Here is a 57,212-nt window from a genome sequence, read left to right on the forward strand (position 1 = left end):
ATGTCTAGCCCAAATGATGTTACCTGGGCGTGGTCGACAATTGTCGATGCTCTCATCTCAGACGAGCGTGTTACACCCGCTATGCGAGGTTTTGTTACCCTTGCAGAACCACGCGGTGTAATGGCTGGAACAATCTATCTCGAGGTACCAAACGACTTCACAAGAAGCATGATCGAGCATCGGCTACGGGCACCTCTCATGAAGGCCATCACTGATGTGGGTACCACATCAGGAATTAACACGTTTGCGGTTGTAGTAAATCCCGAGATCGAATCGGAACATGGTGATTCTCACTCGCAGGCTGTATCGAACCACGACGATAAGAACCCACCCCAGCTCAAAGAAAAAACCTCGGCGAGTACAGAAGAGCCACAACAAAGCATTGAAAATAGTCGATTAAATCCCAAATACAGTTTTGATAACTTTGTTATCGGTGGCTCAAATCGTTTTGCGCACGCGGCAGCTGTTGCTGTTGCCGAAGCCCCGGCTAAGGCATACAACCCATTGTTTGTCTATGGTGAATCCGGACTTGGTAAAACTCACCTTCTACACGCAATAGGTCACTATGCGCAGAGCCTCTATCGAGGAATTCGCGTTCGATATGTGAGTAGTGAAGAGTTCACCAACGATTTTATTAACTCAATTGCAAATAACCAGGGAAACGAGTTTCACTCCCGATACCGCAACATCGACATCCTCCTCATCGACGATATTCAATTCCTTCAGGGAAAAGCCGAGACCCAGGAGGCATTTTTCCACACTTTTAACACGCTCCACGATCACAATAAACAATTAGTCATCACCAGTGATCTCCCGCCCAAACAGCTCACCGGGTTTGAGGACCGAATGCGTTCCCGTTTTGAGTGGGGTCTCATCACCGATGTGCAAACTCCTGATTTAGAAACCCGTATCGCAATTCTCCGAAAAAAAGCACAAAATGATCAACTTCAGGTTTCCGATGAAATTATGGAGTACATAGCGTCAAAAGCATCCTCCAATATTCGTGAGTTGGAGGGAACACTCATCCGTGTTACTGCTTTTGCAAGTCTTAACCGTCAGGTTGTCGATCTTCCTCTTGTGCAAACAGTGCTGAAAGATTTGATAACGCTTGACGAAGATAATGTCATTTCACCAATCGACATCATTAATCACACGGCTGATTATTTTAAACTCAGTGTTGATGATCTTTACGGTTCCTCGCGTTCCCAGACGCTAGCAACCGCTCGTCAGATTGCTATGTATTTGTGTCGAGAACTTACTAATCTTTCACTTCCCAAAATTGGTCAATTATTTGGTGGACGTGATCACACCACCGTGATGTACGCAAATAAAAAAATCAGTGAGCTGATGAAAGAGCGTCGGTCAATTTACAATCAGGTCACTGAGCTCACCAGTCGCATCAAACAAACGAGTCGTTAGTTTTCTTATTCTGCTGGGTGTGACTCACACAGACTGAAGCGGTCTGTTCAATGAGAGATTCACACTGTTTTTATAAGTGGGATGAATACTCAGAAATAAATTTTCTGTCGCACTGGGAGAAAGTTATCGATTGAGCTTAATTAATTAAGTTTTAATTAATAGTCTTAACCCCTGTGGAAAATGTGGATAACTCCCGAAAGGCCATATTTTTCTAGGGAACTACACTCGTGTGAGTTGTTGAGGATCTGTAGAATCCCGGTATTACGCTGTAGAACAGGTCACGATAGGCAACTCTCAATTCCACAGCTGAACCTGAGATTTCAACAGGATTAAGAAAATTTCTAGAAGTTATCCACATCTTATATGGGGAAGACCGCAAAAATTTGTGCTGTGACTGGGTGCAAGGTCAATATATTTTTGTGATTCCCTGTGGAAGAAGCTCTAAAATTATGGGTTGTTTACAACTCCCCTCGCTAGGACCCCAGCGAATGTGCGAGGATTGTTGTGCACATTTGTGTAGTTAAAATAGTCTTCTACTGAGCCACAGGGGTGACCCGAGTGAAATTTACCGTCAATCGAGATGTCTTCAGCGACGCAGTGTCATTTGTTGTAAAGCTTCTTCCGCAGCGAACCACACTGCCTCTCTTGAGCGGCGCGCTTATTGAAGCTGATGGTTCGACCCTTACTTTTTCATCTTTCGATTACGAGGTTTCTGCCCGGACAGAGGTTTCGGCAGACATTGAAGTCGGAGGGAGGGCTCTGGTATCGGGCCGTCTTCTAAACGACATAGCAAATAAGCTTCCTCAGGCACCCGTCATTATCTCAACCGAAGAAGGCCGTGTTCAGGTGAAGTGTGGTTCGGCATCCTTTAGCCTTCCCGCTATGCCGGTTGATGAGTATCCCACCGTCCCCAGCGTAGATACCGTGTCCGGTCTTGTTCCCGGTGACGATTTTGCGGCCGCAATCTCTCAGGTCTCTCTTGCCGCTTCGAAAGACGATGTCACCCCGGTGATCACGGGAGTTCAGTTTGAAATTAATGAAAATAACCTCAGTCTGATTGCAACAGATCGCTACCGTGTGGCGGTGCGTGAGATTGACTGGGAAAATTCCATTGATGCTGAGCAGCTTACTGCTTTGGTTCCGGCCCGGATTGTGGCCGAGGTGGGAAAAACTTTTGCCCAGAGTAAAACTGTTTCTGTCGCAATCGTCAGCAGGGATGAGCGCGAACTCATCTCGTTTTCTGCGGATCGTAAAACCGTAACGTCGCTCCTCATCAAGGGAAACTTTCCTCCGGTGCGTCGCCTTTTCCCGGAAACTGTTGATAACTACGCGGTTGTTAACACAAACGATTTGATTGAAGCTACCAACCGGGTGGGCCTTGTTCTTGAGCGTGAAGCGGCTCTTCGTTTTAGCTTTGTGGAGGGTAAGGTCACGCTGGAGGCTGCGGGTTCCGAGGCGGCCCAGGCATCCGAAACAATCGATGTTCACCTGGTGGGTGACGATACAACAGTGTCGCTTAAACCTCAATTTTTGCTCGATGGTCTTCGTTCTGCCCACTCTGAGTACGCACGAATCTCCTTTACCAAAACGGATAACCCTAACAAGCCGGGACCGGTTTTGATTACGAGCCAAACCAGCAAAGACGAGGCGGGACTCGATAGCTATAAATACCTATTGCAACCCAACCTTCTTCTTAGGTAAGCCGTCGGAGGGCGTGATCGAATGAGGGTCACTCACCTGAGCGTGACCGACTATCGCAACTATGTCACCGGGAACCTGACACTTGAAGTCGGGCCAAACCTTTTGCTGGGGAGAAACGGCCAGGGTAAAACTAACCTGATAGAGGCAATCGGTTATTTTTCTACCCTCAGTTCACACCGTGTTTCTGGTGATCAAGCTCTTATTCGTAAAGGCCAGGATGCCGCAATTATGAGGATGCGGGTTGCACACGAGAAACGTGAGGTTTTGCTTGAGCTTCAGATCAATAGGTCTGCTGCAAATAGAGCGCAGATAAATCGCGGAGCGAGTAAGCCACGAGAGCTTCCTCGATATTTTTCGAGTATTCTTTTTGCTCCAGAGGATTTGAGTATTGTTCGGGGCGACCCTTCCCTGCGTCGCAGGTTTATGGATGAGCGAGTTATTGCTCATTCACCGCGCATGATCGAAGTTTTTGCCGATTACGACCGCGTGGTTAAACAGAGAAACTCACTTCTTAAGTCAATACGCTCCATCGGGGGTAAAACCACTGAATTTTCCACTCTTGATGTGTGGGATGATCGTTTGGTTGCTCTGGGGTCAGAGATTATGGATGCCCGAGCATCTTTGATAAGGGAATTACAGCACCCCGTGCAACGTGCATACCGTCAAATCGCGAATGACGATCACTCGCCGCGCATGACCATCATCCGCAGCATTGATTCCGATGATGCGGAGCCTCAGGAAAAACCGGATCGGGTGCTTTCTGCTCATGAACGTCCTTCCCTTTCTGTCGATCTTAAATCTTCAACACCTCACCTTTTTCGTGCAGCTCTTCAACAACTGCGTCCCAGAGAAATTGAGCGCGCCCTTACCCTGGTGGGACCGCATCGTGACGATCTTTTTCTGGAACTTAACGGATTACCCGTGAGAGGGTACGCAAGTCACGGAGAATCTTGGTCGTACGCTCTGGCGCTTCGATTAGGTTCAGCGGAGCGAGTTCGGGCAACCAGCACAACGGGTGATCCCGTACTTATTCTGGATGATGTCTTTGCGGAATTAGATCTGCGTCGCCGTGAGCGTCTTTTGAGTGCGATTAGCGATTATGAGCAGGTGATTGTTACGGCCGCCGTGGAGGAAGATATCCCCGAAGGTTTCACGTGGAACATCATTCGAGTCACAGAGGGTACTGTTCTTCAGGATGTTCTTAGCGTTCCTCAAGATAGCGTTCCTCAAAGTGGTGTTCCTCAGGCCGGTTTCCCTCAAGGCCCTGTTTTCCACAGCGGTGATGACTCGTGACACAAACCGGTCATTCCTCAGAAGATATGGATAGTGAAGCCACCCGATTTTATCGTCACCTGAAACAAATTTGGTCGGGCAAGAAGCACAGTAGTCGTCCGCGAGATAAATCGGAAAAACGAGGTGGATCACTGCCGTTTGACGCGGGACGAGATCCACATTCAATCGGATCAACCATTGGAAGTCTCAGCCGTCAATTGGGTTGGGTGTCTGAACTGGCTCAGTCGCAAGTACTTATTGGCTGGAGCAGTATCGCCGGTGAAAACATGGCGGAGCACTCACATCCGGTGGATCTTAAAGACGGTGTTTTGGTTATTCAGTGTGATTCAACCGCGTGGGCGACCGAGCTGCGATTGATGCGATCCACCATTTTGCAGCAGATAGCGTTGAGGTATCCGGAAGCCAAGGTGGAAACAATTCGTTTTCTGGGGCCGGACGTACCTTCCTGGAAACACGGGTTCAGATCGGTTCCAGGGCGTGGCCCACGTGATACCTATGGGTAGGGGCGCAAATTAGGTCACCCGCAAAAGAATCTGCCCTTAGATTGCAGATTAGGAGATTTTTCATCTCTTAACTTGGTAGACTTAATGGTCGGATATTCCATGTCAGGAGAAACGTTTCTATATGAGTCCCGAAGCTACACCGGATCAGAATGAAAACGAGTACGGAGCCGGAGATATTCAGGTTCTTGAGGGACTTGAGGCGGTAAGAAAGCGACCCGGTATGTACATTGGGTCAACGGGTCCTCGCGGTCTTCACCACCTTGTGTATGAAATTGTGGATAACTCGGTTGATGAGGCACTTGCCGGATACTGCGATCACATTGATGTCACCATTTTAGAAGACGGTGGAATTCGTGTGGTTGATAATGGACGTGGTATTCCCGTCGATATCCACCCCGTTGAAAAGAAATCAACGGTTGAGGTTGTGCTGACTATTCTCCACGCGGGTGGAAAATTTGGTGGCGGCGGTTATGCCGTCTCCGGTGGACTCCACGGTGTGGGAAGCTCCGTGGTAAACGCGCTCTCCACCAACCTTGAGGTTGAAGTTCGTCGTCAGGGAAACGTATACCGTCAGCGATTTACCCTGGGAGTACCCGACGCCCCTCTCGAAAAAGGAGAGGCCTCGGAGGAGTCTGGAACCACAATCACTTTTTGGCCGAGTCCCGACATTTTTGAAACCGTAGAGTTTGATTACGAAAACCTGCGTAACCGTTTTCAGCAGATGGCCTTTCTTAACAAGGGGCTGAGTATCAGCATTACGGATGAACGTGTGCAGGATCCCGATCCCAAAGAAGAGGAAGACGGCAGCGAGACACAGGAGCCGCAGCTTCGCAGTGATACTTTCCTCTATGAAAACGGCCTGGTTGACTATGTCACCTTCCTTAATAACACCAAACGCGCCGAGATTGTGAACAACGATATTATTTCGTTTGAACTCGAAGATACCGAGAAAAAAATCGCGCTTGAGGTTGCTATGCAGTGGACAACTGCCTATACGGAAAGCGTTCACACCTACGCAAACACCATCAACACGCACGAGGGTGGAACCCACGAGGAGGGTTTTCGTGCCGCTCTTACTACCCTGGTGAATAAATATGCGCGCGAGAAAAATCTTCTGCGCGATAAAGATGAAAACCTCTCCGGTGATGACGTGCGCGAGGGCCTCACCGCCGTAGTGTCAATTAAACTCGGCGAACCTCAATTTGAGGGCCAGACCAAAACAAAACTCGGTAATACCGAGGCAAAAGCCTTTGTGCAAAAGGTTACGGGTGATCAACTCGGCGATTGGTTTGGACGAAATCCCAATGTAGCTAAAGAGATCATCCGCAAGGCAATCTCTGCTGCGACCGCTCGCATGGCTGCTCGTAAAGCTCGCGAAACGGCCCGTCGTAAGAGTCTCCTTGAGAGTGGCGGTATGCCCGGAAAGCTTAAGGATTGCCAGTCCAAAGACCCCACTATTTCCGAAATATTCATCGTGGAGGGTGACTCGGCCGGTGGATCCGCGGTTCTCGGACGAAACCCGGAAACCCAGGCCATCCTCCCCCTGCGCGGAAAAATTCTCAACGTTGAAAAAGCAAGGCTTGATCGTGCCCTGGGTAACGCTGAGGTCCAGGCCATGATCACCGCATTTGGTGCGGGAATTGGCGAGGAATTTGACCTCGAAAAAGTGCGATACCACAAGATTGTCCTCATGGCGGATGCCGATGTTGACGGTCAGCACATCACAACTTTGCTCCTCACCCTGCTGTTTCGCTATATGCGTCCCCTCATCGATCAGGGTTATGTGTATCTGGCGCAGCCACCCCTGTACCGGATTAAGTGGAGTAATGCCGAGCACGAGTATGTCTTTAGTGATGAGGAGCGTGACGCGCGACTTGCCGGAGGGCAGGCCGCGGGATACCGCATCCCTAAAGAAAACAGCATCCAGCGGTATAAGGGTCTGGGTGAGATGAACTATAACGAGCTCTGGGAAACAACCATGGCTCCCGAAAGTCGTACCCTGCTTCAGGTCACGCTTGACGATGCGATGGCGGCCGACCAGATCTTCACCACCCTTATGGGTGAGGATGTGGAGAGCCGACGCAACTTTATTCAGAAAAACGCAAAGGATGTGCGCTTCCTCGACATATAACGGGTTGCCGATCGGTAACAGCGACATCCGGGGTAGGCCACAGGCCACCCCACCGAGGAACACTTGAACCACAAGCTCACGAGCGAGAAGAGACATGGCAGAAGAAATCACAGCACACGATCACGGTAAGATCAACCAGGTTGATCTTCAAATGGAGATGCAGCGCAGCTATCTCGACTACGCCATGAGCGTTATTGTTGGCCGCGCCCTACCTGAAGTTCGTGACGGCCTTAAGCCGGTACACCGCCGGGTGATCTACGGTATGTATGATGGCGGATATCGCCCGGATCGTGCTTTTTCCAAGTGTTCGCGCGTGGTTGGCGATGTGATGGGACAGTTTCACCCGCACGGTGACAGCGCCATTTATGATGCACTCGTTCGCCTGGTGCAGCCGTGGAGCCTTCGCTACCCGTTGGCCGTGGGTCAGGGAAACTTCGGCTCCCCCGGTAACGACGGTGCCGCCGCCCCCCGATACACCGAAACAAAGATGTCCTCTCTGGCGCTTGAGATGGTTCGGGATATCGACGAGGATACCGTCGACTTTCAGGACAACTACGATGGTCGCACGCAGGAACCCACCATCCTTCCGAGTCGATTCCCTAATCTTTTGGTCAATGGGTCGGTTGGCATTGCCGTTGGTATGGCCACCAATATTCCCCCGCACAACCTGCGTGAGGTCTCGGAGGGTGCGCTGTGGCACCTGGCCAATCCCGAGGCGAGCCGCGAGGAGTTGCTCGAGGCGCTCATGGAGCGTATCAAGGGGCCAGATTTCCCAACCGGAGCCCAGATTTTAGGTACCCAGGGGATCCGGGATGCCTACACGACGGGTCGTGGCTCCATCACCATGCGGGCCGTGGTGAGTGTCGAGGAACTTCAGGGTCGCACCTGCCTCGTTATCACGGAACTTCCGTACCAGGTCAACCCGGACAACCTCGCTATTAAGATTGCCGATCTGGTAAAAGACGGAAGGATTGCGGGAATCGCGGATATTCGCGATGAAACAAGCGGTCGTACGGGACAGCGTCTGGTCATCGTGCTCAAGCGTGATGCTGTTCCCAAGGTTGTCCTCAATAACCTGTACAAGCACACGCAGCTGCAGGAAAACTTTGGTGCCAATATGCTGGCGATTGTGGACGGGGTTCCTCGCACGCTCCCTCTCAGCGGATTTATTACGGCGTGGGTTGCCCATCAGATCGAGGTTATTGTCCGTCGCACGCAGTTCCGTCTTCGCCGGGCCGAAGAGCGTATGCATATTTTGCGCGGATATCTCAAAGCGCTGGATGCGCTCGACGAGGTTATTGCTTTGATCCGCCGCTCCCCCACCGTGGACGAGGCCCGCGACGGCCTGATGGAGCTGCTTGACGTTGATGACATTCAGGCCCGGGCTATCCTCGACATGCAGCTTCGCCGTTTGGCCGCACTGGAGCGTCAAAAGATTGTCGAGGAGGCAGACGAGCTCACCGCAAAGATCGCGGAGTACAACAACATCCTCGTGACACCGGCTCGTCAGCGTCAAATAGTGAGCGACGAGCTCAGCGATATTGTTGATCGTTTTGGCGATGAGCGCCGCACCGAAATCTTGATGGGATACGGCGGAGACATGTCAATTGAGGATCTCATCCCCGAGGAAGAAATGGTTGTTACGGTTACGCGTGGCGGCTATGTCAAACGCACCCGCAGTGACAACTATCGTAGTCAGCATCGCGGTGGTAAGGGTGTGAAGGGTGCTCAATTGCGTGCTGACGATATTGTTGAGCACTTTTTTGTGACAACCACACACCACTGGCTGCTGTTTTTTACAAACGCAGGCCGTGTGTATCGGGCTAAAACCTACGAGATTCCTGAGGGAGGACGTGATTCTAAGGGCCAGCACGTAGCCAATCTCCTTGCGCTGCAACCCGATGAGCAGATCACTCAGATACTCGATATCCCCAACTACGAGGCTGCACAATATTTGCTTCTTGCTACGCGTGAGGGCCTGGTAAAGAAAACCGCCCTCACCGAGTACGACACCAATCGAACGGGCGGAATCATCGCGATTAAGCTGCGTGAGGGCGATGAACTGGTATCGGCTCTTCTGGCGAATGAAGATTCCGATATTCTTTTGATCTCTCGCAAGGGCATGTCGATTCGCTTTACGGCGGATGACAGTGCGCTTCGGCCGATGGGACGCTCCACAAGCGGTGTGCGCGGCATGGGCTTCCGTGAGGGTGACAGCCTTCTTGATGCCAATACCGTAACCAATGACGGTTTTGTCTTTGTTGTTACCGAGGGTGGATACGCTAAACGCACGAGTGTGACAGAATATCGTGTTCAAAACCGTTCGGGTTTTGGTGTTAAGGTAGCAAAGCTTGATGAAAATCGAGGCGATCTTGTGGGTGGTTTGATTGTAGACGAGGCCGATGAGGTGCTTGTTGTGCTTGCAAGTGGTAAAGTTGTTCGTTCCGCGGTTGCGGAGGTTCCTGCGAAAGGACGCAATACAATGGGTGTTGTTTTCGCACGATTCCCAGACAACGATCGTATTATTGGAATCGCTCGAAACTCGGAGCGTAACCTTGAGACCGAAGAATCCGGTGACAGCAGTGCTCAAGCTGAGGTTGTAACGGAAGAAAATAACGAAGGACGTACGGATGAGCAATAGTGTCGCCGATAAGCTGGCAAGTAAATCGCGAAAGAAAGCGCCGGCTAAACAGGTTCGACTTAAGCTTGTTTACGTGGACTTTTGGTCTGCGGTAAAGTTTTCATTTCTACTTTCAGTGAGCTTAGCCATCGTGATGGTTGTTGCAACCTTTCTGATCTACACGGTCCTCACCCAAACGGGAAGCCTTGATAAGATTGGCAGTGTTTTTGCTGACATCGCCGGTGATGAGTTCGACATAACTACCGTTTTTGGTATCCAACAGGTTATGGGATTCACAATTGTAGGTGCGGTTCTTAACACCATCGTGGGTACCGCTCTGGGCGCTGTTGCAGCTGTTATTTATAACCTTATGGTAAAGATCGCGGGTGGATTCCAGCTTGGATTCACCAGTAGCTAAAAATTTACCGAGAGGGAACACGCCCTAAATTCCGGGGGTTTTACAGCTCGATTGTGAGATTTAGGAAAAATCCGGTAGTGTTACTTCTTGGTAAAACGGGGCTATAGCTCAGGTGGTTAGAGCGCTTCACTGATAATGAAGAGGTCCCAGGTTCAAGTCCTGGTAGCCCCACAAAGTTTGGTAAAGTATTACTGAACTTTCCCGTAAGGGGCCTTAACTCAGTTGGTAGAGTGCCTGCTTTGCAAGCAGGATGTCAGGAGTTCGATTCTCCTAGGCTCCACAGTTAGAAAAACCACCCGAACTCTCCACGCGGTTCTGTTTCTCGATCCGGATCCACGGGCCGTTAGGCGAGGTTAGCGGCGCGGATTGCGGCTTTGAGTGTTGCGGTAGGAACGGATTTATCCCGGCCCACGGACCAATGAATCTTGTCGCTGATCCGACACTCCAGAATGATCAGCGCCTCGGAACCCCTAGCGGCTTGGATAGAGGTCCGATGCAGCGATAGTACCTCAAGGTCAATGCTGTGGGGGATGAGTGCCGTTACGAGTGCTTCTACGGGACTGACTTCCTGATGCTCGGAGGTGTGCTCTTCATCCTCAACTCGAAGAGTGATTCGAGTTGAGGCGCTGGTATCCGCAGTCTGATAGTCGATTAGTTCGATGCAGTTCGATTCCTTAAGGAGATACGCGGTCTCGAAGATTTCCCAGAGCTCGGTAGCGCTGATCTCGTTACCCGTTGTATCGGTACGCAGCTGGACGTGCCGTGCAAGGTCGATCTGAATGCGACGCGGCAGCTCGATGCCGTACTCGGCTTCGAGCAGATAGGCGATGCCGCCCTTCCCAGACTGCGAGTTTACCCGGATCACCGCATCGTAGCTGCGGCCGATGTCGGCGGGGTCGATCGGCAGGTAGGGCACCTGCCAGACGATTCTGCTCTCAGGCTGCCCCTCCCTTCGTGCACGTTCCCGGTGCTCGGCAAAACCCTTCTTGATTGCGTCCTGATGGGTGCCGCTGAAAGCCGTGTGTACGAGATCGCCTGCGTAGGGGTGCCGCGGGTGTATTTCAAGGCGGTTGCAGTATTCAACCGTGCGGCGGATCTCGTTGATATCGGAGAAATCGATCATCGGGTCGATCCCCTGTGCGTGTAGGTTGAGCGCGAGCGTGGCGATGTCGACGTTCCCGGTGCGCTCACCATTGCCGAAGATACAACCTTCTACGCGCTGCGCTCCGGCAAGCACCGCGAGTTCTGCACAGGCGATCCCGGTGCCTCGATCGTTGTGAGGGTGCACCGAGAGGATCACGCTGTCGCGACGTGCGAGATTCTTGTGCATGTACTCGATCTGATCGGCGTACACGTTTGGTGTGGCGACCTCGACGGTGGCGGGCAGATTGAGGATCACCGGGCGCTCTGGTCGGGCATCCCACATATCGGTCACGGCGTCGCAGATGTCGAGTACATAGCCCGGCTCAGTGAGATTAAACACTTCGGGCGAGAACTCGAACCGCACGTTTGGCATTTCGCCGGCGAACTCTAGCACGTCGCTGCAACCGTTGAGGATGAGCTGTTTCAGGTTGGCGGGGGCGTAACCGAGCACCAGGTTGCGCCAGGTTGGCGCGGTTGCGGTGTACAGGTGGATCACGATGTTGTTGCGGATGCCCTGAATTGAGGTGACCGTGCGTTTGATCAGGTCGCGGCGCGCTGGAGTGAACACGACGATTGTCACATCCTCGGGTGCAATGTCGGATTCTGCGATGAGACGCACGAAGTCATAGTCGGTCTGTGACGCGGATGGATACCCGACCTCGACTTCCTTGTAACCCATGGCCACCATGAGTTCGAAGAAGCGACGCTTGCGGGCCGGGTCCATCGGCTCGGCGAGTGCCTGGTTGCCGTCGCGCAGATCCACAGGCACCCAGAGAGGTGCTGCGGTCAAACGACGATTTGGCCAGTCGCGCTCTGTGGCGTCCAATGGAACCTCGACCCGCGTGAACACATCGGAGTAGCGGTACGAGGGCATTTGTGACCGGCGCTGGAGATTCCAGAATGGTGCCTGATCGGGCACGGCGCCAGTGGGCGTTGAGATACGGGGGAAAGCTGTGGTGGTCATCGGGGGTCCTTCGTCTGGATTCAGGCGACCGGCACAGGCTTCGGCTCCACGGTGGGGAGCCGGTCTTGGCTAGGTCCCGCCGTGGCGATGAAGGAGAAGGAGCTCGATTACGAACATGGGGACACTCTAACACAACTCCTCAGACAAGTAGAGAAGCTAGGATAAATATGTGGTACAGGTAAAGAGAACCCCGCTCGTGGATCAGGCTGCCGATTTACTATTCGACCGCATCAGATCCGGAGAGTGGACGCTCGGCTCGAAGCTGCCGGGCGAGACAACCCTTGCGCCCCAACTCGGCGTTGGCCGCTCCACTGTGCGCGAGGCGATCCGTCAGCTTGCCGGGCGCGGAGTGCTCTCAACACGTCAGGGCTCCGGAGTTTTTGTTACCGCGCTCGATACACCGGAGGATTGGGATACGGTGCTCCGCCGCGCCGATATCTTGGCGGTGATTGAGGCCCGCACTGCGATCGAGTGTGAGGCTGCGGCCCTTGCCGCCGAGCGTCATACGCCCGCTGGCCTTCGTGCTATTCGTCAGGCTCTGAGAAAGCGGGCGGAGCATCGTTCCGAGATCGAAAGCCATGTCGACACCGACACCGCGTTCCACCGCGCTATTGTCGCTGCCGCGCACAACCCGATCCTGCTCGAACTCTTCGATAGCTTCACTCCGCGCCTTCGTGGCGCGATGATCGACATGCTTCGAATCCGTAAGACCCACGGTGGTGATGCCGACCACGCCACGCATCAGGACTTAGCAAAGGCTATCGCTGCGCGTGACCCAGAGGCGGCGGCCAATCTGAGCCGTGCCCACCTCGAGTCGCTCAAGAATGCCCTGGGTTAAGAGATGACCTGTTTGTTGCGTTTCGCTGTCACTCTGTCTCGCCTGCTTCTACTCTGCCGCTCGGACTGTGTGCAGTTGACGGTTCCCGTGGGGGTTTACTGAGGTAACTGCACCTCTACCTGAATTATGTCTCAGCTACCCAAGGGCGGGATGCTTAACCTCGTCAACAAAGACTGTGTCCCCTTAAAACAACTGAACCCGCCAGATGACGGGTTCAGGGTGTTGTGATCCAGAATGACTGGCTCTCGGATGCTTGGGGACTATTCTGAGTCGTCCGCCGCAATCCATAGCTCATCGTCGGCGCGGAAGGTTTGCCAGAGGGTGTAGGCCACTCCCGCTGCTGCTGCAAGCCCCACACTCAGAGCAATCACTTTTCTTGCCGAACGTTTTTTGGGTTTTTTCACTTTGAGTCCTGCCTGGTTGCTCAGTTGAAGGATGCGCTGTGATGCGCGGTGTGCGCGAGGGTTGTCTGAGGCATCCAGCGTGTTGATGGCACTAATGAGTGCGGTTGTGACCGCGGGTGCGGCAACACGGCGAATGTTTCTTACTACTCTCTCCACGGTCGGTCTAACCGTTTCGTAGGCTTCATTCACCCGGGGGGCGACGTGCTCGTTTGAGAGATTTTTGGCCTGCACCCCCGCCTCGAACATGAGGTGCTTAGCCTGATCCAGAACGACCTTTTGGTCGTTGAGTACATCTTGTGCGTGAGACCTAAGTTTTTTAAGCTCGCGCTTGCGCTTGCGTGAGAGCGACACAGTGGGTTCCTCCGCTTCATAAATCGGCGCTTGTTTATTGAGTCGATATTGACGCCTATTTTAACTACGCTACACCGAATCTTTACAAAATATCATCTGTTAACGCTCAATGTGGTGAGTTGTTAGTTGTGGGGATTGGTGCTTTCTACAGGAGGGTGCAACTAGGATTGGTTATATGGCACTTCACACAGCAGTAGCAAAAATCGATACGAATCACGGCACAATCACGATTAATCTTTTTGGGGATCACGCACCCAAGACGGTTAAGAATTTCGTTGATCTTGCCGAAAAAGATTTTTATAATGGTGTAATTTTTCACCGTATTATTCCCGGGTTTATGATTCAGGGTGGAGATCCTACAGGTACCGGCACAGGTGGTCCAGGATATACGTTTGACGATGAGATTAACCCCGAACTTAATTTCACCCAGCCCTATATGTTGGCTATGGCAAATGCTGGTAAGCGCATGAATAGCTTTGGTAAGCCAGAGGGAACCAATGGATCACAGTTTTTTATTACGGTGGCAAACACCGATTGGCTGATGGGTAACCACACCATTTTTGGTGAGGTTGCTGACGATGAGTCACGTGCCGTTGTTGACACCATCGCGGCGGTTGCAACGCGTGGGGCAGATAAGCCGGTAGAAGATGTTGTGATGAACAGTGTCACCATCACAAACGTTTAATCTATCCTTAGCCATAAAAATCTTACCTACTGAGAATATTTATTAGGGGCATGTTAGAGTCGTGAGCGCGAATTATGGCCAGCAGGCTTCGGAGAAATCGTCTAATACCTGTTATCGACATCCAGATCGCCAGAGTTTTGTTCTGTGTCAGCGCTGCGGACGCACCATATGTCCCGAGTGTCAGACTCAGGCACCCGTTGGTGTTCTCTGTCCCTCCTGTGTGCGGGAGGGACAGATTCCCTCCCGTTCGGTGGGGCGTCGTGTCAGCTCCTATATGACCTCAGATAAACCGGTGGTGACTTACACCATCATTGCGATATGTGCGGTCGTCTACGCGATCCAGTGGATAGGAAGGCCTTTTGGTGTAACCGAGGCACTCTTTTACGCTCCGCTACATTCTTTTCCCGAAATATTTGAGCCGTGGCGCATGATCACGTCGATGTTTTCGCACTCCCCCACCTTCTTTCTCCACATTGTTCTTAATATGTTTTCATTGTGGATATTTGGGCGCATACTGGAGAGCTTTCTGGGCAAGGCGCGATTTATTGCCCTCTTTCTGGTCTCCGGGTTTGCGGGTTCGGTTATGGTGATGCTCTCCGGGTATATATCTCAGCAATATGCGCTAACTCCCGTTGTGGGTGCGTCGGGTGCGATTTTTGGTCTCATGGGTGCTTTTCTGGTTATTCAGAAAAAATTGGGCTCCAATGTGAGACAGCTCCTGGTGCTCTTGGTGATTAACTTTGGAATCACTTTCTTGCCGGGAGTGAACATATCGTGGCAGGCACACGTGGGAGGATTTGTTGGCGGCCTGGTCATCGGTGCCATTTATCTTTACACCCGTAAGCCCTCTCAGAAGTGGCTTCAGGTCGGTCTTGTATCGTTGTGGGCCGTAGTGCTGATTTTGCTCAGCCTCTCGTTCTGGGTGTTACCGGTCAATACTTTCTGGTGAGGATATCCCGCGTCGGCGTTATTCTTTACCACACCGGGTTAAAAGTTATCCACAGAACTATCCCCAGCTGGGGAGAAATACACTAGTGTAATTCTCTTTTCACCCTGGGTGATGCATTCGGAGCGCGCCCTCCGCACGTTTCCGGATGCTATTCTTCTGCGGTGGTTGGTGCCCGGTTAAGCTCCGTGCTGCCGTCTTTACGGCGCCCCGGTGCGGTCCTCCTGGAGGAATCGAGTGGTACGTGTGTCAGTGGGGGCGGTGTGAGTTAGCGCCAGCGAGTGGCCATGAGGAACCCGATAAACATGATTCCAAATCCTACAAAGATATTGCTCTGACCGAGTGCGGGTATTGGCAGCGAGGCGCCTGCGCTCAGGTAAAAAACAATAATCCAGATGAGTCCGAGCAGCATAAATCCAAACATCATCGGCTTAAACCACACCGGATTAGGGACATCTTCCCCGCGGGGAGTTTTTGTCTCGGGTCGAGATTTTTCGATGTCAGATTTTTTCTTACGAACCTCTTTTGATGCTGCCATACCAAAGAGTTTAGCCAATTAAGGCGGGGGAATATTCAGGTTCTCTTGGATATTGGAAACTTTCCACAGTGTTTAAGTAAATTATTCACATACTTATCCACAATTGGGGAGAACTACACCAATGTAATTTATAGTGGGAATGTCAGGAACACGAGAAGAACTGGCGGATCTCAGAGATTACTGTGTAAACGTCCATTCGGTTTACAGCGGGCTCCCATTAGAATTAACTCATGCCTACAGATCTCCCAGCGCGAGGGCAGTCCAAAGACATGGATGAGCTTTTGGCTCCCTTGAATGATGCCCACGAAGCTCGTCGGCGTCCCAGAAAGCGTGTGCGCAAGCGACGTAAGGCGACTGTTACCGGTGTTCTTGGTGAAATACTCATTACCGCCGGTGTTTTGGTATTGGGATTTATTGTTTGGCAGCCAATTTGGTCATCTACAGTTGTGGCGAACCAGACGGCAACAGCATCTCAGGCCCAGCGTGATCAGTGGGAGGCTAACGCCCAGCCCTCAGACGCAGAGGGAATCATGTACGACGAGGACATTCCCCTTCCCACCCCCGCCGCCCCGGGGGAGCATTTTGGAATCTTGTATGCGCCAGCTTTTGGGCCTGGGTTCCGTGCGGGAATTGGTGGAGGAACTGATGTGCGAACGGTTCTTAATAACTACGACCTGGGAATCGGCCACTACTCAAACACGCAGCTACCGGGCGAAGTTGGCAATTTTGCAATAGCCGCTCATCGTTCCGGTTGGGTGCCTACCCCGTTCCGTGAAATCATGAACTTACGTGTGGGAGATCCGCTTGTTGTTGAGACGGAAAACGGCTATTACACCTACCGTTTCCGTAACGTGGAGTATGTGCTCCCCACCCAGGTTGACGTATTAAATCCTTTTCCGAGACTGGAGGGTCAGCCCGGTGTTGACCGAATTCTTACGATGACAACGTGTCACCCGAAGCTTTCCGGAAGCCTGGAACGAGCCATCGGTTATGCGGTTTTTGAAAGTTTTCAACCTCGCTCAGCGGGAATGCCGCAGGAGCTCATTGACCTCGATCCAACCTTGCAATCATAAGGATTTCTTAAATGTATGCTGCGATTTGGCGAATTTTGCCCGGACCTACCTGGCTTAAAGTAATAGAGTCCCTTATTCTTGTGGCTGCCGTTGGTTATGCTCTATTTTATTTTGTTTATCCGTGGGTGTCGAGTCTCTTGCCCGATCCCGGTTCAACCGTTGACTAGTAGGAAATCGCTGTGACTCGCATCCTTGTAATTGATAACTTTGACAGTTTTGTCTACACGCTCAACGGCTATCTCCAGCAGTTGGGCGCACACACCGCTGTGGTTCGTAACAATGTTATTTTAGGCAAAGACGCAGAGGATGTGCTTGCCAAGTACGATGGTGTCTTGATCTCTCCGGGTCCGGGTACACCCTCAGATGCAGGTGTCTCGATTGAGATGGTCCGTGCGGCTCTTAATACTAAAATCCCGCTCCTGGGGGTCTGTCTGGGACATCAGGCTATAGCCGAGGCTTTTGGTGCTACTGTAACTCACGCCGAAGAGTTGATGCACGGCAAAACTTCTCAAGTGGTACACGATTCGAGCGACTTTTACGCCGGCGTCCCCTCACCCTTCAGGGCAACGCGTTACCACTCGTTGGCTGTGGTGAGGAGCACTGTTCCTGACTCTCTCAGTGTTAACTCCGAGACTGAGTCAGGCGTTGTGATGGGATTGCGCCATCATGACGCAGAAATATACGGAGTGCAATTTCATCCAGAATCGGTCCTTACCGAGGGTGGATACAACATGCTAGGAAACTGGCTGGAGCGTGCTGGCCTCTCGGGGGCTTCCGAGCGTGCTCAGTCTCTTAGCCCCTTACTCTCGGGCGTGAGCTAGTTCACGCAGGTGTTGTTTCCCATATTCTGGGAAAATGGTTTCGCAGTTTCGCAGTTTCAAGACGATGCTTGTGCTGAGAAGGCGAGTGTATTCGCGCGCAGGATTACTAACCGCTGCAATAGAAAATCGTGATGCGGGAGCTCTGTGGCTGTTGCCCCACGAGTGACTGCGCTACAACGGGGGAGCCTGTTTCCTGGGAACAGTCTCTTTTTGCGCTCAGCTCAACTGTGAGGCGAAGGTTATTCAAAAGGTCACGGGCGGCTGTGATTCCTTGGCCGGTGACGTCCGGAATAGAGACGCTTCCCGTGGATATTGTGAGGCGAATCACTGTTCCCACGGTTGCTGTGGCTCCGATCTCGGGATCGGTCGAAATGAGGTTGTCCGTGGGTATAACAGGGTCATCCACGCGATTGATAGTGCCCACACGGAACCCAGCAGTTTCAAGTGTTTGGGTGGCCTGTTCCAGTGTCATTCGAGAAGTATCGGGCACGCTTGCAGTGGCCTTCCCAGAAGAAACATAGAGTCGTATAACATCTCTGGGAGATACTCGGGTTTCAGCGTCTGGTTCGGTACGAATAACCTTACCCGCTTCGACGGTGTCGCTTTCCTCGGTGACTGGCTGAGCCAAAAGCTCTAGCTCATTGAGTGCTTCTGTTGCCTGTTCTTGTGTTTGTCCGCTCAGGTTGGGAACAATGCGCGTGCTATCAGGGATGATTTCTCGAGGAGTGATCGTGAGTAACCAGAATGTAACGGCAACAATGATCACGCCAATGCTGAGAATCGCGGTCCACATCCACATGACGGGAGGACGATTCTGTGTGCGAACCACAGAGGTATTTTCGGCGAGTTGTTTAAGCGCCAGCTCCGATTCGGAAAGCTGGTCGGCGCTCGTTCCAAAGATAGACTCTTCCAGATCATTGGCAGCGTGAAAGTCTGGAACAGAGCCTGAGGATGAAAGTTTAACGTACTCACGGAACTCGGTAGCGGTTTGAAAGCGCTGAGTTCGGTCTTTTGCGAGTGCACGCATGACAACACGATCGAGGGATTCGGGAACAGCGGAATTCCGAGTGCTTGGAGGAAGCGGGGGCTCGCTTACATGCTGGTAGGCGACAGAGACCGCCGTGTCTCCGTTGAAAGGAACCGCACCCGTGAGCATTTCGTAGAGTACGATTCCGGCGGAATAAAGGTCGGTGCGTGTGTCTACCGTTTCGCCCTTGGCCTGTTCCGGTGAAAAGTATGCTGCTGTTCCGAGTATTGCGGTTGTCTGGGCAACTGTGGAAGAGCTATCTGAAATGGCTCGGGCAATACCGAAGTCCATAACTTTGATTTGACCACTGGGCGTGATCATAATGTTTGCGGGTTTAATGTCTCGGTGAACTACACCGGCGCGGTGAGAGTACTCCAGCGCGGTGAGGACACTCTCAATGATTCGGCAGGATTCCTCAACACCGAGAGGCCCAGAGGAGATAATTTCACGGAGATTCTGGCCCTCAACGTACTCCATGACAATAAAGGGCAGCATCACCTCTGACCCCTCGGGTGTCTGCATGAGATCTTCGCCAGCATCAAATATGCGCACGATAGTGGGATGCGCCATGCGCGATGCCGATTGTGCTTCCTGTCGGAAGCGCTCACGGAAGGCTGTATCGTTGGCAAGAGCTGCTTTAAGGATTTTTATAGCAACTGGTCGACCGAGTTTAGTATCTGTGCCGCGGAATACGGTGGACATTCCACCCGTTCCAATCAGTTCACCAACTTCATAGCGCCCCGCAAGGATGCGTCGTGCGTTGATCACAGGCGGCCTTTCAGTGGAAGTTATTGATTTTTCATTCTACGACCGAGATATAACAAAAAGCTGAGTAAGTGCGGGGTGTTGTTTCACACCCCGCGTTGGCTTAGCCCTGTGGAGAGGGTGACTCGGTTGGTCTGGTCAGAATGTTGACCGTCAGGGGGCTTGACCAGGGTGATGTCTGCTCTGCAATAGCATCCGAACCACACACAACGTTAAAGATAACGTTCATATTGGCGGCTGCCGAGCGGATTTCTGCGGTGAGTGTGTTGCCGGGCTGTCGGACTACGGTAGCCCCACCATCAACCTGCACATTGTAGCTCCGTACGTGTGTTCCCGCGGGACAGCTTGATGCAGAATCGTTCCATTGAACAACAAAGCGTGAGTTTGCATAAACACCGTTTGCGGTTGTTCCGGGGTCTGATTGATCAATGATGATGCTCGGTGTGCTTGTGGGCGTGGTGGGAGCACCGATGGGTGTGTAGTAGGTTACCGTGATTGGCTGGCTAAATAACACGTTTCTGCCAACCGGGTTTACCCTGTAAACGGTGTTTACGGCGGCTGTTGTGGGGGCGACGGAACCCGCAACCTGATTCACTGTGAAACCAAGGTTTGTGAGGCCGCGAGTGACCTCATCAAGGGGTTTGCCCGTCCAATCGCTCTCATCGATATCGGCCCCGTCGGGCTCGGGTGGTTCTGTCGGTGTGGGGGTCGGGGTCATGGTGGGAGTTGTCGGGGGTGTGGTGGGCTGTGTTCCAGCATTATTATTTCCCAGCATTGCCCAGACAGTCCCACCCAAAACCAGCACCAGGATTACAATGAGGGCAACAAGAGGCCAGGTCCACGGGCTGCGTTTTTTCTTTTTGGCGGCTTCTTCAGCGTTTTCTTCTGTTTCTGTTTCGGGATTCAGGATCGAGGTTGCGCTGGTGTCATTTTCTGGGTTTGTCGCAAGAACGGTGGTGGCATCCTCAGCGGGTAGTGCGGTTGTGAGTAGCCTGGTGGCGTCTTCTCTTGGTGCTTCTGCCCCCGAGATGATTGCGGGTACAGCGGCGGCAGCGGTTCGGATGTCACCCCGATGGAGAGCCGAAGCTGCCTGGGCGAGTTTAAGAGCATCGGTGGGGCGTTCCTTGGGATCTTTGGCCAGGCAGGCAAAAACCAGGTTGCGCAGTGGTTCGCTCACGGTTGTGGGAAGAGGAGGAGGCTGCTCGTTGATCTGAGCCATAGCGATTGCTACCTGTGACTCTCCCGTAAACGGGCGTTTTCCCGCGAGGGATTCGTAGGCGACAATTCCGAGGGAGTAGATATCGGTTGCAGCGGTTGCCTGGTGGCCGCTCGCTTGCTCGGGAGCAAGATACTGAACCGTTCCCATGACCTGACCCGTAGCGGTGAGGGGAACTTGATCAGCGATGCGAGCGATACCGAAGTCTGTAATCTTTACGCGGCCCTCGGGGGTAATGAGGAGATTTCCCGGCTTAATATCGCGGTGGACAAGGCCTGCTTCGTGTGCGGCGTGAAGGGCTGAGGCGGTCTGGGCAATAATTCCCAGGACACGATCTGAGGGAAGAACCCCTTCCCGCTCAAGAATGGTGGAGAGCGGCTCTCCCGGAACCAACTCCATCACAATGTATGCAGAACCCTGTTCTTCACCGTAGTCAAAGACGTTGGCTATTCCCTCGTTATTGACGAGGGCTGCGTGACGAGCTTCAGCACGGAAGCGTTCCAGGAAGCCCGGATCTCCCATGTACTCGTCTTTAAGGATCTTGATTGCGACAGTACGGCCGATAATGCGGTCGGTTGCTTTCCAAACCTCGCCCATGCCACCAATCGCGATTCGCGAAATGAGCTCATAACGTCCACCAAATGTCAGTCCTGAAGTTGGTCTCATTGGTTTAGCACCGCCTCTATAATTTTCTTTCCAATTGGAGCAGCAATCTCTTCGGATGTTGCAGCCGTTCCTCGTCCCGCACCGTCTTCAACCACAACAGCCACGGCTACCTGAGGGTTTTCAGCCGGGGCAAATCCAGTAAACCAGAGTGTGTAGGGTTTAGGATTTCCACTGCTGTCCTCACCATTTTCTGCCGTCCCCGTTTTACCCGCAACGTTTACTCCGTCTATTCTCGCAGGTCTTGCGCTACCGTTTGGAGCGGAGACGGTCTGAACCATGATATCCGTAAGAGTCTTTGCAATTTCTGGTGTGAGGGCTGTCGAGAGTTCCTCGGCTTTGAACTCGCTCTGGACGCTAAGGTTGGGGTTAATAACGCTCTCAACAAGCTGGGGCTTCATGAGTTTACCTCCGTTTGCGATGGAGGCAGAAACCATCGCCATCTGGAGGGGAGTAGCGATAACATCTTGCTGCCCTATGGCGCTCAAAGCGCTCTGGGGGGCGTTCATCACACGATTAAATTTGCTGGGTGTTACTCGGAGGGGAATTCGTAAGTCTTGATTAAAACCAAACTTTTCGGCCTGGTTAAAGATCGCTTCACTACCCATATCCACACCTATCTGAGCGAATTGCGTGTTACACGACATGATTAAGCCGGTTTCAAGGGTGGTGGTTGGACCGGGGCCACACAACCCTCTCCAGGAGTTTCGGATGGCTGAGTTTGTTTGAGGTAGTGGGAATTCGCCAGTGTTGGGGAATGTTGACCCCGGGGTGTATTGGCCGCTTTCAAGGGCGGCGGCAGCGGTGACAAGTTTAAAGGTGGAACCCGGGTGGTTAAGGTTTCCGGTAATGGCACGGTTGAAGAGAGGTCCGGCGGGGTCCTCGAGAAGCCGGTTGTAGACTTCGAGGATTGCGGCATTGTCGTGCACCGCAAAATCGTTGGGATTAAAAGTGGGTTTTGAGGCCATCGCAAGAATTTTGCCCGTGTTGGGAACAAAGGCAACCGCTGCGCCGGAGTAGTTTTCGAGTGCATCAAAGGCAGCCTGCTGCGCTGTTGCGTTGAGGGTGAGGTTGACCGCTGCGCCCTGTTGCTGCTGGCCCGTTACTATTCGGGTGATGTCGTCTATGAAGCTCTCGTTTGCGCCGCTTAACTCGTCGTTCATGGCGCCTTCAATACCCGTTCGCCCTTGGGTGTGGGTGAAGTAGCCTGTTACGGGAGCGTATAGTTCCCCCTGGGGGTAGACCCGCTGGAATCTGAAGCGATCATCTATTGGAACGGATTCCGCGATGGGTACGCCGCCAACCAGTATCGGGCCGCGCTGTATCTGATAGCTATCAAGTATTGCCCGAGTATTGCGTGCGTCGCTTTGGAGGTTATCGGCTTGAAATCCTTGAATAATCGTTGAGGATGTCATGATCGAGAAAAACATCAAAAATATAACTATAGTTACATATTTTATTTGTTTATTCACTATTGAATCACCATCCTGGGTTGATTACGAATGGTGTCAGAGATCCTGAGGAAAAGTGCAACAATTATCCAGTTTGCGAGAAGGGATGAACCACCGGCGGCTAAGAATGGCGCGGTGAGTCCCGTGAGGGGAATGACGCGGGTTACGCCACCGATCACAATAAAAATCTGGAGTGCGATGAGGAAGGTCATTCCTATCGCGAGCAACTTCCCAAAATCATCTCTTGCGGCAAAGCTGATGCGAAGACCGCGACCCACGAGCAGCATATACAGGGAGAGAAGGATGAATACTCCAGCGAGTCCAAGCTCCTCAGCGATGCTGGAAAATATGTAATCGCTCTGGGCAAGTGGCGTTATTTGGGGGCGGCCCTGACCAAGGCCAGTGCCGACCAGTCCCCCCTGCGCCATCCCAAAGAGGCCCTGCACGATTTGGTAGCTGCCGTGAACGCCCTCGTATAGTTCTTGATTGAATGGATCAAGCCAGTGATTAAAGCGGCCCCGCACGTATTCGAGGGTTTGGCTGGCAACAAGAGCGCCACCAAGAAACATGCCGAGCCCCAGAATAACCCACATGAGCCGTCCCGTGGCAACGTAGACAATCACCAGGAAGATTCCAAAGTAGAGGAGTGCTGTGCCCAGATCCTGTTGAAACACGATGACAGACATGGCCATGAGCCAAAAAAGCAGCAGGGGCCCCAGGTCGCGCACTCGTGGCAGTGAGACTCCCATGAATTTTTTTCCCACCATGGAGAGCGAGTCGCGATTGCTTACAAGGTATCCGGCCATGAAAATTGCGAGGGTGAGTTTTGCCATCTCGCCCGGTTGAAAGCTCATTGTCCCGATGCTGATCCACACTTGGGCACCATTGATGGTTCTGCCTAGGCCTGGAACCATCGGGAGAAGGAGCAGCACCGTGGTGAGCAGGCCGGCAATGTAGGTGTAGCGGAGAAGCATTCTGTGGTTGCGAATAACAATGAGCACCACGATTGCAAGGGAAACCGATATTGCCGACCACAGTACCTGCCGCGAGGAGGATGAATCCCAGAGGTCTTGATCGAGGCCTAGGTCAATGCGGTAAATCAGTGCTATGCCAATTCCATTAAGCACGGTTGCAATCGGAATGATCAGAGGATCGGCGTCGGCGGCAACCATTCGAACCGTGAGGTGCAGGGCAAAAATTACCGCGCAAAGGCTGAGATTGAGCAGCAGGGGAGTGACATCAATTTCGTCCAGAGCGCCCCACTGTACCAGAACGATAGCGCTGAGGTTGATACCAAAGGCAAAGATGAGAAGAACAAGCTCGAGATTGCGTAGTTTGCCTGGAAGTTTGCTCGACTTGGGCGGTTTGATGCGCTCAACCGATTTATCAATTTGGGGTTTTTCGATGTGGAGAGATGAGCTAGTCATTCACATCCTCCAATCGTGTCACTATCTTGCGGGCGTTTTCTAGTGAGTCGGCGCTGATGGTCTCAGTAAGGCGTTGTTGATCAAACTGTCCCAGGTCTTTAACTGGGATGCCGGTGTCTTCGTAAACGGACGATAGTGAGATGGGGCCGATATCTTGCTGCACACCCCGATAAATAATTACTGTTGAGCCGTTTGTTCCTACAAAGAAACGTGTTTGAGTCCACTGGTACGCAATAAATGCACTGGACACGAGGACAATAAGTACCAGGAGCATGGAGAGGAACCAAAAGAGTCGCCGCTGTCTGACCCGACGCTTTGACTCTGCAATGATCTCGTCGAGATACTCGTCTCCACCGGGTTCGAAGTGGCTTTCGGGAACCGGGGCAATCCTGCGGCCACCACGCAACCATCCCCCCGGTTGAACGATCTCTGCATCACTTTCGCCGTATGCAATAGGAAGGGCTGCCGCACCCACCATTTTGGTTTCGAGGGGAGGTTGTGGGGTTCCGTGAGCTTCCACAAGAATTGCCGTGACATTATCGGGAGCTCCGTGTACCAGGCTTTTTTCGATGAGTTTGTCGACTGCGCTTTCTAGCGAGATTCGATTGACCAGGATGTCGTACATCTCGTCATTGCTGACGTAGCTGCTGAGACCGTCGGAGCACAGTAGCCAGACATCATCGGGTTGGGCGGTAAAGACCATTGTGTCTATTTCAGGGGAGGAGTCTACATCGCCGAGCACGCGCATCAGTACGGAACGGCGTGGATGAGTCTTTGCCTCTTCTTCTGTGATTCGGCCGCTTTCAACAAGGCGTTGGACAAACGTGTGATCTTCGGTGATTTGGCTGAGTTCACCCCCGCGTAAAAGATAGATGCGCGAGTCGCCAATGTGTCCGAGTGCTAATTGATCACCAACCGCTATGAGGCCGCTCACGGTGGTGCCCATTCCCGCGAGTTCTGGATGTTCATAGACGGTTTCGCTGAGCACCTTGTTGACGTCTAGCAGCTTTTCACGGAAGCTTTCCGTGGCCTCCTCTGGCTTATCAAACTCGCGATCAAGGTCGGTGATTTTTTTAATAGTGAGCGCCGAGGCGACATCTCCACCCGCGTGGCCGCCCATTCCATCGGCGACCACAAACATGTGTTGTCCCGAGTATCCGGAGTCTTGGTTATTAGCGCGAACCATGCCCACGTGGGAACTCGCAGCAGTGGAGAAGAACACGGTCATTCGCGCCTCCCGGAAAGGAGGCGGAGATTCTCGCGTGTCTGTGCTGTGCGGTGAATGATCACGTTTTAGTTTCTCAGTTCGAACGTGGTTTTGCCGATTGTTATCGGGGTGTTGAGTGGGACCGGCGTTGGTGATGACACTCGTGAGGAGTTGAGGAGGGTTCCGTTGGTGGAGTCAAGGTCGTGGATGTACCACTGATCTGCCTTGAGAACTAAGCGGGCGTGGTGTGTGGAGGTGTACTCATCGCGAATGACAAGACCGGAATCGCTCGAGCGACCTATTGTGAGGGGTTCGGTTCCGAGCGGGAACTCTTCGCCGGTTTTAGGCCCGCTGGTAATAACGAGGCGTCGTGCGGGGGCCGACGGAGCGGAGGGCGTTGTTGGCGTGGCAATGATATCGGTTGCTGGGTCGCCCGTGAGGGAGGCCGAAACCCGAAAGTTTGCTGTGGGCGGTACAGGCTGGGTTTCTTGTGGGCTTGAGTCTTTGAGTTTTCGCGTAGAAACACCAAAGAGATCACTTCTTAGTGCGTATACCACTGCAAAAACGAACCCCCACAGAACGAGGAGGAACACGAGGCGAAGCACCAAAAGTGTTAGCTCACTCACAGATCCCTCCAGAAATCATCCTGCACCTGAGGCTGGACAACAGTTTTGTCTTCTACCCGGGTGTTTGACCTGGGTGTTGGGGAAGTTGCTTGAGGGAGCACTCGATAGATAATACGCGTTTGTCCGATTAAAATCTCGGAGTTTGGCTCTAATACGACCTCTGAGACGGAGTTTCCGTTAACTTTTGTGCCGTTTGTGGAACCCAGATCGCGTACTTTACTGTTGCGCCCATCCCATACTATTTCGATGTGTTTGCGGGAGGTGCCCGTATCGTTCAGGGTGATGTCTGCGTCGCGGCCGCGACCAATAACCGTGCGAGGCTTGGTGATCGGATGACGCTTGCCATCGATATCAAGAACCGGGCTCCAGGACACTGAACCCTTGAGAGTTTCAACATCAATCTGAAGTATCCCGTCGGAGAGGTTTGTGTCGGATTTGAGCTTAAGAGAGATAGGCCCGGCAAATTGGTACCCCTGAATTTTTGCGTGTTTGTTAATAACCTGCAGGAGCTCGTCGCGAAGGGTTTCGCCCATGTTCGTTACACGTTTGTAGTCCTGGGGAGAAATCCGTATGACAAAAGAATTGGGTGCGAGGGTTCTGTCGCGATCCACCACGACCGCGTTAACATCGAGTTCGCGCCTGAGAGCGGCTGCGATCTCTACCGGTTGTAACCCTGAGCGGAACGTTTTAGCGAAGGCACTATTGACCACGCGCTCAAGCCCGCGCTCAAAGTTCTCTAGAATTCCCACTAATTACTCCACACGATTTACCGGTTGGTTCACAAGAATGTTACTTGTATTGGCTGTGAGTTTGAGAATCGACAGGCTGAATCTTCGGGTTTATCTGGCTTTTTTGCGTCATTTCTTGCCTCGTTTCTTCTGGTTTTTAGGGTTCTTTTCTTGTTGGAAGTCTCATTTTGTTGTAGCTAAATCGTATACGGAGAATCAGCCTAACTAACCTTTATCAGAAGATTGTGGATAGGTTTTGGTTTGGGAAATCCTGTGGATACTGGTAATCTCACTTAGTCGTTGTGTTTTCTCTACGGTGAGCGCAGCGGAACACGCGCGAGTGGCGGAATTGGTAGACGCGCTGGCTTCAGGTGCCAGTGCCCGCAAGGGCGTGGGGGTTCAAGTCCCCCCTCGCGCACGCGAATGAAATGGCCCCTGGCTTGGGATTAAGTTCTCAAGGTCGGGGGTCGTTTGCGTTGGAAGCGCTAGAAAAGTGCATTCAAAGAACAGGGGTTGGTCTGGTCTTGAGGGTCAGCACTCAGGGCGGCACGGTTTTGTGGGAATTTCTTGGGACGTGGGCGAGGTTTGGGTGCGTCTTGATGAAGCTGGTGCCGGTGGGGGCCTGGCCTGAGTCGGTGGCAGTTATTGATGAAACGGTTGCGTTGTTCAGCCCGTGCGGGTCTAGTGGTTCTGGCGAAGGCCTTCAACGAACAGAGCCGCTGCGGATGCTGCCTCGCTCAGACGTTCCGTTCGCTCCGTGTCCGACGCTGCTGCAATCCACTGGGAGGCATCCCGTAGTGCTCCCGTCAGGAGCATCGCCAGCGTTCGTGGAGAGGCCCCCGCGGGGAGTAGGCCCTTACCGCGGGCTTGCTCGAACAGCGTCTCTAACGAGGCAAGGCACGAGTTGACCGATGCTTCAGTAACCTCCGGTAGTACCGCAGGGGCATCCTTGAAGAGAATCTGCTGCATGTCGGCGGCCTGGGTGAGTTCGAGATAGGCGCGGCTGCGCTTCGCGAGCGCGGTCAATGGATCGTCATACCGAGCGCTAACTACCCCGAGTCGATTGCACAGCTCTGCATCAATCGCTTTCACCACTCCTACGAGCAGACCGCTCTTGCCCGCGAAGTGATGGTAGAGCGCCCCCCGAGTCAGCCCGACTGAAGCAGTGAGATCATCCATCGAGGTTGCTGCGTACCCGAAGCGGCCGAAGAACTCGCGGGCTGCTCCAACGAGCAAGCCGTGTGTCTCGTCCAGCATCTGTGCTCGACTACGCCGTGTCATCTCGTTCACTCCCTCCGTTTCGCTTCTCCTCACAGTCTAACTTGACATACGCATCGTACGTGGATGAGAATCTGTCATATTCACATACGCAATGTATGTGGCTGTTGGATGAGGCCAGAGGAGCATTCGTGACAGAACCGACCATGACCCCTGAACACCATGGGTTGGAAAGCACTGAACCGCAGAAGGCAACGCGGAGGCTATCGCCGTGGGCTGCGGTTGCCGCAATCACCGCGAGCACGTTCACGGTCGTCACCTCCGAGATGATGCCCGTTGGCCTGCTCACCCCGCTCGCTGACGCCCTGGGCGTATCGGAAGGCATCGCCGGTCTCTCGTTGACGATCACGGGGGTGCTCGGTGCGGTGCTCTCGCCGTTCGCCCCGGTGCTTATCGGCCGGTTGGATCGCCGGATTGCGCTCATCGTCTTCATGGGGTTGCTGGCTGTGGCGAATCTCGTGTCCGGGTTCGCTCAGACGTTCACGGTGCTCATGCTCAGCCGGGTACTGCTGGGCGTGGCTCTCGGCTTGGTCTGGGGCATCGCTGCGGGCATCGGCCTCCGCCTCGTTGACGAGTCGCAAATCGGGAAAGCGATGACCTGGATCTTCTCCGGTGTCGCCCTCGCCTCCGTGCTCGGCATTCCCGCGGGCACCTACACTGCCTCGCTCATTGACTGGCGGGCAGCGTTCTTCACGCTTGCCGCCCTCTCTGGCGTCGTCGTGGTGGTACTAGCGATCACATTGCCCAGGTTGCCCGTGACGGAGCGGGCGACGGTGCGCGGCCTGTTCGGGGTGCTGGGGAACTCCGGGGTGCGCAACGGCCTGATAGTGACCGCATGCGTTGTCGTCGGCCATTTTACCGCGTTCACTTACGTGCGACCGCTCCTCGACGGATCCGGTGCAACACCCGCCGTGATCGCCTTGATCCTTGCATTCTATGGTGCGGCCGGGATTGCGGGAACCTTCGGCCTCGGGCCGCTCGCTGGTAGCCGACCGCGTACCTCAAGCCTGGTTGTGACCGCGGGCATCGCCACGTGCATTGCCTTGCTGACGCTCGACCTGGGGTTGTCGATCGTGGTGATCGTGGTCGCAGCGTGGGGCGTCGCATATGGCGGGGTTGCCGTGTCCACCCAGTCATGGACGAGGCAGGCCGACCCTGCCCGGGTCGAGACCAGTGCTGCGATCTGGTCGGGTGTCTTCAACGCAGGGATCGCCGCAGGAGCCGCACTCGGCGGCACCCTCATCGATGGAGCAGGACTCGGCGTCACGCTATGGACGGGCGCAACCCTTGCCGCTATTGCTGCGCTCATCGCGCTGTCCAGCCGTGTCACACAGAGACAGTAGTGCGTTCTTGCGCGTGGTGTCGACGCGAACCGGCGCGTGAGCGACTCGGATTGAACACCAATTCCCTTTAGCTGCAGGAGGCATCATCATGTCCGGGCAAACCACACCCACCGCAGGGGGTAACTCGGCGATTCCGGGTGGCTCGGGCACAAGTACGGGCTGGACGCCTGGGAGGTCGCTTCGGCAGCATTCGAGACGATGCTTCATCGTTCGACGTGCGCCGCCCGCAATCCTGGGTGGTCGTTATTCCTTCTGTGCAGATTACCTGCAGGGTCGAGTTGCGAGCCGCCGAGTGGTCTCCGCAATGACGAGATATTGAGCAAGGCGATCCGCGCTGTTGTTCCCGGCGTACGGCCCAAGCGATGAACCTCTGCTGAAAGATGCGGGAGCCAAAGGCCTGGTACCGCCGGGCCATCCGCCTTCGGAGCTCACCCTGCCGCTATTTGCAATGCCCGGTGGGGTGAGGAGTGGGGGGCGTTCGCAGCAGGTATGCGATCACGGTGAGGTCGTCCACGTCCACGCGGTGATCCCCGGATTCGAGTTTGCTGATCTCCGGCGGCGAGAATTTGTGCCCGGTGGTGGCGATACCGTGAGAGAGGGTACGCAAGTCCATGCCGACGGTTTGGCAGACGACACGGACTGAATACGGGAGTACCGAATCGGCACCCCGCATCGCTGCGTTCACCGACGGAATGAGAAGTGAGATCTGCGAGCCCGCTATACGAGGGGCATCAACCCGCGCTCGGTAAAGACCTTCTCCGCGGTGAACGTGGCATTGAGGGCACGAGGGAAACCGCAGTATACCGCTGAGTGTAGGAACGCTTCGATGATCTGTTTCGGTTCAAGACCGACATTCAGCGCCGCATTGATGTGGACTTCGAGTTGCGGCTCGCATCCGCCGAGCGCCGTCAGCATACCGAGGGTGACGAGCTGGCGATCCCGTGGCGCAAGCTCCGTGCGGGAGTACATCTCACCGAATGCCCACGCCACGACTTGATGCCCGAGCTCCGGGGAAATGTCTGTGAGATTGTCGATGATGTTGGTGCCTGCGGTGCCATCCACAGCATCGAGCACGATCTTACCGTCCGCGAATCTGCGGGCGCGCTCATCTGAATCAGGCATGTTTGGAGTCCTCTCGTGGGGGTTCGAGCGCGTCGAGCTGCTCGCGGTAGGTTGTGATCTTCTCGGCTAATGCGTGCTCGTGCGCGGTGAGCTGCGCGATCTGCTCACGCAGACGTGTGCGGTGTGCTTCGAGCATGTTGAGACGGCCGCCCGTGGTCATTGGGCCTTGCTCGCGAAGGGCCGCGTATTCACGCATCCGTGCGACGGGCATCCCTGTCTCGCGCAGCCGCAGAAGGAATCGCACCCATTCCACATCGGCGCGCGAGTAACGACGCTGGTTGCCCGAGTTTCGTGTGACGGGTCGGATCAGACCGGCGCGCTCGTAGTAGCGGAGCGTGTGTCCGGAGACTCCCGTCTCGGCGCTCATCTGCGCCACGGTCAGCCCATCGTTGCTTTCGGTCATGCAACCAGGATAGAAGTTTGAGCGCACTCTAAGGCAAGTCGATGTCGGAACTTCCGCCGGCCACCCTGCGTCATAGGCCGAGCGAGTCTCGGTGTGGGTCACTGGTTCCGAAGTCGTGGTCGTGTGACGAGCTGTGGAGTTTGCGGGAGCAAGCTTCACGCGCGAGGCGGGCCTGCTCTGCCGTGTCGCATTGCGCTTCGATCCGCTTCGCGGCCTCCCGCGCAGGCATCCCTCGGAGCTGGGCGACTTCCTCATGGACCTCCGCTTGGGTGGCACATACTCGGCGTAATCGTTTCCCTAGGCCGAGCAGTTCCTGACCTGAAGGGGTGCCTGGGCGCAGAGTGAGATGACTGCGAAGGTTCATCCACACGCTTTGACGCATAGGCCCCACCTTGGGGTGCTCGCCGGGCGGCGGCTCATTGCGTCTGTTGGAATGTCTTCCGGTAGGCGGCGGGTGAGACTCCGGTGCAAGCATGAAGGCGCGTACGTAGTGCATTGGCCGAACCGAAACCGGCACGGTGAGCGATCGTGTCGATCGAGTCAGTAGTAGTCTCCAAGAGCCGTTTCGCCAACTCCATACGACGAAGGAGAAGCCACTGGGTAGGGCCCGTACCCATACGTGCGCGGAATGTGCGGCATGGTTTCTAAAATCTCCTCCAGGACCTCAGTCGAGCGATCTGTTGAAGAAGGATTCAGGTACCCCGTGTTCACCGGGCCGGGATTGATCGCGTTAAGCAGGATTCCCAATCGAACTAACTCAGACGCAGCGGTGCGAACCAGGCCTGCTAAAGCCGCCTTGCTCATCGCGTAGGCTATCTCTCCCGGCATGGGCCTAGCCTGGCTCGAGGTGAGCCAGATCACCCTGCCGGTCTCATACTCACTCACCTTTTTATCTGGCGCAACCGTATCGCCTGGTGCGGCAGACAGGCCTCCTCTCAGCCCGGAGAAGGCCTGTGCAAAGAGGCTCGTGAGCAAGACTGTAGACCTGGTATTAACGAAGAAATGATCATCGAGTCTGTTGGTGTTAATATCCAATATTGAACCGTCAGAACCGCTGCGTGCGTGATTGCAGATCATGATCTCAAGGGAACCGGTCAGCGCGAGTGCGTGCTCCATGAGGGTAGAGGGAGCATCCGGGCCAGCCAGGTCAAGCGAGATATCCGCAAAAGACGCGTCCACTGTCAGATGCTCCGATAGCTCGTGACGCAGCGCGTCGAGGTTATCTCCCTTCCAGGGCTGCTGCTCGTCGTGTGTTGAATAGTGGCTGATAAAGATGCTGGCTCCGTCCTGAGCCAGGCGCTTTGCGGCGGCAAAGCCGACACCGCTCCTACGTGAGACCCTGGTGATGAGAGCGGTTTGTCCCGACAATGGAAGTTTTTTACCATTCATATACAAATTATAAATGATATAACTGAAGTAAATCTTAATTGTTTCCTATTCTTTAATATGCCCGTTTTGATAAACTTGGAAGTGGCCGCGGATTATCAAGACACGATGTATTTTGCGTGCCATCATCATTCAGGACCTCACTGGAGATTTGAGGCAAGTGCCTGCGACGGACGGGAACGTCGCCGATGGTGCTCTGCCGAGAAAAAATTAACGAAATGAGGATCTGTGAATGCGAAGAAAAAGAGGCTTGCGATTCTTGGCGCAGGCCCGAGCGGTATGGCTCAGCTACGAGCATTTGAGTCCGCAGCTCGCCAAGGTGCGGACATCCCTGAACTTGTGTGTTTCGAGAAACAGTCGAATTGGGGCGGTCAGTGGAACTACACCTGGCGCACGGGGCTCGACAAACACGGTGAGCCTGTGCATTCCAGTATGTACCGCAACCTGTGGTCGAACGGGCCGAAGGAGGGACTCGAATTCGCCGACTACACGTTTGATAGGCACTTTGAGCGACCGATCTCGTCCTATCCACCCCGTTCAGTGCTGTGGGATTACATTTCTGGACGCTTGCAGCAAAGCGATGTGCGCAAATTTATCCGATTCGAAACTGTTGTTCGAGGTGTCGATTTTGTCCGAGAAAGTGGCCAGTTTGTTGTTCGAAGCGAGCACTTGCCAAGCGGTGAGACAGCGGATGAATTATTCGACCACATAGTAGTAGCAAGTGGGCATTTTTCTGTTCCCAATAGTCCGGAGATCTTGGGAATAGAGACATTTCCAGGGATACTCATGCACGCACATGATTTTCGCGGTGCCGAATCGTTTAGGAATCTTGATGTCCTCGTTGTTGGCTCAAGTTATTCGGCTGAAGATATCGGTAGCCAAGCCTACAAAATGGGCGCGAAGTCAGTAAAGGCTAGCTATCGCACCAAACCGATGGGATATGCGTGGCCAAAGGGGTTTGAAGAGCGTCCTGCCGTCAAGCAGATTAACGGAAGCACAGTGCGATTTGTCGATGGGACCACAGCGCACGTTGATGTCATTATTCTCTGCACTGGATATTTACACAAATACCCGTTTCTACCCCAAAATCTTGCGCTTTCGGGAGCTAATACCCTCTTTCCTGAAGGCCTCTACCGGGGAGTTGTGTGGCAGCGAAATCCGGCACTCTTCTATCTCGGTGCACAAGACCAGTGGCTTACATTCAACATGTTCGATGCCCAAGCCTGGTACGTGCGAGATCTGATCCTTGGTAGAGCTCACCTTCCTAGCGAGTCTGATCGGAATGAATCAATCGCAAAATGGAGAGCGCATTTCGAATCATTGACTGAAGCGGTCGAGGCGCTTCGGTTTCAAGCCGAATATGTCCGTGATTTGATACAGCAAACGGATTACCCTGATTTTGATATCGATGCGGTCGTGGAGGTCTTTGCTAGCGCTTTGCGTGATAAAAAGGACGACATTATGGGGTATCGGGATCGCTCTTACCGATCTGTCATGACCGGCACGATGGCTGTCCCCCACCACACCCCCTGGATCGAGGAGCATGATGACAGCCTAGAACGTTACTTATGTGCAGTTCCTGACGGGTTATGAGTACATGAACTGAGGTAAAGACCTCCGGCAGGATGTGGGTTACCACGCTCGTAATCTCTATAACCGGAGGTCTTCAGTCCCGTGCTCATGCATCTTTCACCGCTGTTGAGAACCAAGGCCTCGCAGCGGTGATTGTTGGCCAGGGACGGTCGGTCCGTCGCGCTGCGGAAAGCTACCGGATGTCCAGTTAGCACATCTCAATCGAGCGATGGGATTGCCTTGCCCCTGGGTTATGCGTGGGGGTTGATGGCAGCGATTTCGATTGCGAGTGGATGCATTTTGATGATCTCCTGGGGGGCAAACTGTTCAGGAGGCGCTCGCTGCGCTAGGGTACCGTGGGGACACACTGTTCTGTTCCAGATTCCACAAAGTCTCAGGAACTCATTATCCTCAAAATTATGACTCAACAAACGCGACCCCTGCCGCGACGCGCACTACTTCCGAGAACATCACTCCACAAAGCACTACCTAGTACAACGTTGCCTCACAGGCTACCGACCATAGCAGTGCTGCTCGGGTTCGCGATCACCGTTCTTTTTGGCTCGCTAACTATTACGCCACAGCCCGCAGCAGCAAACGTGAACGATTTTCGGTTCTCAAGCTTTAACGCGCAATACCTCCTGGGGCGAAGTATCGAGGGTCAGTCTCAGCTCACTACTGTTGAAACGCTTGTTGCGCAATTTCCCGATCATCCGCAAAACCGCGGCATTATCCGTTACATTCCGCTTGACTATAACGGGGTTGACCTGAACACTCGGCTCAGTTCTGTCACCAACGAGCGGGGGGAAGCTGTGCCCTACGAGGCCACGCACGAGAGCGGTTTTCTTGCCGTGTCTATAGGCACGGATGAATATTTACTCGGGGAACACACCTTTGTTCTGACATATGAGCAGGTGAATGTTGTGCGGGATTTTGGCGATACCGATGCAAATGAATTCTACTGGGATACCAATGGCACCTCGTGGGCTCAACCGTTTGACTCGGTGGAGGTTGAGCTTCGCCTTGCCCCAGAACTGGTCGACAGCCTTAACGGTAATATGTCCTGCTATTCGGGAGCGCAGGGGAGCGCCGACACGTGTGCTATCGAACAGGATCCGAATGATCCCGCCTTTTTTCAGGCATTTGTTGATGGCGGTGTTGCCCCTGAAGAGAATATGACCATCGCTGTTGGTTTTGATCGGGGCACGTTTGTGATTCCCGCGGCACCGGGGCAGCACTGGGCGTTCACTGTGTTTCCTCTTCTCTGGACGGGTCTTGGGTTGGCATCGGTTGTGATGCTTGCTGTCTCTCGGGCTCGCGTGTGGAGAGCCCCGCAGGGGCGCGGCATTGTTGTCCCGCAGTATACGATTCCAAAAAATGTGAACCTGTTGGAGGCTCAGAATATCGTTTCCTCCGGGATGGGCGCGGTATCCGCTCAATTGGTGAGTTTTGCGGTGCGTCATAATGTGCGCATTTTTGACTATGCCGTGACCAAAAAAGGGAGCAAAATAAAAAATCCCTTTACGCTTGAATTCCGCTCGTTGGAGGGGCTTGACGACCTCGAAATTGAATTGATTCACGTGTTCTTTGGGCCGAGCCCTTCGCCAGGAGATATTGTTGAGCTCGTGGGCCCCAGTGCGGGTAGAGCAGCAAAGCTGCATAGCCTGATGTCCGAGGTGGGGCCGCGGATGCTCGCCCGGGGCTGGCGGGCTCGCCCCGCTGCGCCGTTTCCAAAACTATGGATTATATTTTCGTCGATATTTGCCACGTTTATTTTTGGGTCAATTACGCTTGCCTTCGTGCTGCCTGCCTTCAACGGCTCCACCCTTGCGGCTATTCTTGGTCTCCTGGCCATGTTTGTTGCCGCCGCTTTTATACTGACGAAGCCTGCGCAGCTTACGGTGGCCGGTGTAGAAATGAGGGAGTACATCCAGGGGTTACGCATGTACCTGGAACTTGCAGAGAAAGACCGCTTTGCTATGTTGCAATCCGTTTCGGGGGCGGAGCGTGTTCCCTTCATCCCGGAGAGTGCGGTGGGGTTAGTGGATCCCGCTGACCGGGTGGAGCCTTCCGACCCGCGTGCGATTGTCAATCTCTACGAGAAGCTGCTGCCGTACGCAATTCTCTGGAATATCGAAGAAAGTTGGACACGGGCTCTCTCCGTGCACTATGAACAGCTGAACGAACAGCCAGACTGGTTTGTCTCAGCAAACGCGTTTAATGCCGTGAGCTTCAACGTGGCGATGGCTGGATTTTCGGCGCAGACCATGCGTTCCACCTCAGCTCCGGCCTCATCATCAAGTGGCGGAAGTTTCTCGGGCGGTTCAACGGGCGGCGGCTTCTCCGGTGGCGGCGGTGGGGGAGGTGGAGGTGGAGGCCGCTAACCTGTTGGCGGGCAGTGTCCCGCGCGATACGATGAGGAAGCCCCGCCAATCGCACAGTATGTTAAGGATGCCGATGTCAACGTTTATCCAGAACACAACCGGTGAACCGGTGTGGATCGACTTTTTCAGCTCAGATCCCGCTGCGGCGAGCGAATTTTACACAAAGCTGTTTGGCTGGACCTCGCGCGAGGACGGAAACGAACTTGGCGGGTACACTAACTTCTTTCTTGGCGGCAAACATATCGCCGGATTGATGCCCAATAACACCAACGGTGCTGCGCCAGACGCCTGGACGGTGTATCTTCACACCAATAACGCCGAGGCCACGGCCAACGCCATCACAAAGGCCGGTGGGTCTGTGCAGCTTACATACCCGGTGCACGATTTGGGCACCATGGTGATGGCAACCGACCCTTCCGGTGCCGTAGTTGCGGGGTGGCAGGCTGGAACACACTTCAGCTTCGACGAGGTGCGTGTGCCGGGCACCCCGGCGTGGTTTGAGCTACGCACCGAGGATTATCACGCGGCTGTTTCCTTCTACCGGGAGGCTTTTGGGTGGGACACATCCGTTATCAGCGATACCGATAGCTCACGCTACTGCACGCTGGGAGCTCAGGAGAACGCCAAGGCTGGCATCCTGGAGGATGGGGGGCTCTCGGAGGATGACCCCTCGCAGTGGATCGTCTACTTTGGTGTTGCCAGTGTTGAGGCATCCGTCGATCTTGCGATTGATCTCGGTGGCACCCTGATTCACAAGGAGAACTACAGGCCGTTTGGGCGCGTTGCCACGCTCAGGGATCCTTTCGGAGCCCCGTTTAAAATCGTTCAAACGCGGTATCCGTTCGGGTTTTAGCAGTCCGTTGAAGCCTAAACGCCGGAGCATCCCCGCAGGAACATCCCACGGTGAGTGTCGTACACAATTGCTACCGTTTCACGGGAAGGTGTCTCTGCCACCAATCGAGGATGATCTCAAAGCGTTCCAGCCGGTGCCTGGGTCGACCACTGCGACTGAGCTCGTGGTCTTCTCCCGGGAAGATGACCAGTTCTGTTTCTACCCCGTTTCGTTTGAGCGCCGCGTAGTAGCGTTCGGCCTGCCCGAGCGGGCAGCGTAGGTCGTTATTGGAGTGCAGCACGAGCGCCGGGGTGCGTATCCGGGGCCTGCGATTGGGGGACGGCAAGCCAGCACCCGTCTTGGACTTGATGAGGTGCACGCACCATGAGCTCCCGTATGTTTCGAACTACATATCCGGGACTATCACTCAGCAATTTTTGGGAGCAAATCCTCAGGGTGAATCGTCTATTTTGGTGTGGCTGTGCTTGCCGATTCCCTCGGGGGGTTGTATTTAGGGTGTTTCCAGCGTGGTTACTGGAGTAGGCCGCGCCCGCGCGTGCACCCTCCCCTGTGCGGCGAACCTGTCCCTCCTCTGTGGATATTTGAATATGCAGAGGTCTATAGGGTCGGGCCGATAGAGTGAGCACAGCAATCGGCAATCGCCCTTGGCTTCACCCCCGAGCCGCTTCCGAGTGGTTTCCATATAAAAGGTGCCGATTATGACTTCCACCCATACCGAGGGGCTTAACGGCCTTGGCCCGCTTCTCCCTACACGAGCCCGTTCGCAGGATTTTCCACCAATTGCTAAGGCGTATACACGAGTATCACACGTTGTTCGCGAGTCTGGTCTCCTGCGGCGGACCCCGTGGTTTTACTTGCTTGTTGGGGCTGGCCTTGCCGTGGCATTTGGTGGGGCTGTTACCGGTTTTATCCTTCTGGGTGACAGCTGGTTTCAACTTCTGATCGCTGCCGCGCTGGGGATACTCTTTACACAGATTGCCTTTCTTGCCCATGAGGCTGCGCACCGTCAAATTTTGTCCACGGGACCGAGTAATGACCGGTTGGCGCGTGTGCTTGCCGGTGTCATTGGCATGAGTTATTCGTGGTGGGACTCCAAGCACACGCGACACCACGCCAACCCGAACCGGGTGGGTAAAGATCCCGATATCGAGGTGGATACCATCTCTTTTGTGGAGGAAGATGCGATTTTGGCCCGTGGTTTACGGCGGGCCATCACAAAGCGACAGGGGTGGCTTTTCTTTCCCCTTCTCACGCTTGAAGGATTAAACTTGCACTTCCACAGCTTCACCCACCTTTTCGGCCGAGGACAGGTGAGGGGTCGCTGGATAGAATTGGCAATCATAGCCGCACGTTTTGCTCTGTTTCTCGTTCCGGTGTTTATCTTTTTGCCACTGGGCATGGCTTTTGCTTTTGTTGGTGTACAGCTAGCCGTTTTTGGGGTGTACATGGGGGCGTCGTTTGCCCCAAACCACAAGGGGATGCCGGTGATAGCGCACGATGCCAAGCTTGATTTCTTTACCAAGCAGGTTCGTACCTCTCGCAATATTCGGGGTGGTTGGTGGGCTACCTGGATTATGGGTGGACTGAACTATCAGGTTGAGCACCACCTCTTCCCCAGCATGGCTCGTCCCTACCTTTCAAAAGCTCGCGAGATTGTGAGGGAGCACTGTCGAACGCTTGACGTGCCCTACACGGAAACCTCGATGCTGCGATCATATGCAATCGTGATTGAGTACCTGAACCGGGTTGGGCTTGCCGCACGTGACCCCTTTGAGTGCCCGATTACTGCTCAATATCGGCGTGGGTGAGTATCCGTTCGAGAGGTGAGGTTTCCCCCGCTCGGGTATTAAAATCCTCTGTGCCGTATACAGTCGTGGGGACCCCGGCGCGGGAACTACCGTTTCACGGGAAGGTGTCTCTGCCACCAATCGAGGATGATCTCAAAGCGTTCCAGCCGGTGCCTGGGTCGACCACTGCGACTGAGCTCGTGGTCTTCTCCCGGGAAGATGACCAGTTCTGTTTCTACCCCGTTTCGTTTGAGCGCCGCGTAGTAGCGTTCGGCCTGCCCGAGCGGGCAGCGTAGGTCGTTATTGGAGTGCAGCACGAGCGCCGGGGTGCGTACCTGCCCCACGACCGCCTGAGGGCTCTGGGCACGCATCTGCTCGGGATCAATTCCGGTGTACTCGTCGCTGAAGGAGCCCCCAATATCGCTGGTACCGATAAAATATTCGGGATCGAGGAACGCACGCTCAACAATTGCGGCAGCAAAGCGGTGATCGTGCGCTATCGTCCACGCCGTAAGGTAGCCTCCGTAGGAGCCGCCCATAACCCCGACTCGTGCCTTGTCGAGCGTGGGGGTCTGCGCGAGGACTCCGTCGAAGAAGTCGAGCACATCTGTCATATCGACGGTTCCCATGCGCTGTCGGATGATGCGTCCGTGTTCCTGGCCGTAGGTAGCCGATCCGCGCGGGTTGCACATCACCACGGCGTAGCCAGCGTCAACATAGACTTGAGCCTCGTCAAAAAGCGCACCCGTGTAGAGGTAGAAGGGGCCGCCGTGAATGTTGAGCAGAACCGGGTGGGGGCCCTCTCCCTCCGGGGTGAGCACCCACCCGTGAACCGGGTAGCCATCGCGGGCGGGGATATTGAGTTCGGTAGGAGTGACAATGCCGTTTGCTCGCAGTTCTCGCGAAAAATCGGTGAGCTGACGGGGACCATCAGGGCGGATGACCGCAATATCCCCGCTGGTACTGGCGTTAGCAAAACCCATCACGATTGTGTCACCGCCCACTCCGGCACCAACAACCACGATAGGTTCATCGGTGAGCTGGTGCAACGTTCCGTCCGATGCAACCTCGGTGAGCAGGTAGCTGGCGCGGTGTCGATTACGAACGAGTACTGAACTTTCCCGGTAGGCAACGATGCTCGATTCGGTGAAGTCCACGGTTTCGGGATCGGTGAGGATGCGGGGAGAAGCATCCGAGTTATCAAAGGCGTAGAGTGCGCTGTTGCGAGCGACGAAGTCTCGGCCGCTCTCGCCCATGTTTTGTGCGGTAAAAGTGATTACACCGTCGTTTCGGTAGCGGACGCTCTCCACTGAGAATTTTCCATATTTTCCGGTGATTTCTACGGGTTGTGTCGAGCCGTCGATCGGTACAAGAAAGACGTTTGAGCACAGGTCGTGATCGCGGCCGTCGTGCCGGGCCGACACAAAAGCGAGTGTTTTTCCATCGAGGGAAAACGCGATTGCGCTATCGTCCCAGTCTCCGCGGGTGAGTTGGGTGGCTTCGGGTACGGTTGGTGCGGCGTCGATGGTTCCATCTGGGTTGGGCACGGGAGTCACGGCCGGCTCAGACCACACGTCGGGTGTGGGGACGAGGAAGATGTGTGCGCGACGATCCGTGACGTAGCCGATTCCGTTTTCCTGATACTTTGCGGTTCGGATGCGGCGTGCGGGTTCGGCGTCGGGTCCGATTCCCGCAACACTCCCGTAGCGTCCCGCCTCGGGGGTGCGGCTCACAAACGCGAGGGAGCGGCCGTCGGGGGCCCAGAGGAACTCGCTGATCCCGAGTGGGCGGTCGGTGATTTTTACGGGTTCACCACCGTTGGTGTTGACCACGTGAAGCTGCGGTGCTCCCTGCGGTGCGGTGCGGAGGAAAGCGAGTAGCGTGCCGTCCGGTGAAAATTGTGGCGCGGTGTCGTGGAATCCTCGTGTGAAGCGTTGGGGCTTATCCTTTTTGTTAAGAGGGATATGCCACAGCTGCCCGACCTGAGCGTCCGCTTCGAGTGAGGGGTGGGTTATCGCAGCAATGGCAATAGTGCCGAGAGGATGCACGGTGGGGGTTGAAACACTTGTGAGGAGATTAAGGTTGGCGGGTTTCATGTTGCCAACCTTACAACTTATTTAACGGCCATGAAGGTGGGACGCGTTTCGCCCGGGGTGCTGAGGAATTTTTCTCGTATTTAGCGCATAATGTCAAGGTTTGACGGGAAAGCGTCGCAGAACTCGATGGGGCTTGGCTGAGTTAACTTACGGTTTCCTCTTCGTTTGGAACGGGCGGACGTGGAGGGGGCCTGAGACTCTGTAGCCGGAGGAAGCGAAAATTTTAGGCTGCCCAAAATGCTGAAGACAGAGGTCGTAATAAAAAAGCTATGCATACCAGTGGGAAACTTCATAGTGCTACCTTCTTATGAGAAAATGAACCGGTTGCAAAATAGTCTATTTCCTCAAGGTTGCTCATCGGAAGTTCTTTAATGCATTTTACAATTAACTCAAAATTAAGCTTTTAAAATAAATAAATTTACATCAGGAGGGAGCGTATTCGGCTCTTTAATTAATGTTTTGTAAATCTAAGTAAAAGGATAAGGTTCGCTTCAAATAAAACAATCGGTGTCTTCGCTCGAAAAGTGTTCGGGACGAGGTTTAAGATTGCGCTTGGCGAGGCAAGCCGTCGGAAATTTATGTTGATAATCGCCATAGTCTGTCGGGTCTGTACTAGATTGGAGGCGTAACTGTGTCGGACGTCTATGTCGAGTCTGATTCGTTTGCCTGTTGCGGGCGGGCGTGAGTGAGCGATGTGGCAAATTTATGCTAAGAATTTTTAGGGGATTCACATAATGAAATATCAAACTTTTCGTTCCCTTGGTGTTGTGGCGGCGGCTGCGCTGCTGCTTGCCGGTTGTTCCGGTGCGAGTGATAAAAAGACCGCCGAGGATAGCCCCCTTGCGGCTTATCTTTCGACGCTGTATGGGGACTCCTCCAGCTTTGATCAGAAATCGATAGATCAGGAGCAGAAAAAAATTGAGGATGCTGTTGCGGTGTGTATGGCTGAAGAGGGATTTGAGTACACACCCTTCACCGGGAATGTAATGGTGTTGTCGGCCGACGACGATTTTTACACAGGCATGGGAACCCTCGAGTGGGCTGAGAAAAATGGTTACGGTTACACCACCTTCTCAACGACGAACACAGACGGCTCGGGAGATGAGACCCAAGAGATGAACCCTAACGACGAGTATGTTGAGTCTCTCTCAGAGGGGGAGCAGGAAGCCTACTACCTTGCCCTGCACGGTGAGCCTGTGGAGGAGCCCAGAGAAGAAGATCTGGAAGAGGGCTCTGAACCAGTTGTCTCCGAGTACGACTGGGAGACCGCTGGCTGCTACGGCAAGGCAAGCCACGAGGTTCAGGGCACGGAGGATCCCTCACAGGACCCCGAGTACAAAGACCTCTTTGACGAACTGTACTCGCTCTACAGCAAATCTACTCAGGATCCAAAGGTTATTAAGGCGCAACAGGAGTGGGCTAATTGTATGGCTGATGCGGGCTACCCTGACCTCAAGGAGCAGGGCGATGCACAGAACCTCGTGCAGGAAAAACAGAGTGCACTCTATGGTTACGCTGATGCGCCGGAAGGCACCTCAGAGGAGTGGGAACCATCGCTGCCCACCGTGGAACAGCAGGATGAGGTCAAAGAGTACGAGATTCAGGTGGCGGTAGCCGACTTTAAATGTGGTGAGAAAACCAACTCTGCCCAGGTGCAGCTCGACGCACAATTTGCCTTGGAAGAAGAGTTCATCGCCAAGAACAAAGCCAAGCTTGATGCGATGCTTGCCCAGTACGGAAAAAAGTAAAAGACGATGACACCGCATACCCCCGGCGGACAGAACCCAACCTCCCGGCTTGAAGAAATAATAGATTCGGGCCGTAGCGCTGCGCGAAATGTGAGTTTAGAGGTTGATGCGGAGGAGGCGAACATAGCCGCGCGTAAGCCAAAGAGTCTGAGCGGTCATCGCCTGGTCTATGTCCTGGCGGGGGTTGCTGTGGTGGCGATGGTGGCGGGTATCCTGGTCTCGCGATTTATTATCTCTCCGGCGCAGGCAGCGGCGGACGCGGAGGCCCCCGAGGCGGGAATTATTACGATTCCGATCGAGGAGCGGGTGGTGTCTAACACCGTCACTACTCGAGGAGAGATCACCTTTGCCGATGCGGTTGAGGTGAAGCCCGTAACGGGTGACCTGGGCGCTTCTCCGGTTATCACCGGGCAGGTTCCCGGCGTGGGAGGAACGCTAGATTCGGGAGATGTTGCCCTTGAAATAGCGGGTAGACCGATCATTGTTCTTCCCGGGGAACTTCCCGCCTATCGCTCCCTCCGGGCGGGGCTTTCGGGTCCCGATGTTCTGCAATTGAAACAGGCGTTGAGCGCCCTGGGGATTAACCCGGGTAATGTCGCTTCGGACGTCTACGATGCTGCAACGGCTGCGGGGGTGAGGGCCCTTTACGAGCGGATTGGTTACGCTGCTCCTCAGCCCGGTGGGGTTGCGGCTGAGGGAGAAGGCTCAAACCTGGTGGAGGTCGCCCGAGACGGTGTTAATCGGGCGCAGTCCACGCTGAACCAGGCCCAGGCGGCACTGCATTTAGCGCAGGCCGGGCCCACCCAGACCGAAATTATTGAGGCGGATAACGCGATCCGGGCGGCGCAGCGTGCACTTGCGGTGGCGGTGGCGGAGGGCGGTGATGTTGCGGGCGCCGAGGACGAGGTGCGATTGCAGCAGGCTCGACGTGCCGAACTCAACACCCCCAAGGATGTTTCTGCGGAGCGGCAGGCGATTGCTGATGCTCGCACGGCCCTGACCTCGGCCCAGACGAACCTGTCTGAGGCTCAGACGGAGGCTCTCACCCCGCTCCCCGCCAGCGAGGTTCTCTACCTCACCAGTCTGCCCCGGCGCGTCGACAGTGTTAAGGCTGAGCGGGGCTCCGTGCTTGAGGGGGTTGCAATGACTGTTTCGGGTGCAACGCTCCAGCTTTCCGCAAACGTGTCGCGGGCCGATGCGGAATTGCTGAGCGAGGGGATGTCCGCGCAGTTCCCGGCGCCCGGTGGCGGAAACGTCGAAGCCACCATCGTGAGTGTGGGGCCGCGAGAGTCCACGGGGGAGAACGCCCAGAGGGAAACCGCGGGTCGCTTTGAGGTAAAACTGAGTCCTGTTAACATCACGGACGAACAGGTTGAAGCGCTTAAAGGGAGTAACGTGCGGGTGACCATCCCCGTTTCCGCCACCGACGGCAAGGTTCTTGCCGTTCCCCTGGCCGCTGTTCAGGCCGGTCCCGGCGGAGAGAGCCGTATCGAGATAGTCACCGATCAAAAAGAAGAGAAGACCGAGCTGGTCACAATTGAAACTGGTCTGGCCGCGGACGGTTTTGTTGAGGTGCGAGCGCCCGAGAGCACGCTTGTGATGCAGGGTGCCCGGGTTGTGGTGGGGCATTGAGCAGCCTGGCGGTGGCGGATCCTCCCGTCGTAGAGTTTATTGACGTGGCCAGGAGTTTTCCCGGGCCACCCACGGTTCATGCGCTTCGGGCGACAAACCTCACGATTAAGAGGGGCGACTACCTCTCTATCGTGGGTCCTTCCGGTTCGGGAAAATCAACCATGCTTAACCTGGTCGGTCTTCTTGACCGCCCCACGAGCGGTGACTATCTACTCGACGGTCAGCTCACCTCCACACACACGGAAAACGAGCGGGCCTATCTACGGGGCACGAGCATTGGTTTTGTGTTTCAATCGTTTCACCTGATGCCCTCCCGCTCGGTCCTCGATAACGTGATGCTTGCGACGATGTACAGCGGAATTCCCCGTGCCGAGCGCGAACCTCGCACCGTTGAAGCCCTTAGCAGAGTTAACCTTTTACACCGCCTCGATTTTCTTCCCGGAAATCTTTCGGGCGGGGAGCGGCAGCGCGTTGCGGTAGCGCGCGCAGTGGTGACCTCTCCCCGAATTCTGCTCGCCGACGAACCAACGGGAAACCTCGACCATACCAACTCTCTTGCAATCATGGAGCTCTTTGATGAGCTGCACGCCGACGGGCTCACGCTCGTGGTGATCACCCACGACACGGCGGTCGCGGACAGAGCGGTGCGTCGGGTGCGGATCACCGGCGGCACCCTCGTGGAGGAAAGATGAGGAGTTCCCGGGCCCGCCGCAAAATCCGTGCGTCCCGCAAGACCCGCGATAACGCAAGTCCTCAGGCGCGCCCAGGCAGTGACTCGACACCCTATAGTACGGTTCGAGCGCGCCGGGGCAGAACCCGCGAACCTCACAATAGTTTTAATAGTCGCGACCTCATCAATGAGGCCCTGCACGGAATCGGTACCCGCCCCTCACGGCTCATTCTCACCCTGTTGGGAACGGTGTTGGGCATCACCTCGCTTGTGGTCACGATAGGGCTGGCGCAGACCGCCGCGGTGCAGATCTCCCGCCACTTTGACGCGGTTGCCGCGACCCAGGTTGTGGTAACGCCCGCCAAAAGCGGTGGCGGTGGAGACCCCAGCAGGCAGCGAGCCGTCACGACCCTGCCCTGGGACTCCCCAGACCGGGTGGATCGTCTGAACGGGGTTGAGGCCTCGGCCCTCATCTCCAAGGTGGGCACCGGTGAATCGCGCATCACCGCTGCGGAGATCTACGACCCGGCTGCGGCCCAGACCTCAGCGCCGGGGGTGTACGCAATCAGCGGTGACCTCGTTGCGGTGGTCGAGGGCAGCATTAAGACGGGACGGTTCTTCGATATGGGACACGATACCCGGGGCGACCGGGTTGTTGTGCTCGGGTCGGACGCGGCAGAAAAGCTGGGAGTCAATCGGGTCGATACTCAGCCATCCATCTTTATTGGGGGCACCAGCTACACCGTCATTGGCATCCTGGGTGACGCAGGGCAGCGCACCGAACTGGCCGATGCCGTGATGATGCCCACCGGAACGGCGCGCAGCCAATTTGATCTGGGGGTTCCCGGCGAACTCCAGATACGCATCGCGATTGGTGCCGGTCCTCTTGTGAAGAAACAGGCTCCCATTGCTCTCGACCCCAACGCCCCGGAGACCTTTGAGGTTGCCGCCCCCGCGTCGGGCAGTGATCTGCAAGCGGGGGTACAGGCCGACATTAACCTGATTTTCCTGGCTCTCGGGGCGATTGCGCTGCTTGCGGGTGGTCTGGGAATTGCAAACGTGACGCTTCTCTCCGTGATGGAGCGGGTGGGTGAGATCGGTCTTCGCCGTGCCCTCGGCGCAACCGGAAAACAGATCGCCCTGCAATTTGTGCTGGAGTCCGTCGCAATCGGGTTGCTGGGTGGGCTCTTGGGGGCCGCTCTGGGCATCTTTACTGTGGTGGGGATAGCTCTCGCCCAGGGACTCACCCCCGTGCTAGACATCTGGGTTGCTCTGGGGGGAGCCCTGCTTGGCGGGTTAGTGGGCCTAGTCTCGGGAGCGTATCCGGCGATAAAGGCCTCCCGCATCGAACCCGTATCCGCGCTGCGCGGCGGGGTTTAGCCGCGCGACTCCCCGCAGCTGCTGAACGCCGCTGACTCGCCCAGCAAACTTTTAGCCCAGCATCTCCCGTACTCGGGGAGCCACCTCGGTGCCGTAGAGTTCAATCGAGCTCATGATGTTCTCGTGGCTGAGGGGGCCGTTGCCGATCTTCAGATCAAAGCGAGACAGATCCAGGTCGGTTGCCGCCCGGGCGATCTTTCTGGCGACCGTTTCGGGGGAACCCACAAAGAGGGCGCCACCGGCAATTTCTTGTTCGTAGTGAATCCGGGTCATCGGTGCCCAACCGCGCTCCTGACCGATGCGGGTCATGAGCTTCTCGTAAGCCGGCCAGAAAATTTCGCGCGCCGCTTCATCGGTCTCTGCGATGAATCCGGGAGAGTGCATTCCGATGGGAAGGGTGACGTCCTGCGAAAACTTGTCCAGGGCGGAGCGGTAAAGCTGGGTGAGGGAGCCAAAGCGGGAGGGCGCACCGCCGATGATTGCAAACATGAGGGGGAGGCCGTTCTTGGCCGCACGGATCACCGATCCGGGGTTGCCGCCCACACCGATCCAGGTGCGCAGTGGCGCGTTCTCAACGTGCGGATACACATCCTGCTCGTGAATGGTGGGGGTGAAGCTTCCCTCCCAGGTCACCGGCTTTTGCTCTCGCACGGCGAGGTAGAGGTCAAACTTTTCCTCAAAGAGCTGTTCGTAGTCGGAGAGGGAAAGACCAAAGAGGGGGAATGACTCGGTGAAGGAGCCTCGCCCCAGAATGACCTCGGCTCGGCCGGAAGAAATACCGTCGAGAGTTGCAAAGCGCTGGAAAACGCGAATGGGATCATCGGAGCTGAGGATGGTCACTGCCGACCCGAGCTGAATATTTTTGGTGCGGGAGGCGATTGCCGCAAGAATCATCTCCGGAGACGATACGGCAAAATCGACGCGGTGGTGCTCACCCACACCAAAGAAATCGAGCCCAACTTCCTCAGCGAGGATTCCTTCCGCAACAACGTTTCGGATCACCTGAGCGTGGGAGAGGGGCTTCCCCTCAGCGTCGTTTGTGACATCACCAAAGGTGTCGATACCCAATTCAAGTTTCTTGTTCACGAGACGCTCCCTGTGCTTATCTGATCTGCGGTTTTTACATGCAGAGTAGATCAACGGTGAAGTTGCTGAGAATATTCCGAGCGCTTATATTTTATTCTTTACAGTAAGTATTTATGTCTGAGCCGGCCTTGGCGTTGTTGATAATCTACGTGTGCTTGAATCGTTTGCGAAGCATGTAACCTCAGTTGTGGGTGGCAGTCGGGCTGGGAACGCCCTGTGTGGGGAGATGCGATTCGAGTTCTGAGTGCAAGGGGTAGAGCACTCGAAACCGCTCGCACACCACGGGCATGTCGGGTTCATAACCGCGCGGATTCTCAGAGTAGTTACGCCAGAAGTGTTCGTGAGCCTCGCGCCACGACGCGAGGCTGCGATCCCCCTCACCCTCGGCGTGGGCGTGTTCCTCTGATACCTCGTTGAACGCGACGATGTCGACCGATGTTATTTCGATAAGCGCTCGCGGTGTGCCTCTTCCATCGAGGATCATGCTGTACTCGCCGACAACCGGTATAGTATCTCCGCTGTGTTCGTAGTCCCACAAAGCTGAGGCGGTTCCCGTCTTGGTGCCCTCCAGCACAAGTTTGAGTAGCCCGTCAGCGTGTTCGGGCGTTGCGCCGAATGCCCAGGTTTCGGGGATATCCTCTGGGAGATTGGACAGAGTTTTACGACAGTGGTTCCAGAATTCCGGGACGGTTGGATTCACGTTCATTCAGCGCAGTTTATCCTATCCACCGTTTTTGATACGCAAGAACAGGTTTCAACGCGGTGGTTTAGTCTTTCGCTCGCGGGAGAACAAAGGGAATAGCCGATGAGTTACTGCTGTTGTCTGTTAATCCACTGCTCAATCTTGTGAGGATGCCCGCTGTTCAGTTTAAGCAGGATTCCTGAGATTGAGTGGTTTCTATAGTTTTTCACACCGGGGGTTCAGGAGTGTGTTGATAAAATGAGGTGATGTTGTAGCGCACTTAATGATTTATTTAAAATCCGTGTGAGTGCTTTACTATGACTTGGGGGGTCGTTCACTTGCGTATGACGCATATTGCTGCCGGATTGATCACGGCTTTTTTGCTGGTGTCGGTGATTCCCGACGTGTCATTTGCACAAGAACAGCAAAACTCGGCAGAGCAGCAGGGGCAAGAAGAGCCTCGTTTGAGCGTGCCTGATGCAGCGGGTTTTGGTGAACCGGTTATGGGACTGGACTGGCCTGTTGCGCAGGAAGGCCCGGCCCACACGACTGATCAATCAGATGTAACGCTGACGATTGATGACCTAGACGCGGCGCTGGCGACGGATAGTCCCGATGAGGTTATTACCAATATTGATCCCGGTCTTGCTCAATCGGTTAACTACTCTCTGGGTCGGGTTGGTGATTCTCCGGTCACTCGGGGGGATATGGCTCGATTTTCCTCTATTTCTCTTTATGGGTCAGTGGTTACCGTCACGAGCCTTGCGGGTATGGAATACGCCATCAACCTGCAGTCCCTGACCCTTGAGGATCAGCCCGTCACCGATCTGAGTCCTCTTGCTGGGCTTGGGTCTTTGTGGAACATTCATCTTTCCGCGACACGTGTGACCGATCTTGCCCCATTGAAGAGTGTAAATTCATTGCGTGGGGTTATGATCTCAAACGTTTCAGACATGAGGGAGCTTTCCCTCAGTTCTGTTGCGGCGCTGTCACAAATCAATTCCCTCTCTCTTTTTGGGGCAAACTACTCAAGCTATGACGAGTTGGGCAAGCTGACCGGTCTGATCAGGCTCAACCTAAACCACAGTTCCGTGGAAGACATCGAGTTTCTCTCATCACTCACACAGCTGGAGAGCCTTGATCTGAGTTTTACACATCCGGGCAGTGTTGCAAGCATCGCAGCGCTCACCAACTTGAGAACACTCAATCTCTCCAATGTTGCTGCTGTGCCAGATGATATTGAGTTTGTGGCGGGTCTTGAGGAACTGAGTCATCTTGATTTAACAAATACCGGTGTTATTGATATCTCGGCCCTGAAGGGAAAATCTTCTCTCTACCAGGTCTTTCTCGATGACAACCGGGTTTCTGATATATCTGCGCTACAGGATGCAGAGAACCTAGCCGATCTGAGTCTCCGTAACAACAATATTTCCGATATTGATCCGCTGAATGATAGCCAGAATCTTGCAGTGTTGCACCTCTCTGGAAATAACCTCAGTGATGTTTCTCCCCTTGGACACATGACCCATTTGTACTGGTTGGACATCGCCGACAATAATATTTCGACTGTCCCTGATCTGAGTGAGAACAGTCAACTATATTTTATGTTCGCAAATAATAATAAAATTAAAGATATAACGTCGCTTTTTGGGGGCGACTCGCAGAGCCTTGATCCGGAAGATAATCGGTTGCCTAACGTTGCCGAGACGGGCGTGATAGATACGCTCTATTACCTCAACCTCGGGGGAAACTTAATCACCGATTTCTCACCGCTGGCAACACTCTCCGCATTGAGAGGACTTGATATCAGTGATAATCCCGGGCGAGACCTTAGTGTGCTTGCCGCCCTTCCCGGCCTGAGGGATCTCAACGTGAGTAATCTTGAATTGGGTACCCTGGATGACCTCCCGTTGCCGGTTGGTCTGAACTCGCTTGCCATCAACGGAAACGGTATTTCTTCGCTTGGTCCTCTTGTGCGACTCACCACCCTCGGAGCGCTTTACGCTGCAGACAACAGCATCAGCGACCTGAGACCGCTTGCGGACATACCCGGTTCTTATCTCCTTGACCTGAGTAATAATCTGATTAGCGATATCTCTGTTTTTGCGGAGCTTATGTCTCTTAACGATATTGACCTGGCGGGTAATTCCATTTCGGATGTGGCCGTGCTTGGAAATATGGATTCTTTATACCGGCTTAATCTTGATCGTAATTCTGTCCGTGATCTGTCTGCTCTTGCCGAGGCACCCGACTACATGGAGCTCTCGGCACTCGACCAGGAGATTGTCGAGGAGGCGGTTTTTGTGCCCGCCGCCGCAACCTCTTATCGCTATGACGATGCCCAGCCCGTTGTGTCGCTGCAGGGAGAGCATCTCAGCCTCGCAACCGATAAGGTTGGGTCTGGGTCTGGGTCTGGGTCTGGGTCTGGGTCTGGGTCTGGGTCTGGGTCTGGGTCTGGGTCTGGGTCTGGCGTCGCCAATTCTGCAGAGGGCCGGGGCAGCGGATTGAACTGGACGGGGATTAAAGAGTCAACGACTCAACTCAGTGCAACCTGGGCATCAGACGACGATGTCTTTAGCGGCACGCTTATCCACCCCGTGACTCGCGCCGCCCTCTCGGCTGACAGTCTAATAAACGGCGAGGTTGGTAAAGAGCTTGTGATTGAGACAACAATCACGGATGGTTTCACCGTGGAGAATCGCCGTGTTGATGGTGACGTTCCTCCCGGACTGGTCTGGAGAGAAGACGGTACTTTCTCTGGTGTTCCGACGGAAGCCGGTGCTTTTAATGCCGTTCTCGTTGCTGCCGATCGCTACGGTAACGAAGCGAACCATTCGGCAACGATTCTTGTTTCTCCCCGAGATAGCACCGATGTGGAAAACGGGGGCGATAACGGAAATCTCGCTGGAGATAGTGCAGACACAAACAACCCGGGTGGTGATCACCGGGAATCCTCGAAGGGAACACAACTCGTAAAAACGGGTTCTGCTAGCCCGCTGGCGGTTCTGCTCCTCGGTGTTGTGATGGCTGTTGCTGGTCTCCTCACGTTTTTTGCGCGTCGCTCTCACTCTCGATCAACGGCACAATGATTGTGTAATGAGAAAATACGGGGCAGTATGGTCAGGTAACCATACGGCTCGCAGTGGTCTCCCTGATGCTCACACCCACCTCATGTTTATGGGACAGTTGCTTGAGAAAACACCCCTGGGTGATGCCGAAAATCTGACGGAGATCCAATCGCGATTACGCGATGCTCGCCCCGGGAATCCCGATTTCGACCGCACCCTTGGTTACGGATGGCTTTTCTCGGCCGTTCCCTCGCCGAGTATTTCGCTTGAGGATGCCCTGCGCTTTGCAACCCTCGGATCCGCCTATGCCTGCGACGGGGAGACCGTGCGGGGCTGCCTAGAAACCGGAAAACTTGCCGACTTTATTGTGCTGGACACCAACCCCTTTGAGCGGGGTGCGGAGTTGCTGCTCACGGCCCGGATTATGCTAACGGTTGTGGGTGGAAGTTTTGCATACGAGCTGAGCAAATAAAGCTATCTGAGCACCTTTGGTTGATGCGTTTGGAGGCTAGGCTGTAATTTCAACCGGTCAAAACTCTGTAATCTCGGATACGTGCTCTTCAACCCGTATATTGAGGCTTACGCCGTTTGGGTTTTTGGCAGCAAGCATGAGCGTTCCGATATCAGAGCTGCCGCTAATATCCCCGATTTGCTCTGCGCTTAGCTCGTTAAGGGTAGACGTCGACGGCAGAATAGACGCTTTGAGCTTGTTTCGCTCAGATGCTGAGGGTGTGGCTTTATCGGGGTGGCCATTTTTCATCTCCTCGCTGGCTGGAACGAATTATTAGACAGGTATTGATGCTCATCTTCTGGAGGTGGTTTCCAGATTGTTTGCTCTTCTGTGGGAGCGTGCAGGGCGGCTTTTTCTTGATGACGAGTTTTTCATCGTTTTTGCTGTCCGTAGCGAGCTATGGCACAAAACGTTATCGTATATATGGACTTTTCCTGCAAATACAAAAATGTCTCAGGTGTACTTAAAGTTGATAAATCTATGGATGCAATTCGGCTATGTTGTGGTCAAGGCTCGGAGGGCTAGAGAAACGGCTAATTACGCAGAGTCGCAACCCTAAACCTCGACCCAAACGGAGGCGAGGGCCACCGACCCCAGGTCGACCGGGGTATCCGCTCCATCGATGAGGATGCTGCTCACACCCGCATAGGGGCGGTGCTCGTTAATGGTTACGGAGGTTCCCGGAACCAGGCCGAGATCCGCGAAGTAGCGAAGCATCTCGGGGTTTTCGTCGGAGATACGGCTGACGGTGACTTTTTGTCCGACCTCGGCGGTGCTCAGAAGGAACGCGTCTTGGCGCCTTGGGAGACCGTTTGCGGTGGGGATGGGATCTCCGTGGGGGTCGCGTTCCGGGTGGCCCAGCGCGGCATCCAGCCTCTCGATGAGGGTGTCGCTCATGGCGTGTTCCAGCACCTCGGCCTCGTCGTGTACCTCGTCCCAGGTGTAGCCCATCATGTTAACGAGGAAGGTTTCGATGATGCGGTGACGTCGCACCATTCCTACCGCGTAGGTGCGGCCCAACTCGGTGAGTGTGATTCCGCCGTAGGGCTTATGCACGACCAGGCCCTGGTCGGTGAGTTTCTTGAGCCCGTCTGACACGGTGGAGGTTCGTACGCCCAGTGTCTCTGCCACATAGGTGACGCTGACATTGGCATCTTCGCTCCACTCGGTAGCGGCCCAGATAACCTTGAGGTAGTCCTGGGTTGCGTTGGTGAGAGAAGAAATAGCCACGAGCTTATTCTATGATGAACGGATGCGAGCGAGCCCAACAATAGTGTGACAGAGTGCTCATTCAGGGCACATTTCAGGCTGTAGATCACTAGGCTCAGAGTATGACCATCGTTAATTACACGGTTCGCAAGTGGGTCAAACCCGAGGATCTGAACGCCCACGGAACCCTCTTTGGCGGAAGTCTTCTTCGTTGGATTGACGAGGAGGCCGCGATCTGCGCGATATTTCAACTGGGTAATGATCGGCTGGTCACCAAGGTTGTCTCCGAGATTAACTTTGTGAGTTCAGCCGTTCAGGGTGACCTGATAGAACTCAACTTTGCGGTGGTTAAGCTGGGACGAACCTCGATTACCCTCTCGTGCCATGTGCGCAATGTCTTTACGCGAGACGACGTGCTGACCATCTCCACCATTGTTTTTGTGGGGTTGGACGAGAACGGGGTTCCGCTTCCCCACGGGTTTACCGAGGTAACGCAGGGGACCGAGCGGGCACCGGTGAGAAAAAGCCGTCTCGCGGCGCGATCCGACCGCGCCGAATAGCGGGGATTAGTCTCTGCCTAGGGGAGGAGTAGCGGCCTGAGCTGATCTATTGACGATACGTGTGCGATAGCGTCCGCGTTCTCCTCTGCCGACCCGTAACCCCACTCCACAATAATGGTGGGGATATCGTGTTCAGCAGCGCCGTTCACATCAAAGATTCGGTCGCCCACCATCACGGGATTGCTGATGTCCGCGCCCGCAGCGGAAAGGCGACGCAGGGTCTCTGCAACCACGTCTGCCTTAGCGCTACGGGTCTCGTCGGGTGATGAACCGGTGATGGCGGTGAAGTACGGTGTCAATCCAAAGTGCTCAAGAATTTCGATGGCCTGAACCTCGCCTTTTGAGGTGGCCAATCCCACGGGAATTCCCGCCGAGTGCAGTTCGCGAAGCATCTCGGGCACTCCCGGATAGACGCTGGAGCCGGCATCCGGCCCCTCGCGGAGCGCGATATCGCGTTGAATCTGAAGAGCCTTGTTGGCAAGCTCCTCCGACATTCCCACCGTGTGGATGAAGGTGTCGAGCAGGGGTGGTCCCACCATGGCGTAGAGTTCTTCCTGCGAGGGGCGGGGCAGACCCACCTGCACAAGAGCGTCGCCGATTCGCTTCACGATGCCGGGTGCGGAGTCGGTGATGGTGCCGTCAAGATCCCAGAGGATGGTTGTCCACGGCTTGGTTTTTGTGTGCAGTCGACCCACCACATCTGCGGGAAGGGGCAGTGGATTGGCGACAAGCGAACTGGGGGGCATCTCTAACATTTGACTAATTTTATCTGAGGTTCCTGGGTGATACCTCGGTATTTTAAAGTGTTGGCACGTCTAAGCTTTGGAGGATCTAGGGTTTATTCTCTGTACACCCCGTGCGTCTCTCTGGACTAAGAACCCAGCGAATCGGGACTCAGAGCATCGTCTTCCTGAAGCACCCGGGTGATGAACTTGCGCAGCACCACAAACTGGGCGGAACCCGCATCAAATTGAACGGCGGCAAACTTGTCCGCCTGAATGAGGGCCAGAGCGTTTGTGGCGGGCAGCACAATGCCGCGAACCGTGTTGCGCTCGGCCGTGGGAACCGCGAGGCGTAGCTCGGCCATCGAGGTAAAAATGGGGAGGATGAGCTGCCCCTTTGTGGAGCGCAGCGTGCGAACCCGGTGGCTCTTCTTGCCCTGCGCGGAACCGCTTGCGTCAACAACAAGAAAGCCCTCCCGGAGTGAGAGCAAAAACGTTGACAGGGTGTTGTAGTCGGGCGCGGCGAGCAGAGCATCCAGCGCGGCTCGAACGGCATCGTTGCTGTAGTCTGCCGTGACCCCCTCGGGGATGGCTCCCTCGGGGAGGTCGTGGAGAGAGATCGTGTTCTTGTTACCCGCCATGAAATTAGCCTATCCGGTGCCGTCGAGGGGGACGTGATTGTTCGGGTAGCGTGTGCGTGTGCGTGTGCGTGTGCGTGTGCGTGTGCTGTCGCTGAGGGCGTTCCCTCTAGAACAGTGTGTTGTGATCGGCCAGGCCGCGCAGAGCATCGTAGTCGAGCACAACGCAGCGAATACCACGATCTTCCGCGAGCGTGCGGGCCTGGGGCTTGATCTCCTGCGCGGCAAAGATCCCCTGAACGGGTGCGAGGAGCGGGTCGCGATTCATCAGCTCGAGGTAGCGCGTGAGTTGCTCTACCCCGTCAATGTCTCCGCGACGCTTAAGCTCCACCGCAACGTGACCCCCGGACTCGTCGAGCGCAAGGATATCAACCGGACCGATGGCGGTGTAGTACTCGCGGCGAACTAGCTCGTAACCCTCGCCCAGCGTTTCGATGTGTTCCGCCAGTAGTTTTTGCAGATCCGCCTCAACCCCGTCTTTAATGAGTCCGGGGTCTAGCCCTAAGTCGTGGCTGTGATCGCTGAGGATTTCGTAGATGTTAATAGTGAGGGTGTCGGCCGTTTTGTGATGCACGACCTCCCAGATCTCCGCAACCCCGGCCTCCGTCTGGTTTTGGTCAACCTCGCGATTGGTCACACTGCACGGGGGGCTCATCCAGTTGAGGGGTTTATACGACCCACCGTCCGAGTGAATCAGCACGCTGCCGTCGCCCTTGAGCATGAGTAAACGGGTTGCCAGGGGCAGGTGGGCGTTGAGCCGACCCGTGTAATCGACAGAGCACTTCGCAATAACTACTCGCACCCGAGTAGCCTACCGGAGAGAAGAAGGGGAAGACGGTGGGGTGGGACAGATTCCAAGGTTAGCGTTTCGTGATTGGCGATTCCTCAACCCTTTCGGATTGGGTTCCTGTACGGCTGCTCGTGTCCGTATTGGCGCGACTGTTTGCGTTTGTACGAGTGTCCGTGTCGTTGTTTGCGTTTGTGCGACTACCCGTGCCCGTGTCGGGTTTGGGTTCACGCACGGCGGGGGTTGCAAAGCCCGCGAGGGCTACCAGTACGAGAACAGCGATTAGCGCGTTGAGTAGGCCAAAGTGGTCCGCGAGGAAGCCGATTGCGGGTGGTCCTACGAGGAATGCGAGGTATCCGATGGCCGCTACTGCGCTCACGGTTGCGGCGGCGTTTTTGGGGTCATCCGCCGCTGCCGACATGCCCACGGGGAAACCGAGGGAGGCTCCGAGGCCCCAGAAGACAACGCCCACGAGTGCTATTTCCGCGCCCGGCGCAAAGATGACGATTGCCAATCCGACAACGGCCGAGACGGCGGAGGAGAGAAGAACGGGAACCCGTCCGAAGCGGTCGAGTAGACCCGCGCCCACGATGCGTCCCACCGTCATGGCCACGAGGAAGAGTCCCAGGGTGGCCGTGCCGAAGGCGTTGTTAAATCGTATCCGTCGATCATGGCGAGGGGGAGCCAGTCGTTTGCGGCTCCCTCTACAAAAGCCATGCCGAGCACGATGAGGCCGATGAGCAGCGTACGTTTTTTGGTCCATACGCCGAGGGCGCTCTTCCAACCGGAGCGCCCGGTGGAGTCTTGATCGGCGCTCGCGGGCTGCTCGTCCGGAGTGTCAAATCCGTCTCCGCGAGGAAGAAACCGCACGATGAGGAGAGTGAGGGCGGCGATGATCGCGCCGGCGATAACCATGTGAAGAAGGAGGGGTATCTGTGTGGCCTCGGCGAGCGCTCCCAGGCCGATGCCGATGACCGTTCCCACGCTAAAGAGAGCGTGAAAGATGGGCATGAGGGTGCGGCCGATTGCTCTTTCGTTGGCGGCTCCGGTGACGTTCATGGCAACGTCTGTCATGCTGAATCCGATTCCAAAGAATGCGAGTGCCGCGATGGTGAGGGGGATGCTGTGAATGCCTATTGCGAGAGCGGCGAGGGGAAGCCCAATAACGCCGATGGTGAGGAACCAGGTGATCGCTTTTTTCGCCCCGATGAGTGTGACCACGTAGCCGGACCCGAGGAGCCCAATGATGGAGCCCACCGAGATTCCCAGGTAGACAAGACCCATCTCACCCGAGGTTGCGTCGAGGTGGTCGCGCACCGTGGGGATCCTGCTGAGCC

52 protein-coding genes, 3 tRNA genes and 1 pseudogene (1 of these 56 running past the window's edge) are annotated in these 57,212 nt (G+C 54.9%); 30 read left to right on the forward strand and 26 right to left on the reverse strand.

Going from position 1 to position 57,212, the window contains the following annotated elements; genetic code table 11:
- The 9 genes from dnaA to FrondiHNR_RS00045 all read left to right on the forward strand — a co-directional run bounded on the left by dnaA (position 1) and on the right by FrondiHNR_RS00045 (position 10,365).
- A complete protein-coding gene (gene dnaA, locus FrondiHNR_RS00005; RefSeq protein ID WP_279353210.1) occupies positions 1–1,419 on the forward strand; it encodes a chromosomal replication initiator protein DnaA in 1,419 nt (472 codons plus the stop codon).
- Positions 1,420–1,977: 558 nt separating this feature from the next.
- On the forward strand, positions 1,978–3,120 hold the full coding sequence (gene dnaN, locus FrondiHNR_RS00010) for a DNA polymerase III subunit beta (protein WP_279353211.1): 1,143 nt from the start codon (positions 1,978–1,980) through the stop codon (positions 3,118–3,120).
- A gap of 21 nt (positions 3,121–3,141) precedes the next feature.
- Entirely contained in the window at positions 3,142–4,413 is a 1,272-nt protein-coding gene (gene recF / locus FrondiHNR_RS00015; RefSeq protein ID WP_279353212.1) for a DNA replication/repair protein RecF, read from the forward strand.
- Positions 4,410–4,916, forward strand: coding sequence for a DciA family protein (locus FrondiHNR_RS00020; RefSeq protein ID WP_279353213.1), 507 nt, complete (start codon positions 4,410–4,412; stop codon positions 4,914–4,916). The genes recF and FrondiHNR_RS00020 overlap by 4 nt, the downstream gene beginning before the upstream one ends.
- Before the next feature lie 121 nt (positions 4,917–5,037).
- A complete protein-coding gene (gyrB, locus tag FrondiHNR_RS00025) occupies positions 5,038–7,047 on the forward strand; it encodes a DNA topoisomerase (ATP-hydrolyzing) subunit B (RefSeq protein ID WP_279353214.1) in 2,010 nt (669 codons plus the stop codon).
- 94 nt (positions 7,048–7,141) lie between these two features.
- A complete protein-coding gene (gyrA, locus tag FrondiHNR_RS00030) occupies positions 7,142–9,688 on the forward strand; it encodes a DNA gyrase subunit A (protein WP_279353215.1) in 2,547 nt (848 codons plus the stop codon).
- On the forward strand, positions 9,678–10,085 hold the full coding sequence (locus FrondiHNR_RS00035; protein ID WP_279353216.1) for a DUF3566 domain-containing protein: 408 nt from the start codon (positions 9,678–9,680) through the stop codon (positions 10,083–10,085). The genes gyrA and FrondiHNR_RS00035 overlap by 11 nt, the downstream gene beginning before the upstream one ends.
- 97 nt (positions 10,086–10,182) lie before the next feature.
- A tRNA-Ile gene (locus FrondiHNR_RS00040) sits at positions 10,183–10,256 on the forward strand.
- 36 nt (positions 10,257–10,292) lie between these two features.
- Positions 10,293–10,365 (forward strand) — tRNA-Ala (locus tag FrondiHNR_RS00045).
- 63 nt (positions 10,366–10,428) lie between these two features.
- Here the strand turns inward: FrondiHNR_RS00045 and FrondiHNR_RS00050 are convergent.
- Positions 10,429–12,102, reverse strand: a complete 1,674-nt coding sequence (locus FrondiHNR_RS00050; protein ID WP_347567138.1) for a 2-isopropylmalate synthase — start codon at positions 12,100–12,102, stop codon at positions 10,429–10,431.
- Positions 12,103–12,361: 259 nt separating this feature from the next.
- Here FrondiHNR_RS00050 and FrondiHNR_RS00055 point away from each other — a divergent pair, with 259 nt between their 5' ends.
- Positions 12,362–13,030, forward strand: a complete 669-nt coding sequence (locus tag FrondiHNR_RS00055) for a FadR/GntR family transcriptional regulator (protein WP_279353218.1) — start codon at positions 12,362–12,364, stop codon at positions 13,028–13,030.
- Between the two features lie 260 nt (positions 13,031–13,290).
- Here FrondiHNR_RS00055 and FrondiHNR_RS00060 read toward each other — a convergent pair whose 3' ends face one another.
- Entirely contained in the window at positions 13,291–13,785 is a 495-nt protein-coding gene (locus tag FrondiHNR_RS00060; RefSeq protein WP_279353219.1) for a DNA/RNA helicase, read from the reverse strand.
- A 175-nt stretch (positions 13,786–13,960) separates the two neighbouring features.
- On the opposite strand from FrondiHNR_RS00060, the gene FrondiHNR_RS00065 reads away from it, so the two are divergent.
- Entirely contained in the window at positions 13,961–14,470 is a 510-nt protein-coding gene (locus tag FrondiHNR_RS00065; protein WP_279353220.1) for a peptidylprolyl isomerase, read from the forward strand.
- Positions 14,471–14,531: 61 nt separating this feature from the next.
- Positions 14,532–15,419, forward strand: a complete 888-nt coding sequence (locus tag FrondiHNR_RS00070) for a rhomboid family intramembrane serine protease (RefSeq protein ID WP_279353221.1) — start codon at positions 14,532–14,534, stop codon at positions 15,417–15,419.
- A gap of 265 nt (positions 15,420–15,684) precedes the next feature.
- Here FrondiHNR_RS00070 and FrondiHNR_RS00075 read toward each other — a convergent pair whose 3' ends face one another.
- Positions 15,685–15,954, reverse strand: a complete 270-nt coding sequence (locus FrondiHNR_RS00075) for a cell division protein CrgA (protein WP_279353222.1) — start codon at positions 15,952–15,954, stop codon at positions 15,685–15,687.
- Between the two features lie 230 nt (positions 15,955–16,184).
- Between FrondiHNR_RS00075 and FrondiHNR_RS00080 the strand changes: the two genes are divergently transcribed.
- Genes FrondiHNR_RS00080 through FrondiHNR_RS00090 form a run of 3 tightly spaced genes read left to right on the forward strand, consistent with a single transcriptional unit; the run spans position 16,185 to position 17,848 of the window.
- Positions 16,185–17,027, forward strand: coding sequence for a class E sortase (locus FrondiHNR_RS00080; protein WP_279353223.1), 843 nt, complete (start codon positions 16,185–16,187; stop codon positions 17,025–17,027).
- Between the two features lie 11 nt (positions 17,028–17,038).
- On the forward strand, positions 17,039–17,194 hold the full coding sequence (locus tag FrondiHNR_RS00085) for a hypothetical protein (RefSeq protein ID WP_279353224.1): 156 nt from the start codon (positions 17,039–17,041) through the stop codon (positions 17,192–17,194).
- A 12-nt stretch (positions 17,195–17,206) separates the two neighbouring features.
- The gene (locus tag FrondiHNR_RS00090; RefSeq protein ID WP_279353225.1) at positions 17,207–17,848 is read left to right on the forward strand and encodes a gamma-glutamyl-gamma-aminobutyrate hydrolase family protein; all 642 of its coding nucleotides are present in this window, start codon (positions 17,207–17,209) and stop codon (positions 17,846–17,848) included.
- A gap of 106 nt (positions 17,849–17,954) precedes the next feature.
- On the opposite strand, the gene pknB is transcribed toward FrondiHNR_RS00090, so the two are convergent.
- The 7 genes from pknB to FrondiHNR_RS00125 all read right to left on the reverse strand — a co-directional run bounded on the left by pknB (position 17,955) and on the right by FrondiHNR_RS00125 (position 26,979).
- Positions 17,955–19,643 carry a Stk1 family PASTA domain-containing Ser/Thr kinase gene (gene pknB, locus FrondiHNR_RS00095; RefSeq protein WP_279353226.1) on the reverse strand — a complete coding sequence of 563 codons (1,689 nt, stop codon included), beginning with the start codon at positions 19,641–19,643 and terminating at the stop codon, positions 17,955–17,957.
- 100 nt (positions 19,644–19,743) lie between these two features.
- A complete protein-coding gene (locus FrondiHNR_RS00100) occupies positions 19,744–21,522 on the reverse strand; it encodes a protein kinase (RefSeq protein ID WP_279353227.1) in 1,779 nt (592 codons plus the stop codon).
- Entirely contained in the window at positions 21,519–22,934 is a 1,416-nt protein-coding gene (locus tag FrondiHNR_RS00105) for a penicillin-binding transpeptidase domain-containing protein (RefSeq protein ID WP_347567109.1), read from the reverse strand. Before FrondiHNR_RS00105 ends, FrondiHNR_RS00100 begins: the two co-directional genes overlap by 4 nt.
- Positions 22,935–22,990: 56 nt before the next feature.
- Complete coding sequence (locus FrondiHNR_RS00110; protein ID WP_279353229.1) at positions 22,991–24,397, reverse strand: FtsW/RodA/SpoVE family cell cycle protein; 1,407 nt, start codon at positions 24,395–24,397, stop codon at positions 22,991–22,993.
- The gene (locus FrondiHNR_RS00115) at positions 24,390–25,625 is read right to left on the reverse strand and encodes a Stp1/IreP family PP2C-type Ser/Thr phosphatase (protein WP_279353230.1); all 1,236 of its coding nucleotides are present in this window, start codon (positions 25,623–25,625) and stop codon (positions 24,390–24,392) included. Before FrondiHNR_RS00115 ends, FrondiHNR_RS00110 begins: the two co-directional genes overlap by 8 nt.
- A gap of 65 nt (positions 25,626–25,690) precedes the next feature.
- Positions 25,691–26,230 carry an FHA domain-containing protein gene (locus FrondiHNR_RS00120; protein WP_279353231.1) on the reverse strand — a complete coding sequence of 180 codons (540 nt, stop codon included), beginning with the start codon at positions 26,228–26,230 and terminating at the stop codon, positions 25,691–25,693.
- Positions 26,227–26,979: a DUF3662 and FHA domain-containing protein gene (locus FrondiHNR_RS00125; RefSeq protein ID WP_279353232.1), complete on the reverse strand. Its 753-nt coding sequence runs from the start codon at positions 26,977–26,979 to the stop codon at positions 26,227–26,229. Before FrondiHNR_RS00125 ends, FrondiHNR_RS00120 begins: the two co-directional genes overlap by 4 nt.
- A gap of 313 nt (positions 26,980–27,292) precedes the next feature.
- On the opposite strand from FrondiHNR_RS00125, the gene FrondiHNR_RS00130 reads away from it, so the two are divergent.
- Positions 27,293–27,376: transfer RNA gene (locus FrondiHNR_RS00130), tRNA-Leu, on the forward strand.
- A 75-nt stretch (positions 27,377–27,451) separates the two neighbouring features.
- Positions 27,452–27,589, forward strand: coding sequence for a hypothetical protein (locus FrondiHNR_RS00135; protein WP_279353233.1), 138 nt, complete (start codon positions 27,452–27,454; stop codon positions 27,587–27,589).
- A gap of 50 nt (positions 27,590–27,639) precedes the next feature.
- Here FrondiHNR_RS00135 and FrondiHNR_RS00140 read toward each other — a convergent pair whose 3' ends face one another.
- Complete coding sequence (locus FrondiHNR_RS00140; protein ID WP_279353234.1) at positions 27,640–28,239, reverse strand: TetR/AcrR family transcriptional regulator; 600 nt, start codon at positions 28,237–28,239, stop codon at positions 27,640–27,642.
- Between FrondiHNR_RS00140 and FrondiHNR_RS00145 the strand changes: the two genes are divergently transcribed.
- Complete coding sequence (locus tag FrondiHNR_RS00145; protein WP_279353235.1) at positions 28,233–29,579, forward strand: MFS transporter; 1,347 nt, start codon at positions 28,233–28,235, stop codon at positions 29,577–29,579. The genes FrondiHNR_RS00140 and FrondiHNR_RS00145 overlap by 7 nt on opposite strands.
- Before the next feature lie 337 nt (positions 29,580–29,916).
- A complete protein-coding gene (locus FrondiHNR_RS00150; protein ID WP_279353236.1) occupies positions 29,917–30,222 on the forward strand; it encodes a hypothetical protein in 306 nt (101 codons plus the stop codon).
- A 74-nt stretch (positions 30,223–30,296) separates the two neighbouring features.
- Here FrondiHNR_RS00150 and FrondiHNR_RS00155 read toward each other — a convergent pair whose 3' ends face one another.
- The 4 genes from FrondiHNR_RS00155 to FrondiHNR_RS00170 form a co-directional block, all read right to left on the reverse strand.
- Positions 30,297–30,701 carry a carboxymuconolactone decarboxylase family protein gene (locus FrondiHNR_RS00155; protein WP_279353237.1) on the reverse strand — a complete coding sequence of 135 codons (405 nt, stop codon included), beginning with the start codon at positions 30,699–30,701 and terminating at the stop codon, positions 30,297–30,299.
- Positions 30,694–31,104 carry a MerR family transcriptional regulator gene (locus tag FrondiHNR_RS00160; protein WP_279353238.1) on the reverse strand — a complete coding sequence of 137 codons (411 nt, stop codon included), beginning with the start codon at positions 31,102–31,104 and terminating at the stop codon, positions 30,694–30,696. The genes FrondiHNR_RS00155 and FrondiHNR_RS00160 overlap by 8 nt, the downstream gene beginning before the upstream one ends.
- 70 nt (positions 31,105–31,174) lie before the next feature.
- Positions 31,175–31,486 carry a hypothetical protein gene (locus FrondiHNR_RS00165; protein WP_279353239.1) on the reverse strand — a complete coding sequence of 104 codons (312 nt, stop codon included), beginning with the start codon at positions 31,484–31,486 and terminating at the stop codon, positions 31,175–31,177.
- Between the two features lie 158 nt (positions 31,487–31,644).
- The gene (locus FrondiHNR_RS00170) at positions 31,645–32,493 is read right to left on the reverse strand and encodes an SDR family oxidoreductase (RefSeq protein WP_279353240.1); all 849 of its coding nucleotides are present in this window, start codon (positions 32,491–32,493) and stop codon (positions 31,645–31,647) included.
- Positions 32,494–32,718: 225 nt separating this feature from the next.
- Between FrondiHNR_RS00170 and FrondiHNR_RS00175 the strand changes: the two genes are divergently transcribed.
- The 3 genes from FrondiHNR_RS00175 to FrondiHNR_RS00185 all read left to right on the forward strand — a co-directional run bounded on the left by FrondiHNR_RS00175 (position 32,719) and on the right by FrondiHNR_RS00185 (position 37,299).
- Positions 32,719–34,083, forward strand: a complete 1,365-nt coding sequence (locus FrondiHNR_RS00175; protein ID WP_279353241.1) for an NAD(P)/FAD-dependent oxidoreductase — start codon at positions 32,719–32,721, stop codon at positions 34,081–34,083.
- A gap of 506 nt (positions 34,084–34,589) precedes the next feature.
- Complete coding sequence (locus FrondiHNR_RS00180) at positions 34,590–36,446, forward strand: DUF2207 domain-containing protein (protein ID WP_279353242.1); 1,857 nt, start codon at positions 34,590–34,592, stop codon at positions 36,444–36,446.
- A gap of 73 nt (positions 36,447–36,519) precedes the next feature.
- Positions 36,520–37,299, forward strand: a complete 780-nt coding sequence (locus FrondiHNR_RS00185; RefSeq protein WP_279353243.1) for a VOC family protein — start codon at positions 36,520–36,522, stop codon at positions 37,297–37,299.
- Between the two features lie 70 nt (positions 37,300–37,369).
- On the opposite strand, the pseudogene FrondiHNR_RS00190 reads toward FrondiHNR_RS00185, so the two are convergent.
- Positions 37,370–37,600, reverse strand: a pseudogene (locus tag FrondiHNR_RS00190) (prolyl oligopeptidase family serine peptidase); the annotation flags it as partial.
- 397 nt (positions 37,601–37,997) lie between these two features.
- Here FrondiHNR_RS00190 and FrondiHNR_RS00195 point away from each other — a divergent pair.
- Entirely contained in the window at positions 37,998–39,107 is a 1,110-nt protein-coding gene (locus FrondiHNR_RS00195; protein ID WP_279353244.1) for an acyl-CoA desaturase, read from the forward strand.
- Positions 39,108–39,193: 86 nt separating this feature from the next.
- Here the strand turns inward: FrondiHNR_RS00195 and FrondiHNR_RS00200 are convergent, their stop codons facing one another.
- The gene (locus FrondiHNR_RS00200; RefSeq protein WP_279353245.1) at positions 39,194–41,182 is read right to left on the reverse strand and encodes a S9 family peptidase; all 1,989 of its coding nucleotides are present in this window, start codon (positions 41,180–41,182) and stop codon (positions 39,194–39,196) included.
- Between the two features lie 734 nt (positions 41,183–41,916).
- Between FrondiHNR_RS00200 and FrondiHNR_RS00205 the strand changes: the two genes are divergently transcribed.
- From FrondiHNR_RS00205 to FrondiHNR_RS00220, 4 genes are read left to right on the forward strand one after another with little or no spacing between them, the layout of a single operon-like run.
- A complete protein-coding gene (locus tag FrondiHNR_RS00205) occupies positions 41,917–42,930 on the forward strand; it encodes a hypothetical protein (RefSeq protein WP_279353246.1) in 1,014 nt (337 codons plus the stop codon).
- 6 nt (positions 42,931–42,936) lie between these two features.
- Complete coding sequence (locus FrondiHNR_RS00210; protein ID WP_279353247.1) at positions 42,937–44,562, forward strand: hypothetical protein; 1,626 nt, start codon at positions 42,937–42,939, stop codon at positions 44,560–44,562.
- Between the two features lie 11 nt (positions 44,563–44,573).
- Positions 44,574–45,254 carry an ABC transporter ATP-binding protein gene (locus FrondiHNR_RS00215; protein ID WP_279353248.1) on the forward strand — a complete coding sequence of 227 codons (681 nt, stop codon included), beginning with the start codon at positions 44,574–44,576 and terminating at the stop codon, positions 45,252–45,254.
- On the forward strand, positions 45,251–46,612 hold the full coding sequence (locus FrondiHNR_RS00220; RefSeq protein WP_279353249.1) for an ABC transporter permease: 1,362 nt from the start codon (positions 45,251–45,253) through the stop codon (positions 46,610–46,612). The genes FrondiHNR_RS00215 and FrondiHNR_RS00220 overlap by 4 nt, the downstream gene beginning before the upstream one ends.
- A 51-nt stretch (positions 46,613–46,663) precedes the next feature.
- On the opposite strand, the gene FrondiHNR_RS00225 is transcribed toward FrondiHNR_RS00220, so the two are convergent.
- Complete coding sequence (locus tag FrondiHNR_RS00225; RefSeq protein WP_279353250.1) at positions 46,664–47,698, reverse strand: LLM class flavin-dependent oxidoreductase; 1,035 nt, start codon at positions 47,696–47,698, stop codon at positions 46,664–46,666.
- A gap of 181 nt (positions 47,699–47,879) precedes the next feature.
- Positions 47,880–48,404: an ASCH domain-containing protein gene (locus FrondiHNR_RS00230; RefSeq protein ID WP_279353251.1), complete on the reverse strand. Its 525-nt coding sequence runs from the start codon at positions 48,402–48,404 to the stop codon at positions 47,880–47,882.
- Between the two features lie 320 nt (positions 48,405–48,724).
- Here FrondiHNR_RS00230 and FrondiHNR_RS00235 point away from each other — a divergent pair, with 320 nt between their 5' ends.
- Both FrondiHNR_RS00235 and FrondiHNR_RS00240 read left to right on the forward strand, forming a co-directional pair.
- Positions 48,725–51,469 carry a leucine-rich repeat domain-containing protein gene (locus FrondiHNR_RS00235; protein WP_279353252.1) on the forward strand — a complete coding sequence of 915 codons (2,745 nt, stop codon included), beginning with the start codon at positions 48,725–48,727 and terminating at the stop codon, positions 51,467–51,469.
- Positions 51,470–51,476: 7 nt separating this feature from the next.
- Positions 51,477–51,920 (forward strand): amidohydrolase family protein, encoded by a 444-nt coding sequence (locus FrondiHNR_RS00240; RefSeq protein ID WP_279353253.1) that lies wholly within the window; start codon positions 51,477–51,479, stop codon positions 51,918–51,920.
- 57 nt (positions 51,921–51,977) lie between these two features.
- Here the strand turns inward: FrondiHNR_RS00240 and FrondiHNR_RS00245 are convergent, their stop codons facing one another.
- Complete coding sequence (locus tag FrondiHNR_RS00245) at positions 51,978–52,208, reverse strand: hypothetical protein (RefSeq protein WP_279353254.1); 231 nt, start codon at positions 52,206–52,208, stop codon at positions 51,978–51,980.
- A gap of 306 nt (positions 52,209–52,514) precedes the next feature.
- Entirely contained in the window at positions 52,515–53,189 is a 675-nt protein-coding gene (locus FrondiHNR_RS00250; RefSeq protein ID WP_279353255.1) for a metal-dependent transcriptional regulator, read from the reverse strand.
- 101 nt (positions 53,190–53,290) lie between these two features.
- Here FrondiHNR_RS00250 and FrondiHNR_RS00255 point away from each other — a divergent pair, with 101 nt between their 5' ends.
- Complete coding sequence (locus FrondiHNR_RS00255; RefSeq protein ID WP_279353256.1) at positions 53,291–53,728, forward strand: hotdog domain-containing protein; 438 nt, start codon at positions 53,291–53,293, stop codon at positions 53,726–53,728.
- Positions 53,729–53,745: 17 nt separating this feature from the next.
- On the opposite strand, the gene FrondiHNR_RS00260 is transcribed toward FrondiHNR_RS00255, so the two are convergent.
- The 5 genes from FrondiHNR_RS00260 to FrondiHNR_RS00280 all read right to left on the reverse strand — a co-directional run.
- Positions 53,746–54,483, reverse strand: coding sequence for an HAD hydrolase-like protein (locus tag FrondiHNR_RS00260; RefSeq protein WP_279353257.1), 738 nt, complete (start codon positions 54,481–54,483; stop codon positions 53,746–53,748).
- 116 nt (positions 54,484–54,599) lie between these two features.
- Complete coding sequence (locus FrondiHNR_RS00265) at positions 54,600–55,091, reverse strand: SseB family protein (protein ID WP_279353258.1); 492 nt, start codon at positions 55,089–55,091, stop codon at positions 54,600–54,602.
- A 106-nt stretch (positions 55,092–55,197) separates the two neighbouring features.
- A complete protein-coding gene (nucS, locus tag FrondiHNR_RS00270; protein WP_279353259.1) occupies positions 55,198–55,890 on the reverse strand; it encodes an endonuclease NucS in 693 nt (230 codons plus the stop codon).
- 58 nt (positions 55,891–55,948) lie between these two features.
- Positions 55,949–56,482, reverse strand: coding sequence for an MFS transporter (locus FrondiHNR_RS00275; protein WP_279354567.1), 534 nt, complete (start codon positions 56,480–56,482; stop codon positions 55,949–55,951).
- Positions 56,479–57,212, reverse strand: partial view of an MFS transporter gene (locus FrondiHNR_RS00280; protein ID WP_279353260.1) — the 3' portion only. 151 nt of this gene lie beyond the right edge of the window; the window shows 734 of its 885 coding nt (coding positions 152–885); its start codon lies beyond the right edge, outside the window — the gene reads right to left on this strand; the stop codon is at positions 56,479–56,481. The genes FrondiHNR_RS00275 and FrondiHNR_RS00280 overlap by 4 nt, the downstream gene beginning before the upstream one ends.

The sequence above is a fragment of the Lysinibacter sp. HNR genome, assembly GCF_029760935.1.
In the GTDB taxonomy this organism is placed as follows: Bacteria; Actinomycetota; Actinomycetes; order Actinomycetales; family Microbacteriaceae; genus HNR.

Excerpts from the sequence above, each read along its gene's own strand:
- dnaA (WP_279353210.1), top strand. The coding sequence starts at position 1 with ATGTCTAGCCCAAATGATGTTACCTGGGCGTGGTCGACAATTGTCGAT.
- FrondiHNR_RS00195 (WP_279353244.1), top strand. The coding sequence starts at position 37,998 with ATGACTTCCACCCATACCGAGGGGCTTAACGGCCTTGGCCCGCTTCTC.
- FrondiHNR_RS00210 (WP_279353247.1), top strand. The coding sequence starts at position 42,937 with ATGACACCGCATACCCCCGGCGGACAGAACCCAACCTCCCGGCTTGAA.
- recF (WP_279353212.1), top strand. The coding sequence starts at position 3,142 with ATGAGGGTCACTCACCTGAGCGTGACCGACTATCGCAACTATGTCACC.
- FrondiHNR_RS00220 (WP_279353249.1), top strand. The coding sequence starts at position 45,251 with ATGAGGAGTTCCCGGGCCCGCCGCAAAATCCGTGCGTCCCGCAAGACC.
- FrondiHNR_RS00275 (WP_279354567.1), bottom strand. The coding sequence starts at position 56,482 with ATGACGGTGGGACGCATCGTGGGCGCGGGTCTACTCGACCGCTTCGGA.
- FrondiHNR_RS00065 (WP_279353220.1), top strand. The coding sequence starts at position 13,961 with ATGGCACTTCACACAGCAGTAGCAAAAATCGATACGAATCACGGCACA.
- FrondiHNR_RS00085 (WP_279353224.1), top strand. The coding sequence starts at position 17,039 with ATGTATGCTGCGATTTGGCGAATTTTGCCCGGACCTACCTGGCTTAAA.
- FrondiHNR_RS00170 (WP_279353240.1), bottom strand. The coding sequence starts at position 32,493 with ATGAATGGTAAAAAACTTCCATTGTCGGGACAAACCGCTCTCATCACC.
- FrondiHNR_RS00050 (WP_347567138.1), bottom strand. The coding sequence starts at position 12,102 with ATGCCCTCGTACCGCTACTCCGATGTGTTCACGCGGGTCGAGGTTCCA.
- FrondiHNR_RS00255 (WP_279353256.1), top strand. The coding sequence starts at position 53,291 with ATGACCATCGTTAATTACACGGTTCGCAAGTGGGTCAAACCCGAGGAT.
- gyrA (WP_279353215.1), top strand. The coding sequence starts at position 7,142 with ATGGCAGAAGAAATCACAGCACACGATCACGGTAAGATCAACCAGGTT.
- FrondiHNR_RS00200 (WP_279353245.1), bottom strand. The coding sequence starts at position 41,182 with ATGAAACCCGCCAACCTTAATCTCCTCACAAGTGTTTCAACCCCCACC.
- FrondiHNR_RS00245 (WP_279353254.1), bottom strand. The coding sequence starts at position 52,208 with ATGAAAAATGGCCACCCCGATAAAGCCACACCCTCAGCATCTGAGCGA.
- FrondiHNR_RS00035 (WP_279353216.1), top strand. The coding sequence starts at position 9,678 with ATGAGCAATAGTGTCGCCGATAAGCTGGCAAGTAAATCGCGAAAGAAA.
- FrondiHNR_RS00100 (WP_279353227.1), bottom strand. The coding sequence starts at position 21,522 with ATGAGACCAACTTCAGGACTGACATTTGGTGGACGTTATGAGCTCATT.
- FrondiHNR_RS00105 (WP_347567109.1), bottom strand. The coding sequence starts at position 22,934 with ATGACATCCTCAACGATTATTCAAGGATTTCAAGCCGATAACCTCCAA.
- FrondiHNR_RS00080 (WP_279353223.1), top strand. The coding sequence starts at position 16,185 with ATGCCTACAGATCTCCCAGCGCGAGGGCAGTCCAAAGACATGGATGAG.
- FrondiHNR_RS00075 (WP_279353222.1), bottom strand. The coding sequence starts at position 15,954 with ATGGCAGCATCAAAAGAGGTTCGTAAGAAAAAATCTGACATCGAAAAA.
- FrondiHNR_RS00165 (WP_279353239.1), bottom strand. The coding sequence starts at position 31,486 with ATGCGTCAAAGCGTGTGGATGAACCTTCGCAGTCATCTCACTCTGCGC.
- FrondiHNR_RS00160 (WP_279353238.1), bottom strand. The coding sequence starts at position 31,104 with ATGACCGAAAGCAACGATGGGCTGACCGTGGCGCAGATGAGCGCCGAG.
- FrondiHNR_RS00110 (WP_279353229.1), bottom strand. The coding sequence starts at position 24,397 with ATGACTAGCTCATCTCTCCACATCGAAAAACCCCAAATTGATAAATCG.
- FrondiHNR_RS00185 (WP_279353243.1), top strand. The coding sequence starts at position 36,520 with ATGTCAACGTTTATCCAGAACACAACCGGTGAACCGGTGTGGATCGAC.
- FrondiHNR_RS00260 (WP_279353257.1), bottom strand. The coding sequence starts at position 54,483 with ATGTTAGAGATGCCCCCCAGTTCGCTTGTCGCCAATCCACTGCCCCTT.
- FrondiHNR_RS00230 (WP_279353251.1), bottom strand. The coding sequence starts at position 48,404 with ATGAACGTGAATCCAACCGTCCCGGAATTCTGGAACCACTGTCGTAAA.
- FrondiHNR_RS00240 (WP_279353253.1), top strand. The coding sequence starts at position 51,477 with ATGAGAAAATACGGGGCAGTATGGTCAGGTAACCATACGGCTCGCAGT.
- FrondiHNR_RS00265 (WP_279353258.1), bottom strand. The coding sequence starts at position 55,091 with ATGGCGGGTAACAAGAACACGATCTCTCTCCACGACCTCCCCGAGGGA.
- gyrB (WP_279353214.1), top strand. The coding sequence starts at position 5,038 with ATGAGTCCCGAAGCTACACCGGATCAGAATGAAAACGAGTACGGAGCC.
- FrondiHNR_RS00140 (WP_279353234.1), bottom strand. The coding sequence starts at position 28,239 with ATGACACGGCGTAGTCGAGCACAGATGCTGGACGAGACACACGGCTTG.
- FrondiHNR_RS00115 (WP_279353230.1), bottom strand. The coding sequence starts at position 25,625 with ATGACCGTGTTCTTCTCCACTGCTGCGAGTTCCCACGTGGGCATGGTT.
- FrondiHNR_RS00205 (WP_279353246.1), top strand. The coding sequence starts at position 41,917 with ATGAAATATCAAACTTTTCGTTCCCTTGGTGTTGTGGCGGCGGCTGCG.
- FrondiHNR_RS00155 (WP_279353237.1), bottom strand. The coding sequence starts at position 30,701 with ATGCCTGATTCAGATGAGCGCGCCCGCAGATTCGCGGACGGTAAGATC.
- FrondiHNR_RS00235 (WP_279353252.1), top strand. The coding sequence starts at position 48,725 with ATGACGCATATTGCTGCCGGATTGATCACGGCTTTTTTGCTGGTGTCG.